We start from the raw sequence: 57,671 nt of genomic DNA, 5'->3' as shown, positions 1-57,671 counted from the left end.
AGGGCAATGTTCACATTCAGCAGAGGGAACAGTCCGGTTACCAAATCTGTAGTCACAGGAGAAGTTCTCCGGATCACAAATGCCGGGTTGATCCCCGCCCCTAACGCAACCGAAATGGCTGCAGTGGTAGAGTAGTTAATGGTAGCTTCAAAAGAGTACCGGCCCGTAACCGGGACCGTGTAGTTCCCCGTTGTTTCGTTAAACGAGGCGCTGTCGTAATACGGTGACGTCACCGTCCAGCCGGCAAGCTGAGTACTTGCACTGGTTGAAAATGTTGGCAGAAGCCCAGAGAACCCTTCCGCTGCAACATTTGGCCCAGTGGCTCCAGTGGCTCCCGTTACTCCGGTCGCTCCTGTCACACCCGTAGCTCCAGTGGCTCCCGTTACCCCGGTCGCTCCTGTCACGCCTGCAACCCCAGTTGCTCCGGTTTCACCAGTCGCTCCTGTCACACCCGTAGCTCCAGTGGCTCCCGTTACCCCGGTCGCTCCTGTCACGCCTGCAACCCCAGTTGCTCCGGTTTCTCCGGTCGCTCCTGTCACACCCGTAGCTCCAGTGGCTCCAGTTTCACCTGTCGCTCCTGTCACACCCGCAACCCCAGTGGCTCCGGTTTCACCGGTCGCTCCTGTCACGCCCGTAGCTCCAGTGGCTCCGGTTTCACCTGTCGCACCTGTCACACCCGTAGCTCCAGTGGCTCCCGTTACCCCGGTCGCTCCTGTCACACCCGCAACCCCAGTTGCTCCGGTTTCACCAGTCGCTCCCGTCACGCCTGTAGCTCCAGTGGCTCCCGTTACCCCGGTCGCTCCTGTCACGCCTGTAGCTCCAGCTGCTCCGGTTTCACCAGTCGCTCCTGTCACACCTGTAGCTCCAGTGGCTCCGGTTTCACCAGTCGCTCCTGTCACACCCGTAGCTCCAGTGGCTCCGGTTACCCCAGTCGCCCCTGTCACACCCGTAGCTCCAGTGGCTCCCGTTACCCCGGTCGCTCCTGTCACGCCTGTAGCTCCAGTGGCTCCGGTTACCCCGGTCGCTCCTGTCACACCTGTAGCTCCAGTGGCTCCCGTTTCACCTGTCGCTCCTGTCAAACCCGTAGCTCCAGTGGCTCCCGTTACCCCGGTCGCACCTGTCACACCCGTAGCTCCAGTGGCTCCCGTTACCCCGGTCGCTCCTGTCACGCCTGCAACCCCAGTGGCTCCGGTTTCACCAGTCGCTCCTGTCACGCCTGCAACCCCAGTTGCTCCGGTTTCACCAGTCGCTCCTGTCACGCCTGTAGCTCCAGTGGCTCCGGTTTCACCAGTCGCTCCTGTCACACCCGTAGCTCCAGTGGCTCCCGTTACCCCGGTCACTCCTGTCACGCCTGTAGCTCCAGTGGCTCCGGTTTCTCCTGTCGCTCCTGTCACGCCTGTAGCTCCAGTGGCTCCCGTTACCCCGGTCGCTCCCGTCACACCTGCAACCCCAGTTGCTCCGGTTTCTCCGGTCGCTCCTGTCACACCTGCAACCCCAGTTGCTCCGGTTTCACCAGTCGCTCCTGTCACGCCTGTAGCTCCCGTTACCCCGGTCGCTCCTGTCACACCTGCAACCCCAGTTGCTCCGGTTTCACCAGTCGCTCCTGTCACGCCCGCAGCTCCAGTGGCTCCCGTTACCCCGGTCGCTCCTGTCACGCCTGCAACCCCAGTGGCTCCGGTTTCACCAGTCGCTCCTGTCACACCCGTAGCTCCAGTGGCTCCGGATTCACCTGTCGCACCTGTCACACCCGTAGCTCCAGTGGCTCCCGTTACCCCGGTCGCTCCTGTCACGCCTGCAACCCCAGTGGCTCCGGTTTCTCCGGTCGCTCCTGTCACGCCCGTAGCTCCAGTGGCTCCCGTTTCACCTGTCGCTCCTGTCACACCTGTAGCTCCAGTGGCTCCGGTTTCACCTGTCGCACCTGTCACACCCGTAGCTCCAGTGGCTCCCGTTACACCAGTCGCTCCCGTCACACCTGCAACCCCAGTGGCTCCAGTTTCACCTGTCGCTCCTGTCACACCTGTAGCTCCAATTGCTCCCGTTACCCCGGTCGCTCCTGTCTCGCCTGTTGCTCCAGCGGCTCCGGTTTCACCAGTCGCTCCTGTAGCTCCGGTAGCTCCAGCGGCTCCCGTTTCACCTGTCGCTCCTGTCACACCTGCAACCCCAGTGGCTCCGGTTTCACCAGTCGCTCCTGTCACACCTGTTGCTCCAGAGGCTCCGGTTTCTCCTGTCGCTCCTGTCACACCTGTAGCTCCAGTGGCTCCAGTGGCTCCGGTTACCCCGGTCGCTCCTGTTACTCCTGCAACCCCAGTGGCTCCCGTTTCACCGGTTGCTCCAGTCGCACCGGTAGCACCGGTGATCCCCGTGACTTCTCCCAGCAATTCAGAGGATACCAGACGATGCGCAGCCACTAATTGCCCCGTGCTGCTCTTCCCCCAGAATGAGATCTGTACAGGATCATCTGCCGGGCTTGGACTTGATGTTGTGAAGAGAAACTCAAATGCATCCAAATCAGCAAAATAGCTGTTTGTTACTACTTGATTAGCAGCCAGATTCAAGGATTGGCTGACATACAAATTCCGTACACCACCACTCATATAGTAGCCTTGAATCGAGACTATAGAGGCTTCTGAATCACTCCGGTTGTCAATCCGGACTGTCACTGACTGCGTGGGTCTTGCACCACTGACCGCATTGTTTTCAATGGGGCCCGTTGATAAAAAGGTCATTTCTTCATTCTCCTTTTTCTTTTCCTTGGATTTCACATCTCTGCTGGCACTGCTTAATGGCTTCCAATAATTCTCCCAGGAACTCTAGCAGCACAAAAAGTGATTTATATAGTAATATTCGAACGGCTTACATGCGGTGTGGACGTAAGAACTGTAAGCTTATGCACAACCTGTCTATCCCACTAGGCGACCAGAGACAGCAGCACGGGCTCCAAGTGGACAAGTATCAATAATCGGGCGGTGCGGATTTTCTTAGGGACGAAGCAAAGAGGACTGTCTCCGGGCCATATTAATACGGCCTCTAGAAGCAGTCCTTTCCTGTATCAGAAATAATAGTTGTTCCCCTCCTACTCCTTCCCGCGCTCAACTGGCTCTCCCCCTGCAAAGGAGTGCGGGGATTGAAATTCGGATACATGTACTCCTCACGTTTAAAAGAATAACCGGTAGCCGCAATATCCAGCATCTGATTCAGCCGGTCACTTTCCGCGCGCAGGCCTTCGCCCACGCTAATGCCGCCGGAAAGGATCTGTAGATAGAGCTGCATACGGGGCCGGTCGCCCGAGTCCCGGGGTTCCACCGAGACGGTATTCGGATCGTACTGGTCCATAATCTGCGGAGCCAGCGGATAAATGGACTCCTCAGCCGTCGGGTAAAACTCCTTGAAATGGCCCAGCCCCGGAACCAGGCCCGGAAGATCTGCGATCCCGTCTACCACCGGCAGGGCCAAGGCCTGCTGGAACAGAATGGTCAGAAAAGCTTCAGACTGGAGAAACTTCCATACCTTCACCGCCGCTTCCAAGTCAGGTGCGCTGCTGTTTACCGCCAGCGGCGAATGCGGAATCATCATAAGCGCGCCGCTGCCCTTCTTCGCCGAAGTCATTACAGGCGGCAGAGCCACCCCCCAATCATCCTTAGGCATATATTCCTGCAATTTCACATAATCTTTGCTGGTTGCATACATCATGCCGATGTTGCCGTCGGCGAACTGCCTGAGCGCACCGTTCCGCTTCAGCAGAGTCTCTCCGGGATACAGGCTGCCCTCTGCTTTCATATCCAGCAGCATTTGCAGCCAGGTAGCATATACACTCAGATCATAACGTCCGGTCTGGTAATTATAGAGATACACCCCGCTGTAGGTATTGGACATTTCCAGCCCCGTCTGCAGACTGTCCTGGCTGTCTCCGGCGGCCAGCGCGAAGCCGTATTTGTTCACGCCGACCCCGGCGCGGCTAATCCTGGCCGCAGCCTGCTTCACTTCAGCGAAGGTGACAGGCGGATGCTCCGCATCCAGTCCGGCGCTCTGGAATAGCTGCTTATTATAGATCAGGCGCACGGTCTCAATACTGGAGGGCAGGAAATAGATCCCTCCCTTAAACAGAGAGCTGCGTGCGTAATCTCTAGCCCACTTTGGAAATCTGTTCAGATCCGCAGGGTCCAGATAAGAGTTCAGATTGGCCAGATACCCCTTGTTCACATAGGTAGCCAGCCAACTGTTATCCACGCTGAACACATCCGGCCCCTGACCCGAAGTCATCAGCATGTTGAGCGTGTCATCGTAGGCATCCGTGGACAGATTCATCATTACAATTTCAATATGGTCCGGATTGCTCTGATTAAATTTCCGGATCGCGTTCTTCACCTCCAGATTCTCTGTCCAGTCGTACAGCGCAATCCGTACTTGAACCGGGGGAGCCGCCTCAGGTACCAGCTCTGAATTAAACTCCACCAGCAGCGGACGGTCATAGGCGATGGCATATACGATAAGCCCGCATAGCAACAGGCCGAAGATATAGAATAACAGCCGTTTCATCCCTCACCTCCTGCGTTGACAGCGTAACGCGCCCGTTTTACAATGTATACCATCTATTGAATGGTATTTTCCATTAATACCCGTTAAATGGCAAGCGAAGATTATCCGCAGTGTGAAGGGGGCTCAGATGAAGAAATTATTCGATACTCTGTCCAAAACCCTCTTCTTATACAACTTCAGCATCCGCAGCAGACTTATCCTCTACTTCCTCTTTCTCGTCCTTCTACCGACCACCATTATCTCCGTTACGGTATATAACAAATCAGCGGATATTATCACCCGCAATGTCAATACATCAATCGAAAACAACCTGAATCTGGTTCAGGATAATCTTGCTCAGCGTTTCGCCGCTGCGGATCAATCCATGATTTCTCTATACCTCAATACGGAGTTCGCCGACCTGATCTCCGCCAACCGACCGACAGACAGCACAGGAATTATTAATGAGCTGGCTGCGCTGAGCAGAATCCTGGAGAGCTTTCCCGGCAGCGGAACCTCCGGAAGCAGCTTCGTCCCTATGCTATATATGCTGAACCGTCCGGAATATACGCAGTATAATTTCTCAAGACGGGTGTTTAATATCGACCAGATTTCACTGAAGCCGTGGTATTTGGGCATTCCGGCCAAATCCGACTTCACGGTGGTTGGGCTCAGCTCCCTGGATTCCAAGTTCACCCTTAAATTTGCAAAGCGCCTGTTTGGCATCCGGCATGCCCAACTGCCCTATGTAGGCCTCCTTACCATTGATATTCCCGTGACAGAATTCGATAATCTGCTGGAACACTACAAACCTACGGCAGGCAGCCGGATTTACATCGCCGACCAGACCGGAACAATTGCAGTCAGCCCGGACACGTCACTCCTTGGACAGAACATCAGTACCCAAGATTATTACCGCTACATGAAGTTCCCTGAAGGCAGCAGCGGCACCCTCCATTCCTTCCGTCAGGTGATCGGGGGAGAGAAGATGCTGGTCTCCTATACCCAAATACCGGAAACCGGCTGGACGATTCTTTCCTTCTCACCCGTGAGCGAGCTTAATGGAGAGCTAGCCTCCTTTCAGCGTGTCATGTACATCGTCATCGGTATCTGTATGCTGATCTCACTCATGATGGCTCTGCTGTTGTCGGAGAATATCTCCGCTCCCATCCGCAAATTCATTCAGTCCATGTCCCATGCCGAGAGCGGCAACTTCAATATCATTATCCGCTACCGGCGCAAAGACGAATTTTCCTATTTGTTCAACCGCTACAATAAGCTGCTGCAGCAGATCAAAGCGCTGATCGATAAGCTCTATGTGACCGAATTACGCAAAAAAGAAGCCGAGCTTAAAACCCTTCAGGCTCAGATCAATCCGCATTTCCTATATAACACGCTGGATTCAATCAACTGGATTGCCATCAATCATGGCATTCCCGAGATCAGCAATATGGTAACCTCGCTGTCCGACTTCTTCCGCTACAGCCTGAGCAAAGGCCGGAATATTATCCCGCTGCGCGATGAGCTGCGGCAGGTGGACAGCTACCTGCAGATTCAGCAGTTCCGCTTCCAGGATAAGCTGGAGTATGAGCTGGAGGAGACCGACCCCCGGGTGCTGGAGGAATGTCTGGTAGTCAAGCTCAGTCTTCAGCCGCTCGTAGAGAACTCCATTATCCATGGAATCCAGAAGCGGCGGGGAAAAGGCAAAATCCGCATCCGGGTGGAGCGGTCTGGAGACCTTCTCTGTGTGTCCGTCTTTGACGATGGGGCAGGTGCAGATCCAGAGCGGCTGAATCAGTTGCTGACGGATCAGCATCCGGGGAATCAATCCTACGGCATCCGTAATGTGCATACCCGAATCCAGCAGTTTTTCGGCGAATCTTACGGCATCCGGTATTATGCCAATACCGAAGACCAGAGCGGCCTCCTGGCCCTAGTCCGGTTTCCGGTTGTGACTACATGGAACGAGGTGATGGAAGATGTTGACGATGATCGTAGCGGATGATGAGCCGTTTATCCGCAGAAGTCTGATCCATGTATTCAACTGGCAGGAGGAGTTCGGCATCGAGATCATCGGTGAGGCCTCAGACGGGCAGGAGGCTTATGAGTTATGTATGGAGCTTCAGCCTGATATTTTATTCACGGATATTATGATGCCCATGCTGGGGGGCCTGGAGGTGGCAGAGAAGCTGAAGGCCGGGAATTGCCGGACCCGAATCATTATTATCAGCGGCGCCCAGGATTTCTCCTATGCCCAAACTGCCCTGAAGGTCAATGCCGAGGGGTATATTCTGAAGCCAGTCAAATTGCCCGAGCTGCGGGAGGTCTTTCATGAAGTCGTCAACCGGCTGCGTCAGGAGAAAGACCACCAGATGAATGTCGAGCAGTTGAAGAAGCAAGTAGAGAACCACATGCCGCTGATCCGCGAGAAATTCCTCCGGAACTGGGTGGGGGGACTATACCGGGATGAACGGGAGCTCTGGGAGAAGATCAGTGATTTCCGGCTTCCCTTTGAACAGGGGGATGTCCTGACGGCAGGCGTGCTCCAGCTGGATGATTATGAGACCGCGGTCGGCAAATTCTCGGAGGAAAATAAGCAGCTGCTGTATTTTGCGATCCAGAACATCATCACCGAATGTCTGGAGAGTCCGCCCGGCGGAATCTCTTTTGTCGCCAGCGAAAATGAATTCATCATCATCTTCTGCCCGGATACGTCTGCTTCTTCCCACACTGGCGGCATCGCAAGCCTCTGTGAAAAAATCATGGGCAGCATTCAGCAATATCTGCGGCTGGACGCGTCCGTAGGCATAGGCCGGGCTTGCCCCACCGCAAGTGAGCTTGAGGACTCCTATAAGGATGCGCTGGCCGCGCTGGTGCATACCTTTTATACTGGCCATGGTTCCATTCTGGATATCAAGGATATTCAGTCCGCTACGGAGACATTGCAGAGCACCTTTTTTTATAAATTCCATGCGAGGCTGATGAATGAGCTGAAGGCGGGCCATACCGAAGAAGTCATGGAACTGCTGGAGAAGCTCTTCGACCGGGTGGCCGCCCCCAAGCTGCAAATCGATTATGTGCAGAGCATCTGCGCCGAGATGATTTTTACGTCTGCAAGCGCCCTTTATGAGCTGGATGAGGACATCGAGCAGGTGCTGCAGGACCGGCTGACCATCATGGACACACTCTACAAGCAGAAGAATATATCCGCGCTAAAAGCCTATATGCTCTCGCTATTTTATGATCTCAGCACTTATGTGGCAGGGAAAAACACCTCCAGAAACAGCAAAACCATCAACCGGATCAGAGCCATTGTTCAGGAGGGGTACGCTCATGAGCTGTCCATTGCACGAATTGCCGAGGAGGTCTACCTGACCCCCAACTACATCAGCCTGATCTTCAAAAAAGAAACCGGCGAGACCCTTACGGACTACATTACCAGAATCCGAATCGATAAGGCCAAGGAGCTGCTGCATTCCACAGATCTCAAGGTCATGGAAATTGCTGAACGGGTCGGCTACGAGAATCCCCATTATTTTAGTACAGTATTCAAAAAGATTGTCGGAAAACATCCGCTTAAATACCGCTCCGACAAGTAGCCAGAATGAACAGTTGTCCTTCCGGGCAAATTAAGGGCAAAGACATCAGGGGAGTGAGTCAGGATGGCAAGAAGGAACCGAAGATATGCGGTGCCCGGAGTGGAACAGGGAATGCAGACTTTAAAAGCCAATGTGATGAAGCAGGAAGGCTATACCGTGAATCCGGACCGACCGGATGACGTGAAGTACGAAGTGGCTAAAGAGCTGGGCGTCCCTCTGCAGCACGGTAACAACGGAGCACTGACTACAGAATCGGCCGGTCAGATCGGCGGCAAAATTGGCGGGTCCATGGTTCGGGAAATGATTCGTCTGGCCCAGGAACAGCTGGCGAATACGGAGCAGCAGAACAAGTAATCCTTCATGGGACTAAGCTGGTTATGTTCATTGCATAGCCACCGGTGCTGCTGCCCGCCTGCCTGTTGCAAATACCTTTGAGGCGGGGCAGATGCCCCGTCCTTTTCTATTTAGTGATGTACGATTTGACCCCAATTCTGGAGAAAATCCTCTGATGCGCATCGCCGCTGCCCTTCGAACCCCGCACCGACCGGCTGGACAAGGTCTGCAGATAAGCAAAATCCGGGTGAAGTCCTTCATCCGTGAGATAAGCCGAGGTCCGGCTGCCCGGGACTCTTTCGCGGTTCAGGGACCTAATGATGCCTTCCGCACTTTTAATCCCCAGCCCGTGTCCATAGTAGCTGTCATTACCGAGCAGCACTGTATTTTCCCCCTGCCATTCCGGCTTATCCGGGTCATGGTCCGGGTTCTTGAAATACACGACATCCCCCGGCTGCATTTCTGACGGATCAAAGGTAGTGATCATCCGCAGATTGCTGTCATAGTTCCAATCCCACAGGAACAGGTCCGTAAAATGCTGATTAAACGCATTTTCCCCGATCATATCAATGGTCGCCTTGTAGAGAATCATAACCATCGCCATGGCACATTCGAAAGCGTACAACTGTCCGTTACTAAAAATATCCTGGATTGCCGCCGACGGGGTGACATCGCTGCGAAGCTGGAATCCTCCATTCTCCGTACGTATCCAATATTTTGGGTTGCAGCGGGAATTCTTAAATGTGGAAAAGTCTGTACCGCCAGTATTCATCTCTATGGCTGTTTCAATAATGCGTTCCCTCATCTTCTGTTCGAATCCCGAACCTGGATTATCATATCCAAAGGCCACTATCCATTTCCCCTTTCCTGTCACAATAGATAGGTTATTGTACGTGTCGGGCCTTTGGTTGGTGCACGGCAGTTTAACTCTCCTGAAACCAGGCGTTAACCTGAGCGGTCTCCTCCGTCAGAAGATCCAGATAGATTGAAGTGCGGTAATCCGTTTCCTTGAGGCTTCGGCCTGTAATTTCAGCAATCCGGTTCAGCCGGTACATCAGGGTGTTGGTGTGGATATGCAGAAAGGATGCAGATTCCTTAAGATTCCCGTTCAGCGTCAAATAGACGGCAATGGTTTTGACCAAATCACTTTTGTGTTCACGGTCATGCGCCTTCAGTGGAGAGAGCAGCGAGCTCTTGCGCGTCCGGCTGCGCTTCTGCTCCAGAATGGCCGGAATATACGCCCAGAAGCCGAGATCTTCATACAGCAGCAGGTGATGGGCATGATAAGGCAGCAGTTTTTTGATCTCCAGGATGGTGAGTGCTTCCCGGTATGCAGCCGCAGCCGAAGTATATTCCCGGTAGCCCGGACTGCAGCCTGCTGTCAGAACGCAGCTTTCGCTGCGGCTCAGCTCCTGCAGCAGGTGCTGCACGAACGAAGATAACAGTTCTGTTCCTTCTACCGGAAACAGAAAGGAAAACAGAATAATTAGCCGGTTATGCTCGGCAGTCAGAAACAGCAGGCGCTGATTGGCACCCGCCTCCATCCGTTGGCGGAAACGCTGAACAAAGCGGTCGTCGATCGTCTTGTCACTCTCCAGCACCCCGATATAATAGCTCTCCGGCAACAGGATTGAAGAACCTTCAGCCTCCTGGCGGATACGCGATTCCGTTTCGTAATGCGAGGTCAGCAGCTTCCAGAAGAAATCCTCATGCGCCTTCTCCTGCCTGGTCTTCCAGCCGCGCTGCTTCAGCAGATAACGCCCGGCAATCCCGGCAGCCTTCTCCACAATGCGTTCCGCATGCCCCTCGGCCAGATTGCCTCTGTCCACCACCCAGATATAGCCGAGAATCTCCTGTTGATGCCGGATGCACATCGCCAGCCTTGGCCCAAGCCCTACCTCCATGACTGCCGGAATGCGGATCGGATGCGCGGTGTGCTCAAGCTGATGCATCACGCCTTTTTTGCGCAAGCCGATGATGACCGTATTCGGCACACGCTTACCGATAATAGTGGAGATGCGCGCGGGATCGCTCTCGAACTGGTGGGAGCTGTATCCGATCACGTGATGATTGCTGTCCTCAATCGTCACCTGCGACTGAAGCGATTCGCTGAGGGTATCCGCCAGGGATTCCATACTGTCAAAAAAACGATCAAATGATGGCTCTGAATCTGTCAATGTCCCCACCCCAACCTGAAGAATAGCCGAAATCTTGTACGATAAGTGATTTCATTATATCCCGCAGCTTTGCGGCTGACTATAGGGGATGGTTGCCTGGTGGTCAAGTAGAAACGGGTACCGTTTTTAAAGGACGGCACCCGTTTCTGGCATAAATCGTATTTCCAACTTTGTATTACTCGTCTATTTCAAACTGCTATATTCAGGGGTATCTTACTCACTTACCAGAGCATACGCGGATATTTTACGAATGCGGTAAGTAATCAGCATCGAAGTACAGTAAGAGACAATGACAAGTGCCACTCCAAACAAACTAATCCACGACGTCGCGATAATAAATTGTGCCTTCATAATCCCCATAGCACGCATCGCCACTGACATGAGTGGGTTGGTTAGGGTAAGTCCAGCTGCGCTTCCGAACAATACGCCTATAATGATAGGCGGCAAAAACCCAAGCGAGAGCTGATTCATTAGCTGGAAGGTTGTAAAACCAATCGCTTTTTGTATACCCAGTTCACGTTTCTTACGAATAACCGATGAAATAATAACAAAATACAGAACAAGAATCACAACAACTATGGTTATAACCATCATACCCATACCAAGCTTCGAGACAATCGATATGTACATGCCCATGCCATCGTCCATAATTTTATCCATATCTACTGATGTTACGATTGAATCTCCATAGTCGCTTTCAAGCTTGTTTACAAATTCATCAGCTTTACTATTTTTGTTCAAATAGATTTGCAGGCTCTGCTGTTTAAAGTCCGGGTTCACCTTAAGGATGCCGTCCCATCTTATAGACGCATTCATTCCGCCCATATTCGCACCTTGAGATAGGCCTGTGATCATATATTCGGCCTGCTTAGCGCCGACTTTTATCATTACACGGTCACCGATCTTTTTGTCCATCTTATCCGCTAAGATACCGGCAAGTACAACTTCATTGCTGTGGAGCGGATATCTGCCCTTAAAGACGGTATTCGTTTCTTTTGTAGAAAAATCCTCCATCACATAAGCAGTTACATCATAGTTCTCTATTTTAACTTTGGACTCATCTATATACTGGACTTTTCTTACATTCTTCATGTTTTTAATGTTATCCACAAGCTTTGGTTGTTCCGCATCCGAATTCAAAATAGCCACCGCATTTAAAAGTTCGATTCCGGGAGTCTTTGCAAATGCCTGTGTATCAATGACGGTGTTATAAAACATCACAGCACCAAATGTACTGGCAAAAGATACAGCAGCAAGGATAACTCCAATCATGAAGCTGTGCTTCCTGCTTTGCAGCATGGATTTAAACCCGAGAACAACCGGCAGACTGCCTATTGACTTATGAAGCGGCAAATAATTTTTCCTGAAGTTATGGGTTGTGATTCCGCCTCTTAAGGCTACAATCGGATTAAGCTTACGAATTCGTCCCGAAGAAATGAAAGAGACAATGATAACAACGAATAAAATTGCACTTAGAATAATACTGCTGATTGCTCCATCGAAGCCTTGCACCCACATGAGCCCGGATTGATGTGCAAAAATATCAGAAAGTACTGGCGTTGTTAAATAGGATAACGATATGCCTGCTATACTGCCAACCAAGGCAATAAGCATGTACTGCATTACAATTGACAATATAATTTGTCTGCTGGTATACCCGATCGCCCTTAGAGACCCGATTTTGCTCATATCTTCCTCTATGCTGTTCCCAATTCTGAACCGGACCACAATAAGGCATACGATTGCGATAATAAAAGCGAAAGCCATCGCCATTACCGACACCATACTTGACATAAAAGTACGGGACGTTCTCAACAGTTCTATATCCGAGCTGGACAATGTGCTGGTATCTTCTACCATAGCAAGAGTCGCCTTTTGATCCGTTTGTACTAATTCTCTTATCCCTGTTTCAACTTCATTATTTACTTTATCAAGATCAGCAAAAATAAGAGTTGCACTATATTTGTCACCCAGCTTTTGTACAACTTTTTCATAGGTTTCATGGGGCAAATAAGTTCCTAAATTTATAGTATCAAGAGAACTGAAGAAGGCATCTTCTGTAAATCCTTTTATTGTAAATGTAAGGGCTGCATCATCAAATTTCATTTCAACTTTGTCATTCAGCTTGTATCCACCATCAATATTCAATAGATACGGCACATAAATCGACATTGAATCAGGTGGTAAATGCTCGCCAACAAATTTCCATTTAGAGAAATCACGTTCTTTATCTGCATCATTTAGAATAAAACTAATCTCGCGTGTATCATCATTATAAGGAATGGATGCCTGAGCCCATATTACTTCCTCTTTTTGCATGTTTGATACATTTTTATTATTTCTGATGTACTTATCTACCTCTCCGTTATATAAATGACTTGGCATGATATAATACACATCAGTGGTCTTAAGCTCTTTGGTGACTTTTTCAAAAAAACTGCCAAAATTCACAAACACGAGCGAGCCCGCATTTAACAGCAATCCGGCAATGAGGAACATTAGCAATAGTGAAACCGTGTGTCCTTTGGTTTTTCGTATATTCGCAAAGCTGAGCATAGCTAATTTCCGCAACGTTACCACCCCATTTCAGTGAGGAAGGCCTGGAGCTTGCCGTGCCGCTCCCTGTCGCCGCTTACGTATTTGCCTAAGTTGCAAATGCCATGAATAACACCGTCACGCATATATAAAATCCGGTTTCCTCTTCTTGCGGATTTCAAATCATGGGTAACCATGATAATGCTTTGCCCCCTGCTGTTAAGATCGGTCAGCACATCAAGTACTGCCTTACCAGACGCGGAGTTAAGGGCGCCTGTGGGTTCATCGGCAAAAACAACCTTTGGCTGGTTGATTAATGCACGCACAATCGCAGCACGCTGCGCTTCTCCGCCGGACAATTGGGTAGGAAATTTACTCCAAATCGTTTCTGTTAATCCCACCTGTGCAAGCAGTTCTTTTGCCCTTGCTGTAATGGCCTTTCTGTCATTACTGACAAGCAGTCCTGCGGCAAGAATATTGTCGAGTATACTCATATTATCGAGCAGGAACATTTGCTGAAACACAAATCCGCAATTTAATCTGCGGAACACCGCCAGCTTATCATTGGACAGCTTTGCGATTTCCTGATCAAAGTATGTGATGGAGCCGAGCGTCGGCTTATCCATACCTGATAAGGCATACATGAGCGTGGATTTCCCCGCACCGGATGAACCCATGATGACAGTGAAATCCCCGGATAGTATCTCCAAATCAAGATTTTTAAGAACATGCTGCTGCACGCCTCCGCTGGAGAACGATTTGCTAAGCTTGTCGGTCGCGATCATTACTTGACTCATTATTTGGCCCCCTAATAAAAATAAGACTGTTAAAACTTACTGCATGTGGAGCAGTTAAAGTTTTATTTACAGTCTTATCTTAGCGTATAAATTCTTAACGGGTCTTTAGACAGTTCTTAACCAATTCTAAAATCTTTTTACGCGATATGTAATCTTAAGATCACCACAAAACCGCCATCCGTATTCCTGCAATTGATATCTCCGGACATTTTGTTCATCAGGTATTTTGCAATGTACAAGCCAAGCCCTGTTCCGCTTTTGCCCACCGCATTTTTGGCGCGATAGAATTTATTTAATAAAAGTGGGATTTCCTCCGGGGAGACCCCATGGCCATAGTCTTTGAACTCGATCTCCAGATATTGTCCTTTGATGCTTGCCGATACACTTATGGATGTACCCGCGTATTTATAGGAGTTGCTTATCACATTGTCAACGACCTGCAGAAGACGAAGCAGATCTACAAGCACAATGCATTCAGGGATAGACGATACAACAGCTCTGTTATAATAGTCAACATTTTGGATCAAATCCCCCAGTACTGTACTCGACTCCTCCGTTACTGTAACATTCAGCTCCTGTAACTCTTCTAATGTAGCATTGAACAAATTCGTGATCAGTGTATTGATCTGGTCAGCTTTTGAATTAATCACTTCCAGCTGATTGATGTCATCCTCAATAACCGAATTCAGAATCATAACCTCGGAGACAGCCTTAATCGAGGCGACTGGTGTTTTTATATCATGGCTAAGTGACGCTACCAGCTCCTTTTTGCTCTGATTCGCCATTCTTTCATTCTCACGCGCTTTCGCAAGTTCCTCTCTCATCAGGTCAAAGCTTTCTGCGAATGCACCGAACCCATTGCCCTTTTCCATTTCGAGCGGCATGTCCAGCTTGCCCTCTGCCACATGACGCGCAAAGGCCTGCAGTTTACGAAACGGACGGAAAATTGATCTGTCGATATATACTGCATAGATCAAACAAAATAAAGTGATAAACATGATAATCACTCCAAAAAAAACAAGCAGGTTGTTCCTGTATTTCTCCCATAGCTCGCTTGTATTATTAAAAATAATTACTTTCCCCAAAACCGTGCCATTTCGCGTAATATCCACAATCGTATCCCGGTTATGAATTGCAGAGTCAATATCCTCACTTAATCCACGCCTTGTGGCCCCAACCAGATCGCCGCGGCTATCCAGTACAGTATATTCCAGTCCGTATTGCCGGCTTGGTAATTCTGACTGCTCCTGACTACCCCAATGTTCAGCAAGCGATTGTGTAATATCATTCACAGCAACAACATCGATTCCTGCTTCATTTAAGCTGCGAAAAATAAAAAGAATGACACCAATGCCCATGAATAGAATGGCTACAGCCAAAAACGTTACCTTTTTGATGCTCATCTTCCACCCCTAGTCGGCTTCAAATGCATAGCCGGTCCCCCATATCGTCTTGATGTAATGTGGCTCATTAGGGTTTTTTTCAATTTTTTCACGCAGTTTGCGAATGTGGACATTTAAAGTTCCGTCACTCGTAATCGCATCGTTCCAAACGTTTGAGAACAATTCTTCTTTAGCAAGCGGGCGATTTTTGTTTTGGATTAAATAGGCTAGCAGCTTATATTCCATGGCCTTTAATTTAATTTCGCAACCATCATTCATAAGCTTTTCCGTGATTAGATCCATTGTAAAACTCCCAAAGCTTAAAACATCAACATCGCCCCTGTACCTTTTTAATACCGTTTTTACCTTGGCCAAAATAATACTGAGTGCATACGGTTTTTGGATATAGTCGTCACCACCGATATTCAGTGCAAGCAGCACATCGTCATCACTTGTTCGTGCACTTATAAACAATATCGGGATATTGGTAGTACTTCTCAGTTTTTTACATATTTCAAATCCGGATGATTGTTGCCCTAAATTAATATCCAGCAGGATCAAATCAGCTTTATTTTGCGTAAAAAATTCAAAGCATGCCTGTTCATCAGCTACCCAGAAGGTTTTCACGCCAAGCATATTAAAGTATTTGCAGGTGCTTTTTGATAGCGCTTCTTCATCATCAACGATTAAACAGTCATACTTTAACATCCTTTTTCCTCCCACAAATAAACTCGAATAACAGAAGCTATTATAGCATATTGAAAATAGGGTCAAAATTAAAAACGCTTTGGGGAGGTGGTCCCCAAGCGTCTTCTGGCCCGTGAATAAAAGAACAAAAAAAAGCCCGGCGATTGCTCACCGGACTGCTGAATGGTTGTTACCCCTCGATTTCTGTCTATAGCTACTTCTCTTGCTTTAGATCAGAGTGAACTCTTGCTCTACTGCTTTCTCTACCGTGTAGTACTCTTCCCCAAGAGCCTCTGCGACGGCCTGGCAGGTGATTTTGCCATTGGCTACATTGACGCCGCTCTTCAAGCCTGCATTGTCTTCAATCGCCTTGAACACACCTTTATTAGCAATTTGCAGCGCATAAGGAACCGTAACATTGGTTAAAGCCATGGTCGAAGTTTTGGCTACAGCGCCCGGCATATTGGCTACCGAGTAGTGTAGTACACCGTATTTTTCAAATACCGGGTTATCATGAGTAGTTACCCTGTCAATCGTTTCTACGATTCCGCCCTGGTCAATCGCTACGTCTACAATGACAGAGCCGGGCTTCATCGCCTTGACCATTTCTTCAGTAACCAGCTTCGGCGCTTTCGCACCGGGGATCAGTACCGCACCTACCAGCAGGTCCGCTTCGGCTACAGCCTTGGCAATGTTGTAAGGATTAGAGATCAGCGTAGTAATCTGTGCGCCAAAAATGTCATCCAGCTGGCGCAGCCTGTCTGCGCTGAGGTCAACTATCGTCACTTCGGCGCCGAGGCCGATGGCCATCTTGGCTGCGTTGGTACCCACTACACCCCCGCCGATAATACTGACCTTGCCTCTGTTGACACCGGGAACCCCAGAGAGCAGAATGCCTTGTCCGCCGTAGTTCTTCTGCAGGAACTGTGCGCCGAGCTGCACGGACATCCGCCCGGCTACCTCACTCATCGGTGTCAGCAGCGGCAGTGTGCGACCGTCGACAACCGTTTCGTATCCGATAGCGAACACGCCTTTGTCCTTCAGGGCGGTAGCCAGAGCCGGCTCTGGAGCCAGGTGCAAGTAGGTGAAGAGGATGAGTCCAGGACGGAAGTAGCCATATTCGCTTTCCAGCGGCTCTTTAACCTTCATGACCATTTCCGCAGCCGCCCATACCGCAGCAGCTTCAGCGATCAGTTCAGCGCCAGCTGCGGCATACTCTTCATTCGGGAATCCGCTGCCTAATCCGGCTCCGGCCTCCACCAGCACTTGATGCCCGTCACCTACCAGACTTACGACTCCTGCAGGGGTAATAGCGACACGATTTTCGTTATTTTTAATTTCCTTAGGCACTCCAATAATCATTGTTCATCGCTCCCGTCTGTTGTGATTCCTCTTATGTAAAGAATGATAACATAGTAATTCTTTTTGTAATTTAGGTAAAAAGAAAAACATTATCTGCCATGATTGTGTTTTAACACAATGCAGGGGGTAAAAACCCTATACCTGAACACCGTAACCATTGGTATAACTGACAAAACCATAATCAAACAGACAACAAAAGACACCGTCGCCGGTGTCTTTTGGAACTGAACTAAATATAGCAGGTAAGAAACCAAGTGCCGCTATTCACATAAGGTTTCCATTACGTCTTCATATCTGCGTCATGTTTCATCACATTCATTGCTTAGCCAATACAGAAAGCACCGTTTCCAGTACGACATTTACACCTTGCTCGCACTCCTCATAGGAGGTGAGTTCTTCCTCACAGTGACTTTTTCCGTTTACGCTCGGCACAAAGATCATGGCTGACGGAAGGAAACCGGCCACGAATTGGGCATCATGCCCTGCACCACTGGCCATTTTTTTGCTGGAGTAGCCTAGGGTCGATGCCGCCTGCTCCACCAAAGCGCAGATTTCAGGGTCGAACCACACGGTATCACGGCCCCACAGCTTGGTCTTCGAGACCGTACAACCCAGCAGCACTTCAGGCAGGCCGTCAATGATATCCTCTACCGTGCGGACAATGTCCATGTCCTTGTGTCTGGCTTCAACGGTGAAGATCACCTGGTTCGGGATCACCGTATGGATATTAGGCAGCACATTCATCCGGCCCATGGTGAAGACCAACCCGGAATCGAGCACCCCCAGCTTGCTGCGCAGCTCGGTAATCAAGTCGGTGGCAGCGAACAGCGCATCCTTGCGCATATCCATCGGCGTGGTCCCGGCATGGTCGGATTCGCCCGTCACTTCAATCTCATAGCAGGCCATACCGACGACGCAGTCGACCAGGCCGATGGTGAGGTTTTCTTTTTCCAGCACGGGGCCTTGTTCGATATGCAGCTCCAGATAAGCAGTTGCTTCCTTGATCCGGTTCACGGCATCCCCCGCATATCCGCTCGCCAGCAGCGCTTCCTCGAAGGTCGTCCCTTCCGGGTCCTTTTTCTTCAGCATCTCTGCCTTATCGAACTTGCCGGAGAGCACGCCGGAAGCCATCATGGAAGGCTCGAAGCGCGCACCCTCCTCATTGGTGAAATTCATGACCGTCACTGGAAGGCGTGGCGTAATGCCATGATCAACCAGGGTTCTTACCGCCTCAAGTCCGGCGATAACACCGAGCACCCCGTCGAATCTGCCGCCTTTCTTTACAGTATCCAGATGGGAGCCGATCACTACAGGCGGACCTGCTTCCGTCCCTTCAAGCGTCGCGTACATCGTTCCCATATCATCTACTTTGACCGTCATCCCCAGTTCTTCACAACACGCAGCGAAGTAATTCCGCACCTTCACATCCTGCTCCGACAGCGACAGCCGGGTCACTCCATTATTCTCCGTACGCCCATAATCGGCAAAGGCCTCAATCGTATTCTTCAATCTCTCACCGTTCACGAATATTTGCTTCAGCTGCATGGCCCTATCCCTCCGCTTCGAACGCTTAGTTATATAAAACGAGCTTAAGATGTTCGATCGGTGTTATTCGTCACTACGGTGAATGTTTGGACTTCCGGCCGCTGTTGTCTACAGATTTCTTGATTTATACCGCTATTAGCGGTGGAAATCCGTAGACAAAGGCGGACGCTACCGCTCCTCCAGTTCCAAACTTCCCCTCCGTAACTTTCACCTTGTCGTTTTTAAGGCCGTTTTATACAGAATCTTTGCTTTCTATATATGTTATACCATTCCGCCTGATTGTCATTTTACACACTGTAATAATTATTTTTTGGAATTGTTCACGATGTGTTACATCGGTTCGGCAGAAGTTTGATAGAATATGAACAGCAGTCAGCAGCAGACAGGGCTGGCCAACCATTGTGAAAGGGGCGTAATCATTTGAACACCATTTTGCGCAGCAGCTCAGCACAGGCTGAGATCAGTACCCTGGGGGCGGAGCTTGTCAGCTTCACCCGAAAGGACACAGGCACCGAATATATCTGGAGCGGGGATGCCGCCTATTGGACAGGCCGTTCTCCGGTCCTGTTCCCCATCATCGGCGCCGTCCGCAGCGGAGAGATCAAGGTACAAGGACAGGCGTACAAGCTTGCCAATCACGGCTTCGCCAGACGCAGCGAGTTCACAGTTGTTGAAGCAAGTGAGTCCCGCGCGGTATTCCGGCTCACCAGCAGCGAGCATACCCTCGCCAGCTATCCGTTCCAATTCAACCTGTATATTACATACACGCTGAATGAAAACACGCTTAAGCTGGACTACCGGGTAGAGAACATTGATCAGCAGGATATCTTCTTCCAGCTTGGCACCCACCCTGCTTTCAATTGCCCGCTGGATGAGAATGGAAGCTTCAGCGACTATGTACTTGAGTTCTCCGAGACCGAGACGCTGGAGCGGGAATTTCTGAATAGTGCGGGCCTGCGGATCAGCGGCCAATCGGAGCCAGTGCTGAAGGGCGGGCGCATCCTTCCATTAACCCATGAGATGTTCAAGGACGACGCGCTGGTCTTCCAGAATGTAGCCTCCCGGCAGATCACGCTGAAGAGCAAGCTTACCGCAAAAAGCGTGGCCGTCTCCTTTGAAGGCTTCCCGGATCTCGGCATCTGGCAGAAGCTGAATGCACCTTTTCTCTGCATCGAACCTTGGCAGGGATTTGCGGACCGCGATACGTTCGACGGCGAACTGCAGGACAAAGAAGGCGTAATCGCCCTGGAACCAGGAGCAACTTTCGCCAGCTCATTAACGATCGAAATCAATTAAAAAAGCCAAAAAAAGGCCGTAGGTCACCTTTCAGGTGCTACGGCCTTTTTCTGTTGATATGATTTTATTGACTAAGCGTTTCTCCGCCTTCAGTATGCATCGCGTCTGGTCCATTTTTGCTAATTACTCTGACAAAAATATTCAGCACCACCACATGAAATCAGGGCATTTTTTTGCCCTTCATTCCCTGCTCCGTGATATTCAATAAGTAAACTAAAGTAGTATATACAACCTTTCTCTGCCAATAGTAAGCTTAAGTTAGCTTATAATCCCAAGTTATATTATCAAACATAGAATGGGAGAATTGGATAAGGGAGTGGAGTATATGCAAGGATTGTCAGTGGTTATCTGCACGAGGAATCGGGTACAGGACCTGACACGGTGCATTCATTCTATAACTAATCAGGACATAGGCCGGACCTGCCCCATAGAGGTTATCGTTATAGATGACGGTGCCATACCTGAAAAAGTCCTGGGCGAGTTCGAAACATTACTTACCGCGTGCGGTTATCCCTTTATCTATCACAGCAAGACGGACCGGGGGCTATGGCTGTCCCGGATCAAGGCAGTGGAGCTGTCCACTATGGATAAAATCCTGTTCCTTGATGATGACGTCGAAATCCCCGCTCATTACTTGTCCACGCTGAACCAAACCTACCTCGACTATCCCAACTGCTCAGGGGTTGGCGGCATTGCCATCGGGATGCACAACAGCTTCCTTGGCACGATCCGTTGCCTGCTGTCTTTTCAGCAATCTTTATCCAGCGGCAAGCTCTCCCTAAGCGGCCAGGCAGGCTCCATGTACAATTGGCATAAGGCGAGGAAGATCTTCAAGACCGAATTCCAGCATGGCTGCAACATGTCGTTCAAGAAGGAGGCCATCAAGGATCTGGGACCTGTGCCCTGGCTCAAAAGCTACAGCGTCGGCGAGGACATTCTCATGTCACGCATCGCCCGCAAATCCGGCCCCCTATATATCAATCCCGAACTGAAGCTCCTGCATCATGAGTCACCAGCCTCCAGAGATAACCTCGAAGATGTGGCCTATACCCGGGTACTGAACCATGTGTATCTGCTGAAGGATAAGAAATCAGGTCCTGTCGGATATCTCGCTCTCGTCTGGACCACGCTCTACCTCATTCTCCGGGAGCAACCTAAGAAGAATGTCGCCGCCATTAACGGCTACAAAAAAGGGCTGAAGGAAATCTTCTCCAGGCAGACCGCGAGGTAAAATCACTGCTTCAGGAAGGGAGTGGCCGCATGAGCCTAAGCATTGTAGTTCCCATGTACAATTTAGAACATTATGTTGAGCCCCTGCTGAACTCACTCCTGGATCAGAGCGAGAAGCGGTTCGAACTGATTTTGGTGGATGACGGCTCCAGGGACCGTACGGCTCAGGTTGCCCAGGAGATGCTCGCAAGCCATCCCATTCTGCAGGCTAAGCTGATCCGCACGCCTAATGGCGGGGTCAGTGCCGCCAGAAATACAGGGCTGGCCGCAGCAAGCGGAGACTATGTGCTGTTCCTGGACGGCGATGATTATGCGGACAGCAGTCTGGTACAGCGTGTAGAGTCCTGCACGGCGGACGGGAAGACGGATATTCTCTGCTGGGGCTATAACCTGGTCCGCGAGGACAGGTCAACGATCGTGAGCTTCACTTCAGACGCTGGGGACACTACGGGAAGCGAAGCGCTGAAGAATATTTTTGTGCATAAATCCTTGAGAATCTGGACCGGCAGCATCGCCTTCAAACGCAGCTTTCTGCTGGAGAACGGCATCTCGTATACCGAGCGCTGTGTGAACGGAGAGGATCAGGAGTTCATCTATAAAGCGTTGTCCAGGGCCTCACGGGTCATCTCGATCCCCGACGTGCTGTCCTATTATCTGCAGCGGACATCTTCGATCACGGGGACGTATAATGTGAACAAATTCGATGTGGTCGCCGCCTTCAAACGGGTGGATGAATATTTCAGCGATCATCCTTTTAGTGAGGTCCACACGATATCCGGCCTCTTGCTGAACCGCGAGATGACCGAGAATTACTTCTACAATCTCAAGACCTGCCTGAACGGCACAAGCGGCATCAGCACCCGCAAGCTGCTTCATGATATTGACCTCGCCTACCCCGGTGTGAATCAGGAGATGCTTGCGATCATGCGCAAATATCAGGGGGATGACCGTAAGCTAGCTTTTCAAATCAAGGTCTTCTTAATTTCCCCGTCCCTGTACGGGCGGTTGGTTCATCTGGACCGCAGCTGGCTGCAGTTCAAACAGAAGCTCAAAGCCGTGATTAGCAGAAAGGACATTAAGATATGAAGAAGAAAATGATGATCTACGCATACACGGAATTCAATCTCGGCGATGATCTGTTTATCAAGGTGCTGTGCGAACGCTATCCCGACACCCAGTTCATGCTTATTGCCCCGCGGCTGTACAAAGTGGTGTTCAAGGATCTGAACAATCTCAAGGTCTATGCATCGGACTCTGTCCTGTTTCGGGGAATCAACTACTTCTTCCGCAAGCTGAAGCTGCATCCCAACTTCATGCAGAAGATGCTGGTGGATCAGGGGGACGGCACAGTCCATATCGGCGGGTCTATTTTCATGCAGGGCGAACACTGGACCGAATACGTGGCGAATAACGAGAGCCTCCGCAATAAAAACAAACCGTATTATCTGATGGGCGCCAACTTTGGTCCTTTTACCGATAACGCCTATTATGCGGAGCACCGGCGGATCTTCCAGGAATATGCCGACGTCTCATTCAGAGAACAGTACTCCTATGATTTGTTCAAGGATTTGGGCAATGTCAGAATGGCACCGGATATTATTTTTCAGCTCCAGTATGATCAGGCTGCAGGAAAAGCCCCGGAAGGGCGGTATATCGCCATTTCGGTGATTAAGCCTTCCTCCAAAGCCCTGAGCGGTTTTGACAACCTCTATTATGAAAAAATGAAAGATGTTGCAATCCATTTCATTCAGCAGGGCTATGCCGTGCATTTTCTGTCGTTCTGCCAGCATGAAGGCGACCAGGAAGCGATCGGACAGATTTTGGGCCTCATTCCCGCAGAACTGCAGCGTGAGACACAGGTTCACTTTTACAAAACAGATATGGATGAGATTCTCGCGGCGCTGGCGGGTGCCCGCTTCATCGTTGCTTCCCGCTTCCACGCGATGATTCTCGGCTGGGTATTCGGCAAACCGGTGTATCCAATAGCGTACAGCGGCAAAATGATCAATGTCATGAATGACGCTCATTTCGGCGGGCTGTACACGGATTTCGCGCATCTGGCCGAGGTGACTCCGCAGCAGGTATTCGAGAGCATGGCTGTGAACAGTCTGAATGTGACGCTCCAGGCGAACCAGGCAGAGAAGCATTTCGAGCAGCTCGACGCTTACCTCTCACCGGCACCGCTTGTGGAAGGGAGAAGAAGTTATGAAAGCTAAACGCAGCATGCTGAACCTCGGCTTCGGGCTCACGAGCCAGGTCATCACCATTATTCTCGGCTTCTTCATCCCCCGGCTGATCATGGTCAATTACGGCTCCGAAGCCAACGGTCTGATCGCGTCCATCGTGCAGATCATCAGCTATTTCGCCCTGCTCGAAGCTGGTGTCGGCGCAGCTTCGCTGCAGGCGCTATATAAGCCCGTTGCCAAAAATGACTACAACCATATTAATTCCATTCTCGCCGCAACCTCCAGCTACTACAAAAAAACCGGGATTTATTATTTCATCTCGGTCGTGCTGCTGGCGGTCATCTACCCGCTGGTGATCCATTCGGAGATCAGCAAGCTGAGCATTATGGCGATTATCCTGTTCTCGGGACTGGGCGGAGCAATCAATTATTACTACCAGGGGAAATTCAGAGTTCTGCTGATCGCCGAGGGCAAAAGCTATATTGAAACCTCCATCGTCACGATTGCGAACATTCTGAACAACGTGGTGCGGATCATCCTGCTGCTACAGGGCGTGGACATTATCGCCGTACAGGCGTCCTTCTTTGCGCTGACCGTTCTGCAGATGATTGCCTTCTATATCTATTCCAAGCGTTATTACAAGTGGATTGATCTTGGACAGAAGCCGGACTTTGAAGCCATCGGGCAGAAAAATTCAGTGATGGTGCATGAGATTTCCTATATGATCTTCCGCAACACCGATGTGCTGATCCTGACGATTTTCACTAACCTGAAGGTGGTCAGCATCTACGTCATGTACAATATGATCTTCACGATTGTCGACAACATCGTCCAGACCGTCAACGGAAGTGTGAAGTCGGCGCTGGGACAGAGCTATCATGAGGGCAAAGAGGCTTTTGTCAAATTCTATGATGCGTATGAGGTCTACTTCATGGGCCTGATCTTCTCGATCCTGACCGTCGTATATATTCTCATTCTGCCGTTCATGCGGCTCTATACGGCTGGTGTCAACGATGTGAACTATATCAACTTCTGGCTGCCGGTCCTGTTCGTGGTGATCAAGCTGTTGACCAATGCCCGCACCTCATCCAACAATCTGATCACAATCGCCGGACATTTCCGCAACACCCAGTTCCGTTCGATTATGGAGTCGGCCATCAACCTGGGCGCTTCGATCATCTGCGTCCTATTCTTCGGGATCTACGGTGTGCTGATGGGAACCATCGCCGCACTGCTGTACCGTTCTATCGATATCGTAGTGTACGCCAACCGGGTACTGCTGGAGCGCAGCCCTTGGGTCACCTTCCGCAGATGGCTGATCAATGTCGGCGTGTTCGTGGCTATTGTCTTCATCACCACCAAGATCGACCTCAGCATGACCTCCTATACCAGCTTAATCCTATGGGGTGTAGTACTCGGTCTGGTCATCCTGCCCATCTACTACATCGCCGGTTCCCTGATGGAACGCGAGGTGTTCCTCTACGCCTGGGGCTACGCCAGACGCTTCAGAACCAAGATCAAGCTGAAGCGCAGCAAGGTCACGGCCAGCCAGACGTAAGGCGGCAGCTCTTCAGCTGTGTTGGCGGAAATACTGCACGGGCTGCATTGCGTGGCATTCAGGCGGCGTAAGAGCGGCACCGGGGCTGCATTTCGTGACATTCAGGCGGCGTAAGAGTGGCACCGGGGCTGCATTGCGTGGATTCAGGCGGCGTAAGAGCGGCACCGGGGCTGCATTCCCCTACAGAGCTCACTCGCTATCCCGGCATTGAACCGGCATCGTCCCGATCCTGCGCTAAGTGGAAAAAAGTAACCTAATTCGTTCGATTTGGCTTGTTTTGAGCATTTAGGTGGAAAAAGTAAACCTAATCCTCCTCATTCAGCCGAATTTCGCTTATTTACGCTGATTTAAGTCTACTTTTCCCCACTACCGCTACCGGAAACTTTCGCCCGATGGAAATAAGTGAATAAATTCCCACTAAATATATACATGGCTGCGGGTGGCTCACCTGAAGGCGTTTGTCCACGGCATAGCCGCCTGACGCAGCCATTTTGGGGAGCCTAGCTCCACAAAACGAAGCAGAGGCTAACAAACTTTTGAAGATAGGCTTCCGAGGCCGTTTTTTTCGCAGCTGAATCGGGGGATATTATTCAAAAACTTTTGAGGAGGTCCAACTATGGCTCACAGCGAGGAATTGCACCAGGCCGGATACCGCCTGCTAAACCAGCTCAACGAAGCTAGACAGCATCTGCCTGCCGGGGCGCTGTCCAGCGAAGAGCTTATACGAAGATGCAGAGACAGCATTGGCAGCGAAGCCGACGCGGGCATACGGGGGAATCTTGAGAATCTGGCCGGGGTGATCGAGGCCTATCTGTCGCAGCGCGCCTCAGCGGATGCGCTTGATTTCTACTTGTCCCAGCAATTCAACATTCAAGCCGTGAATATCCTGGAATGGATGAAAGGTCTCGCCGGGTTAAGAGCAGACGGCGGAGAGCAGGAGAACCTTTTTCCTTCACCTTCTGATCCCTACACCCTTCCCAAAGTCAGTGTAATTATTACTACTTATAATAGAAAAGACTTCCTGGACCAGGCTATTCAGAGCATCCTGCGTCAGGATTACCCCCATAAGGAGATTACGGTGATTGACGACTGCTCCAGCGACGGTACGGCAGAACTCATGGGCCGGAATTATCGCGATGATCCGCGTGTAATCTTCATGCAGAATGAGACCAATCAAGGCCCGGGGAATAACCGGCGCAAAGCGCTTGCCGCTCATGGTGACGGTGAGTATATTCTGTTCCTGGATGACGACGACTATCTGATTGACCGGAGCTATTTCAGCCGCGCTGTCCATTTTCATCAGGAGCAACCGGAGATTGCTTTTGTGGCTGCAAATGTGTTCCTGGAGTATTCCAAGACCGAACAGCTGAAGCCTTCCAGCTTGCAGCTAAACCGGATTACCCCGAAGGAAGCCTACTTCAAGAATTTCGAACAAAAGGGGTACCCCAAACCAGCCTCAACCCTGACAGCGGTCTTCAAGCGGGAAACGCTGATGAAAATGGATATTCTGAACATGAACATGGTCAACGACGCTTCGATTTACCTGCGTGCCCTGCTGATCGGGGATGCCGGGTTTATCGACACCCTTGCCGGAGTGTACCGGATTCATGGCAACAATATTACTTTTAACCTCAGCCAGTCCTTTCTGATCGAGAATTTGGAGGAAAAACGGCTGATCCGCAATATGGCCATCGAACGCTACGGCTACAGCAAGACGGAAATGAACGAATGGTTCAACCATAATGTGTATGACACCATCTCGTATTACCTGATGAATTCCGCCAAAAGCCACACCGATTTCAAGTCAATGTACAGCTGGGCCAGCGAACATTGTCCCAAGGCCTACAGCCAATTAAAGCGCCAGTTCCGCACCAAGCTGATGAAAAAGCAGCTACTGCGCGTGTCGTTTGTCCGGGCTTTGCTGAACCGGTAGACTTTCCTGCGATGATGATAAAAAAGGATGATAGTGTGCATGGGCACAGACTACCATCCTTTTGGGGTTGGGCAGCCCTGATCAGTGTGATCCTTAAGCCTCCGCCAGCAGCCGATCCAGCAGCCCGAATGCCGCTTCCAGGTTCACCTTGGGAATGCCGCTGTACAAATCTCCAATGCTCAATTCATAAAAACACGACGACTCGCCGCTCTCCCTCAAACGCGGAGTAAACCCCACACCGGTTGCTTCGCTGACCCGGGTCAGAATCCGCTCTACCTTCACCTTGGACAGGGCAAAATGCACATGGAACATGTTCGACACCGGCACTGCCGGCAGAGTACATATGTTATGACAGCCGTTGAACAGAGCCGCAAGCTCCTTGGCCTCCGCATAATATTGAGCCATCTTGTCCACTCTCTGCCGGTAATAATGCCGGGAGGAGATAATGTATGGATACAGGCTGATCAGGTCGCCGCCATGCCGCCGTTTCCAAATTTTCGATTCTTCGGTAAAGTCCGCACTTCCCGCAAGAATGGCCCCGGCAATCCCGCCAATGCCTTTATAAAAGGAGATATATACGCTGTCGAACAGGCTGCAGACTTCAGCGGCGGTTTTGCCGTAATACGGCAGCACCTCAAACAATCGCGCCCCGTCCAGATGCAGCATAATCCCCTGCTCACGGCAATAGGCGGATATTGCTTCAAGCTCTGCATACTCCGGAAGCTGTCCGCCAATCTCGCGCTGCGGCAGTTCCAGCAGGAGACAGGCTACTCCCTGACCCCTGTTCTTCACATCTTCAAGTGTAATCAGGCGATCCTTGTCAGCGAGCAGCAGCGGCTCCAGATGATGCAGCTCTTTTAGCCCATCCTGCTCATGTATCTCCAAGTGGCAGAGCGGGTGGTACGCTACAGACTTGCTGCCCTTACGGTCGCTCCAGATCCGAAGTGCAATCTGCTGTGCCATCGTACCGCTCGGGAAAAATACAGCCGCTTCCTTACCCAGCACCTCTGCCATTTCCGCCTGAAACCCCTCGATCAGCTCACCTGTACCGTACATGTCACTGACCACACTATCCTCTACCCCGGCAAAAGCCTCCTTCAGCACCCGGACCTCCCGTTTGCCGTGGCCTGCCAGCTGTAATGGAGCCGCATTAAAAGCTTCCAATAAGGTTTGGCTGTTATCGCTCATGGTTTTGCTAATATCCATACTCCTAACTCCCCTCTCCGCCTGCTTGGGTCTAGCCCATCCGACAAAATTATACCATCTCCCGCCGGAAACCCCCTTTTTTTTCAAAAGTTCACGGTTTGTTCCCCGCTGTTCAGGTGAAATTACTGCATCGCTGTGCTACAATATTGGAATTGCAAAGGCAATCGCTTAGGGAGGTTTATTACAACACCATGCTCATTATTGGTATCGCCGGCGGGACCGGCTCCGGCAAAACGACGGTAGCACGCTCCGTCATTGACCGTTTGGGAACAGACAAAGTGACGTTCATATCTCAGGATAACTACTATAAAGACCATTCTTACCTCAGCTTCGAGGAACGCGGTGCGATCAATTATGATCACCCGCTTGCTTTTGATACCGAGCTGCTGATTGAGCATTTGGAATGCCTCCAATCCGGACAGGCTGCTTATGCCCCGGTGTATGATTTTACGATTCACGCCCGCTCTACCGACAAGACCGTTGAACTGCTGCCGAACAACATCGTTATCGTAGAGGGTCTGCATGTGCTCTCCGATGAGAAGCTCCGCGGGCAGCTGAATATTAAGGTTTTTGTCGATACCGACCCGGATGTGCGCATCCTCCGCCGTGTGCTGCGGGATATCGAAGAACGCGGACGGACAATCCGTTCCATTCATTCCCAGTATCTGACCACGGTCAAACCGATGCACGAAGCCTTTATCGAGCCGTCCAAGAAATACGCCGACCTGATCATCCCCGAAGGCGGGCAGAATGAAGTAGGCATCCAGCTGCTGTCCGTACTTACAGAGAAGTATCTGTCAGGCGACCATCAGTGGACCATGAAGTAAAAGTTGAAGACTGTACAGGCCGCCGGGAGCTCCCGGCGGCCTTTTTGTGTAGAACGAGATTTCACCTTACATAGGTCACGGACAGACCTGCTTTTTCCACATTGAACCGGATGCAGAATTTCTTATTGATTATTCAGCTTGCTGATTGTTATTTTTTACAGATTGATCATGAGGTACTCTGACGGTTACGGAAGAAGTCTCTTTATTCCCTGCCTTGTCGGTTATTGTATACGTAATTGTGTAGATACGGCCCACTGCCTTATCCTTCCCTTTTTCAGCGCGTAAACTAAAGGATGTAGCTGCTGTTCCTACACTGGCTTGAATATCACCTTGACCACTGTCCGGTTCATTGATCGTAATAGAGGTTAATATTACCGATTCAACCCCAGATGTAGCATCACCCGGATTCAATGCAGCGTGAATCGTCACCATTTTATGATTGGCCGGCCATAGGGTTGTTGTATCCAATTGGACGGTTAGCGCTGGTGCCGTCTTGTCTATCTTCAATTCAAGAGTTTTGATGGGTTCAACATTGCCTGCCTGATCCGTGCTGCGATAGCCTATGGTATAAATTCCTTCATCAAAGGCGGGAATAGATCCGGTATACGGGGTCCAATCTCCGTTATTGATTTGGTACTCCGTTTTCGCCACACTGGATACATTGTCGCTTGCAGTTAAACTTACATTAACCTCCGATGTATACCATCCGGATTCTGCAGGGCTCGCGGAGCCCAAGCTAGCCGTCGTGACCGGCGCGGCATGGTCCAGCTTAAACGTCCGGGTCTTTGGATATTCGGCTCCTCCGGCCGCATCCGTTGAATAATAGGCTACGGAATATTGCCCATCCTCATGAAATGTAACCGGACCGGTGTAGTTGCTCCACGACGTTCCGTTATCAACGCTGTACACTGCGCCGGTTACAGTTCCTCCTGCTTCAGCGGCAGTAAGAGTCAACGATACCGGGCTAATATACCAGCCCTGCTCCCCATCCGGTAATGCCGGTGAGAATGAAGCCGTCGTGACCGGTGTTTTCTTTTCCACAGCCAGCCACGCCAGTACAGGATCACTGCCGCTGACCTTGCTTACGCTGATTTGTATATTCTGGGCTTTATCCAGCGTAAATTCTATCTTCTCCTGATCGGCCAGGGTTGCTTTGTTGATGGTAAAGCTCTTAGAAGAAAGTACGCTGCCGTTGGCATCCTTGGCTGAGAAGGTCATGCCGCGGGTGGCTCCCCACCATTCCTTATAGCCGGAAATCAATGTGTAGGTTCCAGGGTCCAAATGAATGGTGTAATTGATGCTCTTATTGGCGTAGGCCCACCAGCCGCTCTCATAAATGCTGCTGGTACTGGTGTGATATCCAATGTCAGTACCGATTTTACCAGTGTAGCCCCATTGTCCGTTGTATGCCTGATCAGACACTGCGTTTACCAGCTGTCCACCCAGTTTAGCCTTAGCCGCGTTATAAAAAGCGGAATTGCCCTGGGAACCCCCGCTGATGAAGTAGGTTAGTCCCGCATTTACCACATCGACCGTGGCACTCACTTGATATCCGGGCAATGTGCCCGTAATCTTCACAGATGTATAAGGACTAAAGGTCACACCGGCCGTATTCCAGATGACCGGCACCGTAACCGTATTCCCTGCAGCATTCACCGCCTGAAGTGTTGCCGGAAGGCCAGAGGCCCCTTCCCCCGTGGTCACCGCATATTCCGTAGGACTACTCACGGAGACAATGATGTTCGGGTCGATGATATTGAAGTCTTGGGTCATCACACCGCTTGATTCCATGCCCTCTGCGTAGGCGACCGCCTTGAGAATCGTGTGGCCCAGCGTCAAAGTGACCGGAGTGGTATAGAGCGTACTGTGATTTGTAGGTTCTGTACCATCAGTCGTGTAATAGATCTTGGCTCCGTCGGCCTTACTAGAAAGTGTTAGGGTCTGATCTGAAGTGTACCTGCCGCCCTCTTCACTTGCTGCCGGCAGCGGGGCAATCGGCCTCGTGAGGTTGCTCGCATACACCTGGACCTCAAGCATGCCGTTCTCCCAACTGGCTGTGGAATTGCCATTGTGTGCATTAATGACGGAGGTGACATAGAGCCGCACATACCGGTATTTCCCCCCCAGTGTATTGCTTTTGAAGCCCGTCATTTTATTTTGGGTCTCATCCGCCAGGACTGTCCAGTTCTTGTTGTCATTGCTGCCTTGTACCGTATAGTCGTAATAGGCTTCGGAACCATTGAATTGCTTGAAGCTGATATCCACGCGGGAAAGATCGAATATCTCCTGCAAATCAATCGTTACTGCGTACGGGACCTTATTTTGCTGATAGTATAGTGTACCTGCCGACCATGTATCTGCCTCATCGTAGGAACCATCGTTAATGTACTTCAGTAATTTGCCGGAAACGACATTGTCTTCACCTTCTACCGGTTTGCCTTGCGAAACATTGGATACATCCGGGAAGTGAAATGCTCCGGTCACAGGGTCGAGGGACCACCCCGGTGTATAGCTCATGGTCATGGTGTGTGTGGTACTGTCGATGTTCAAGGGCAGCCACACATAAGCGGAAGTGCCTAGAGCTTCGGGATTCCAGCGGTCGCCCATGTATACATATTGCCTGCTGCCATCTGCCGCAGCAATCTCCATAATATTGGTGGGCTGGCTGTAGAAGGTGGTGTTGTTGCCCACGGGCTGGAGAGCCGACCATCCGCTTGGATTACTGATATCGGTGGTGAAGGAATACATGGCCTGATTCGGATACCAGCCTGACTGACTGGAGGTAATGATATAGTAGACGCCATTAGCCTTGATCATGGCAGGCGCTTCCCTTCTGCCGCCGCTAAACAGCAGATAGGAGTTTTGCCAGCCAACATTCGTGCTGTTCTCCGTAAGCTTGTACACGCGCATGTTCTGCCAATCCTGAGTGCTGATCAGGTAAGCTTCGCCGGTGCCGGGATCCTGGTAGACGGTGAAGTCGCGGGAGCCATAACCCCATTTGCCGTCCGTTCCCGTATAGGACTCGTCTTTTTCATTAGGGTCCCCTACATAGCCCACACCCGGACGGAAATTATGAAGTACGGTGTAATGTCCGTCCACTGAACCTGCGGAAGCAATCAGAATATGGGAATTCCCATAGCTGGTCCCGTTTTCCCAGTGGGCGAACAGAACGAACTTCCCGCTGGCCTGATCATAAATCAGCTTCGGACGCTCCATATTGAACTGCTGGGTCTGGGAGCTGATGAGCCCGGGTGTTGTAGCTGTGGTATATCCAGGGTTTGTCGTATTGGACAGGATCGTAGACACAAATTCCCAGTTAAGAAGATCCTTCGATCTGTACAAATTAATGCCTGTAGTATTGTGGGAATTGCTGGATTTATTCTCTCCGACCCAATAATACCAGCCGCCCTGCTGCACGAAACCTCCGCCGTGGGCCTGGATAGAATTTCCGGCAGTGTCATTCCACGCCGCACCAACCGGAACACTTGTATAGGGACCCGCAGGTGGTGTACCGTTGACGGTCAGTTCACTTGCCGTTCCGGAAGTGGTAGCGCTTACAGTAGCGGACATTGCAGGAATCATTCCAATAATAAGGACTAGGCCAAAGAAACCTGCCAGAATACGCTTCATTCCAATGTGTTTCTTGTTCATTTCTACAGCTCATCTCCTTTTTTCTACTGCTGTTAAAATAACAAGGCACTTCAAATACCTCCTGCGGCTACATCCTCCTCCTCCCCGGAATTAGGTGATGACACGTGTTCTCCGTGAATTGTAAGCCCTCTCTCAGGCGTGCGTATAGTGAATTATTTAAACTTTTAGGGACATTCCATAGCTTTTGGTGAATGGCAAATACTTTTGAACAAGATTTCCAGAATTGATTCAGCGTTCAAACCAGATGCTGGAATCTGAGGGCTCAAGCTAATTGTGTAAATTGCGGAGGGATAAAAACTTGACGAAAAATTTGTTAACCGGTAAACTATTATTATTAACCGGTTAACAAAAACAGGGAGGTGCTCCTATCATATCTAAAAAATATCAAGAAACTTTTAACGCAATCCAAGGTTTTATTCTGAAGAAGGAAAGAAATATTACACGAAGAACTACTGAAAACGATAAGACGAAAGAAGCACAACCCTCAACCCGGAAATGGACAATTACTCAACTCCATATTCTTTCTCTAGTAAATGAGAACCCAAATGGATGGAATAATACACTACTGTCCACCGAGCTAAACGTGTCTAAGCCTGCCGTGACAAAAGCTGTGAATGCGCTCATTGAAAATGATCTACTTCTATCCACTAAAAAGGCTGAAAATAACAAAGAAGTTTATTATGACATCACACACCCAGGAAGAGAACTAGCAGTCGAGCATGATAAGCTTCATAAAATCATTGAGGGGAAATATTATGACTTATTTCGCACCTTCTCTGAGGAAGAACTCGATGTTGTCATTCGGTTTCTTGATGGTTGGTCAAAACTCATATAACCTAGGAGTGATTTGAAATGAATAAAACAGAAGCGCTTCAATTTTTAACAGATATGTACAACGATATTGTGGTTGGTTTGAATTTAGAAAAGATCCCTGTCTATTTTAGCGAAGAATATTATCAGGTGACGGATGGGGTAAAAACGAACAAAGAGGAGTTCACGAAACATATCGCTACACTAAAAGAAATGGTAGAAAAAATTAGAGTTTCGCCTTTCTATGATACATTGTTTGATGAGGAGCTACAAACAATGACATTACGCTATACGGTAGATGTTACAAAGAAAAATGGAAATAGCGGACAAGTTGAATTAATTGCTATCTTTGAATTGGAAGGCCACAAGATTCTTCGCTGCAACGAAATATCATGTCCGCTTAACAGTGCTGACGAATTCAAAGAAATTGCTAGTGTTAGTAACTAACCGGGGTCATAACCAATAATACGATGATAAAGTGAAAAGATATTCTCGAGCCCAGCCCCTTTCCGCCAATCGGCGGAGGGGCTTTTGTTTTCCGCAAGCCAAATCTCCCCCTCTAGATACCGCATCGCCTTTTCCAAAATGTCATATTACTTCACACAAATACTCATAACCCCAGCAGATCAAACCGAAAACCCAACCGAAAATTCTATTTAGCGTTATATTTCTTCACTGGTAGCGCTTTATCTGATGAATTGGGGGTTGATTATTTCCAGCCCATCCTCTATGATAATCTCATCAGGTTATTTATAAAGTTTAAGCGATTAAACTTTATAAATTATATTCCCTTTATTAACTCCATATTACAACGTTTATTTATTATAAAAGTTAAAGCGCTTAAACTTTTAAACAAGAAAGGCTGGTGTGTTAGTGATTAAGAGTGAAAGCCGGCGGCAGACCTTCTACATGTATATGTTCATTTCCCCGTGGTTAATCGGTTTTCTGGTGTTTGCTTTGTACCCTATTCTTTCGTCGCTGTATTACAGCTTCACGGATTATGACATCATCCACCCGCCGAGATTCATCGGACTTGCCAACTACACAGAGATGTTTCACAACGAGCTGTTCTGGAAATCGGTCACGGTCACCCTGAGGTACACCTTCATCAGTGTGCCAATACAGCTGCTGCTCGGTCTTGGCTTCGCTCTCCTGCTGCACCAGACGATCCCGCTGCGCGGATTCTTCCGCACCGCGATGTATTTTCCCAGCATGGTGTCTGGGGTGGCGATGTCACTCCTGTGGTACTGGATCTTTAACCCGCAGATCGGCCTCTTCAACTACATGCTCTCCTGGTTCGGCATCCATGGTCCGGCGTGGCTGATGAATCCCGACACGGCGCTGTATGCGCTAATTATCATGTCCTTGTGGACCGCCGGTTCAGGCATGATCCTCTTCCTCGCCGGGCTGCAGGGCGTCCCTGCCAGCCTGATCGAAGCCGCCAACCTGGATGGGGCCGGGCGTTTCAGGATTTTCCTGAATATCACCCTGCCCATGATCTCGCCAGTACTGCTGTTCCAGCTCATCATGGGTCTGATTGATTCATTCCAGGTGTTCACCCAGGCCTTCGTCATGACACAGGGCGGTCCTAACTACTCTACCTGGTTCTATGTCTACAATCTGTACACCAGCGCCTTCAAGGAATACCGTGCCGGCTACTCCTCCGCGCTGGCGTGGGTGCTGCTGATCGTGGTTATGGTGTTCACCGCTATCATTATGAAGCTGTCGAACCGTTATGTGCACTATGAAGGAGGCGGACGCCGATGAGCATCGTCAAAACAGCCAACCACCGTGTACCCGCTTCTGCGCACCGCCGGAGGGTCGATCCCGTGAAGGCAGCCAGCTTCATCACTTTGCTGATTACCACCTTTCTTATGCTGCTGCCGCTGTTCTTCATGGTCTCCACCTCACTGAAATCGAAGCGGGAGATGCTGAAGTTCCCGCCGACCTTTCTGCCGGAGAGCTGGGCGTGGAGCAACTACCGTGAGATTTTCGACACGCTGCATTTCGGTACCCTGTACAAGAACAGTCTGACCATCGCTGTGCTGACTGTCATCGGCACCCTGATCTCTTCGGCGCTGGTCGCCTACGGGTTCGCCCGGTTCAGGGGCAGAGGCAACCAATTCCTGTTCATCCTGCTGCTCAGCACCATGATGCTGCCCTATCCGGCGATTATGATCCCGCAGTTCGTGCTGTTCTCCCATATGAACTGGATTGATACCTTCCTGCCGCTGATCGTACCCGCATTCTTCGGTTCGGCCTACAACATCTTCCTGCTGCGGCAATTCTTCTCCACGCTGCCCGAGGAATTGTTCGATGCCGGCCGGATCGACGGCTGCGGTGAGCTGCGGATGTGGTGGACGATCGCCCTGCCGCTGTCCGCTCCGGCACTGGCAACCGTTGCAATCTTTGCTTTTATCTACAGCTGGAATGACCTGCTTACACCTGTGCTCTACTTAAGCTCATCGGAGAAATTCACCCTGCCGGTCGGCATGGCCTCACTCACCTCGTCGCGCTTCCGCATCCCGCCGTGGCACCTCCTGATGGTCGCTTCCGTACTGGCGATGCTTCCCATTGTGACCTTGTTCGCGGTCGCCCAGAAGCAGTTCGTGGAAGGCATTGTTCTGACCGGCATCAAGTAATCCCCGCCCTATCCGGCGGTCCAATACGACTTGAAATGATGGAGGGATTAACGGATGAACACACGTAACCGAAAAACATCCTCGCTGCTGCTTGCAGCAGGACTAACTGTAATGGCGGCCTTATCCGGCTGCAGCGGAGGCAAATCGGCGGGTGATGTGGCTGCAGGAAATAATGGCGCGGCAAGTGGCGGCACCACAGAAGAACAAGTAACCATCACCCACTACACCATTGATTCCGAGGACCGCACGTTTATCGAGAAGCTGATTCCCGATTTTGAGAAGGAGCATCCGAATATCCGGGTCAAGGTGGAAAAAGCGCCTTACGAGCAGTTCGACAGCAAGCTGCAGACCCTGATCGCCGGGGGCAAATCGCCTGATGTCACAAGCCATTACGGTTATGGCGGTTTTGCGGAATATTACAACAAGGGCATGCTGCTCGATCTGACCGATCTGATTAAGGAAGTGGGATTCAAGCCGGAGGATTATCACATTCCTGACAATCTCATGAAAATCTACACCGTCAAGGACCGCACCTACGGCATCCCGGTCAACATGTATGTCACCCTGATGCTGTACAACAAAGATATGTTCGATGCCGCGAAGCTCTCCTACCCTCCAAGTGACTATGAGGACAAAAGCTGGACCTTTGACAAAATGGTTGAAAAGGCCAAGCAAATGACCGTCGTCTCTGACGACATTGCCAAAACGCAGTACGGCGTGGACTTCACCTGGTCCGAGCGCGATATGCGGCCGCTGTATTTCGGAGCTGAACCCTATTCTGAAGATACCTGGACGAACGGCGGCGTGCCATCCGAGACCCATTTTGACTCCCCCAAGGTGATTGCCGCTTACCAAAAGCTGTTCGATCTGATATTCAAGGACAAGGTCTCTCCCACCTCCGAGTGGAGCAAAAGCGTGGCCGGACAGAACGGTGACCCCTTCGTTGCAGGTAAAATCGGCATGTCCATCGGCGGTTCCTGGAACCTGGCGGGAGCGAATGATTTTCCATTCAAAATCGGCGTAGCCGCCGTCCCTTGGGGAGGTAACGAGAAGGTGCGCAGTACGCTGTTCGTTGATCCGCTGCTGATTCTGAAGGGCTCCAAGCATCCGAAGGAAGCTTTTGAATGGATCAAGTATCTGATGACCACCGAAGTTCAGGAGAAATCCATCGAGCTGAGCGGCGGCAATCCTCCGGTCAATACGGAAGCTGCGGAAGAATATTATAAGCATTTTGACGGCATTGATCCGGCGGATGTGAAGAAGGTCTACGAGGGTGCAGTCAAATACGGCTTCGAATCCTACAACCATCTGATCACCAACTACTCGCAGATCAACGACATGTTCATCAATGAGATGCAGCCGGTCGAGACCGGACATCAGACACTCGAGGAGGTTATGCCGGTGATTCAGAAGAAAGTGACTGAGATTATTAAGAGATAAATTCCTGCCTTTAGCGGATATGCGGCAAGCCCTGTATACTGTAGGCAGGGAATAGATTCGGAAAATCCGCCGCAAGGAGCGTTTGAGATGAAAGTGAGTATTTTTGATGTAGCCAAAAAATCCGGGTTATCCGTGGTAACGGTCTCCCGGGTCATTAACGGGGCAGGCTCGGTGCGCGAGAAGAACCGCCAAAAAGTGCTGGACGCGATCAAAGAGCTGGATTATCGCCCCAATGCGGCGGCCCGCAGCCTGGCCAGCGGCAAGACCGGCATCATCGGTCTGATTGTAACGACCCTGCAGGATTCCTTCTTCGATGCGGTGGTCAAAGAGCTGAATGAGGTGCTGGCGCTGCACGGCTATTTTCTGGCCATCTCCATCTCTACGGGTATCGCCTCAGACGAGAACCACTATCTGATCCAGGAGGACCGGGTGGACGGCCTGATTCTGCTCTCGCCGATGGAAGAGGACAACTATATTGTGGAGCTGAAGCGGCGCGGCATCCCCTATGTGCTGATTGATAATCAGCAGCCGGAGAATGACAGCTATTCGATTACTATTGATAACGTAAAAGGCGGCTATGCCGCCGCCCGCCACCTGCTGGAGCTGGGACATACCTCTATCGCCCATCTCTGCGGGCATGAGATGTTCCGTAGTACCAAGGAACGGCGCGCCGGCTTCCTGAAGGCACTGAAGGAACAAGGGCTGGAACCCTTTGAGATTGTTCACGGCGATTTTGAAATTACCAAAGGCTACGATACTGCAAAACGCTGGCTGTCCGAGGGCAAGCTGCCCACCGCCGTATTTACGGGAGATGATAATATCGCCCTTGGCGTGATCAATGCCCTGATGGAAGCCGGGGTGCGCGTGCCGCAAGAGGTAGCTGTTGTCGGCTATGACGACCACTACATTGCTTCCCAGCTTCGCCCGCATCTGACAACCCTGCGCCAGCCGGCAGACAAGATCGGTATAGCCGCAGCCGACATGCTGCTGAAACGCATGAATGGAACGATGAAACGCGGGGCCAACGTAAGGATTGATCCGGAATTAATTGTACGTGAATCTACTTTATCCAAGTAGAGCCGTACTGTCCGGCAGTTAAGTACAGGATGACGAAGTAACTCAGGATGTGAAAGCTCACAAAACTTAGACTATGCTTTCGAGGCGAGTTTTGCGGAGTATATATCAAGGATGCGTGGCTACAAAACTTTAGGAGTGACGACCATTGGCTTACTATTTGGGCATCGATGGCGGAGGAAGCAAAACCTACGCTCTGCTCTGCGATGAGCATGGCAATGTGCTTGGCAAGGGCAGGAGCGGCAATGGGAACCATCAGATGGGGGCCCGTCAGGCCGCGGCCAGTATCCATGAGGCAGCCTTCGCGGCGCTTGCGGAAGCAGGACTCCGGCTTGGCGAGGTTAAGCATGCTTATCTGGGTCTGGCCGGTGCTGACCGCAAGACGGATTACGACATCCTCCATCCGATGATCCGCAGCATCGGATTTACGAATTATACGATCAGCGGCGACCCGATGATCGGCCTGCGTGCAGGTACGAAACGCCCTTATGGTGTTGCTCTCATCTGCGGCACCGGCACGAATGCCGCCGGGCGCAGCCGTGAGGGCCGGCACTATCAATGCGGCGGCTTTGATTATATGTACGGCGACTTCGGCGGCGGCGGAGCGCTGAATATCGAAGTATTCCGCACCGTACTCCGGGCCTGGGACGGGCGGGAAGCGCCTACACTTCTCACAGAGCCGCTGCTTCAGCTGCTCGGCTATACGCATGTCGGAGGGATGTTCGATGACTTCCTCGATCATGGAAAGTCTGTGCCCCTGGACGCCGCCCGCCTGCTGTTCCCGGCAGCGGCCGAAGGTGATGCCGCAGCGCTTGCGATCCTGCACCGTCAGGGCGTGGAGCTGGGCAAGGCGGCTGCGGCCGTGATTCACAGGCTGGGCATGGAGAACGAGGCCTTTGACGTAGTGCTCGCCGGAAGCCTCCTTACCCGGGGTGACCGGGGCTGGATCACTGGCCCGATTGAGCATGCGGTGCACAGCGCAGCTCCGAACGCTTCCGTGGTCACCTTAACCACAGAACCTGTCGTCGGTGCTGTATGGTCAGCACTCGAAGAAGACGGTATTCCTGTAAACAACGATATTTATGAGAAAATGCGTGTATTTCAAGAGTTCGAAGCAATCCCCATCACAACCAGACAGGAGTGATTAATCTTGGCAACTAACCAAGGCCTTAAGATCGCCGTCATCGGCGGAGGGTCTTCCTATACCCCGGAACTCGTCGAAGGCTTCATTCTTCATTACAAGGAACTTCCGGTCCGCGAGCTATGGCTTGTGGACATTGACCCCGGCCTGCACAAGCTGAATATCGTCGGCAGTCTGGCCAAACGGATGGTAGAGAAATCCGGGCTTCCCATCGAGGTCCACCTCACCACCGACCGTCGCAAAGCGATTGAAGGCGCCGATTTCGTCAGTACACAGATTCGTGTCGGCATGCTGGATGCCCGCGCCCGTGACGAGTCCATCCCGCTGAAGTATGGAGTAATCGGCCAAGAAACGACGGGCCCGGGCGGAATGCTGAAGGCACTGCGTACCATCCCGGTCATCCTGGACATCTGCCGGGATATCGAGGAGCTGGCGCCGAACGCCTGGCTGCTGAATTTCACCAATCCGGCCGGAATGGTTACCGAAGCAGTGCTGCGGTATTCGAACGTCAAGAGTGTGGGGCTGTGTAATGCACCCATCGGCTTGATCAAGCAGGTATCGGCCAAATACAATGCCGCCCCTGACCGGATCTATGCCGAGTTCGTCGGCCTGAATCATCTGCACTGGATTACCCGCATTGATGTTGAAGGAGAAGACAAGCTGGATGACATGCTGGCCGACACCGCTGGCTACAGTGCGAAGAATGTTCCAGCGCGGGAGTGGAATCCCGAGTTCCTGCAATCTTTGCATGCACTGCCCTCTTACTATTTGAAATATTTCTATATGACCGATGCCATGCTCGCAGAGCAGCAGGAATCCTTCAAGCAAGGCGGCAACCGGGCCGAGGTGGTCAAACATGTAGAGGAGGAACTGTTCGCCATCTACGCCAATCCGGAGCTGAGCGAGAAGCCGAAGCAGCTGGAGCAGCGCGGCGGAGCCTTTTATTCCGAGGCTGCGGTCAATCTGATGCGTTCCCTGCACAATGGCACGAACGACATCCAGACACTGAATGTGGCGAACCGCGGCGTCCTGGACTTCCTACCGGAGGATGCGAGCATTGAGGTCAACTGCGTGGTGACCAAGACCGGCCCCCTGCCGCTGCCGCTGACCAAGATCCCTCCGATGGCCAAGGGACTGATCCATGCCGTCAAAACCTACGAGCAGCTGGCCATTGATGCTGCTGTCACCGGGGACCGCAGCCTGGCGATTCAGGCGCTCGCACATCATCCGCTTGTGCCTTCCGTAGAGGTGGCCATTGCCATGCTGGACGAAATGCTGGAAGCGAACAAAGCATACTTGCCGAACTTTTTTGCCAAAGAGACTGCCGGGACACCGGTACAATAAACGGGATATCAAAAAGAGACTGCCTTTCAAGAAGGGGCAGTCTCTTTTTTTGTTGTAAATACAACAATAATAATGTATTATTTTTTACATCGTTTGAAAAATACATGAGTAGCGGAGTGGCAATTATGAAAGAAATTTTACGTGAGGTTGGAATGATTGCCAGAGCATTGGATTCTGTAAGTAATATAGAATTTAAAAAATATGATCTTACAAAAGGGCAGTACTTGTATCTCGTGCGAATATGTGAAAATCCGGGAATGATTCAAGAGAAGCTAGCGGAAATGATAAAGGTAGACCGGACAACAGCGGCTCGTGCCATAAAGAAACTGGAGATTAACGGATTTATTAAGAAGAATGATGATCCCGTTAATCGTAAAATTAATAAACTATTTCCTACAGAGAAAGGGATGACTGTGTACCCTTTTATTAAAAGGGAAAACGATTATTCCAATAAGGTCGCACTATCCGGATTCTCTGAAAGTGAAGTGGAAACGGTTTTCGACCTGCTGCAAAGAGTCAGAAAAAATGTAGAAAAAGACTGGGAGTTTGTAAAAAAGGGGAACCAGAGAACTTATTGATTGCTTAAAAGGAGGCACCTAAAATGACTATAACTATAAAAAAGTGCACATTAGAAGATCTGGGATTGCTTCAAGATCTTAGTGTTGAAACATTTAAGGAGACATTTGAGGATCAAAATTCACCTGAGCATATGAAGGCCTACTTGGAAAAAGCGTTTAACGCAGTGCAATTAGAGAAGGAGTTATTAACTATCTCTTCGGAATTCTATTTTATTCATTCTAACGGGGAACTTGCCGGGTATTTAAAGGTCAACACTAATGAGGCTCAATCTGAAATCATGGATAATCTTTCGCTTGAGATTGAGAGGATTTATATCCGCAAAAAATTCCATAAGCAGGGACTTGGCAGCTATCTGATGAATACAGCTATAGCCATAGCAAAAGAACAGAATAAAGAGAAGATCTGGCTCGGGGTTTGGGAAAAAAATGAGCGCGCCATTACCTTTTATCAAAAAATAGGGTTTGTTCAAACCGGAGCCCACTCTTTCTATATGGGTGATGAAGAACAAATCGATCTGATAATGACCAAGACACTCCAATAGGATCCTTCTGTAAAGATATTCAGGCTAGAGGATATCCCTTATCCGTTGCAGGAGTCAGGGATATCTTTTGTTGGGGTGTAGGTTATTGCTTAATCAGTACGGTTAAATCACCTTCAAAAACCTTCTCATCGTTGTGGTTGAACGTGGACAGCAATACAGTAACGCTCCCCGTGTCATTCTTCTTCTCTTTCACTTCGGTCACTTCAACAAGGGTATACAACTCATCCTCCGGATACACCGGCTTAGTAAATTTAAGATTGTTCATAGCGGTTCCAGCAATAACATCATCACCATAACTCCCCGTTTCCACCCAAAGTTTGAATGAGACCGCCATGGTTTGTATACCTGAAGCAATAATTCCATTAAATCTTCCTTGCTTCGCCTTCTCTTCATCCAAATGCATATATTGAGGGTCAAACTCCGCTGCAAATCTCGTAATACTCTCTTTAGTCATTCTGATGGACTTGGTTCTGAAGACTTGCCCGACAAAAAATTCATTAAATCTCATTCATCGCACCTCTTATATCCGTTATATTTGCTGTTTTATTGGACGATCTTGTCCTGGGAGCTTAAGTAACCGTGACATTTAAAGTCATAGTTGGGATTGTTCATAACCTCTTCTTTCTGAAGTTCATACATGGCAATTTTATAATTTATTTCCTCCAAGTGTTTAAAACTTTCGTCAATTTTCTTCTGCACTTCCAATTTATGCTGCATTAACATTTCTTCTCTTTGCAAAAAGGTGTTATTCCCCAGTTCATAAAGCTCCTTGTAATCCTTTATTTTTGAAAGAGGCATTCCTGTCTCTTTGAGACAACGAATAAAAGAAATCCAGTCTATTTGTTGTTGGGTATACACTCTGCGGCCTTTTTCGTCACGAGATATGTTTGGTAATATCCCTTGCTCTTCATAAAATCTAAGTGTCTTTGCAGATACATCTACATTCTCCACTACATATGTCATTGAATACAGCATCTACTCGTCTCACCTCCAGTTACAGTTACTGTAACTAAATATAGATCACAAAGATAACGATAACATAAAAACCCTTTATGTAACCATATAAAAATAAACCCTTTACTTACCGTAACAGCAACCAATTACACTGAAATAGAAAATATAACAGGATAGCGAGGTTAATAAAATGAATCAGAAATACAGCAGGTTATTTGAATCCTTCACATTCAGAAATGGAGTAACCATTAAGAATAGTATCGTTATGGCCCCAATGACAACCTGGTCAAGTAATGACGATCTTACCCTTTCGGATGACGAAGTAAAATATTACAAACAAAGGGTGAATGGAGTAGGACTCGTGATTACAGGATGTACTCATGTTACGCCTAATGGGCAGGGTTTTACGAATGAATTCGCTGGGTACAATGATGAATTCACTCCAAGTTTACGAAAATTAGCTGAGGCAGCCAAAAGTGGAGGCGCTCCGGCGGTCCTGCAAATTTTTCATGCTGGTAATAAAGCCGTGCCTGGGCTGGATGCCGTCAGTGCGAGTGCATTGCAGCCCGAAGTTACTAATTTAGGTTCAACTTCGGAAACAAGAGAACTATCCCATGAGGAGATCTTGTCGATTGTACGTGCTTTTGGAGACACAACAAGACGAGCAATTGAAGCCGGATTTGATGGCGTCGAAATTCACGGGGCTCACGGATTTTTAATTCAAAACTTCTGGTCGCCAGCAACAAATCAACGGACGGACCCATGGGGAGGATCCCTTGAAAATCGCTTGCGTTTTCCATTGGAAATTATTGAAGAGGTCAAAAATGTCATTGAAAAACATGCTACAAAACCATTCCTTATTGGATTCCGGCTTTCCCCTGAAGAATCCCACAAAGTGGACGGATTACGTATGAAAGACACGTATGAATTAATTGATTTCCTTGTTGAACAGGATTTGGATTACATTCATGCTTCATTAGATAATGTGTCTTCAAAGCCAGTAGATAGTCAAGATGAAAAAACACGGCTTGAACTCATTCTTGAAAGAGCAAACGGGAAGATACCTGTGATGGCTGCCGGTTCCATAATAACACCAGATGATGCCCTTAATGCTATGGAATTAGGCTTGCCGCTAGTCGCCATTGGACATGCGTTAATTATGGATCCTAATTGGGTTGAGAAGGTCGCAAATGGACGTGAAGCCGAGGTGGATTCTGAATTGAACGTTTCGAAACTCGACCAGCTTAATATTCCGGAAAAACTTTGGAATGTATTTCAAGCCATGCCAGGTTGGTTTAATATCGCTAAATAAACATTTTCAAATACCGTTGAATCGTTTATTGGTACTTTCAACGGACTTAAAGAACCCATCTCCACTTATCGTGGACAATGGGTTCTTTTTTTATCGTATATACCTTAGGGGTTAAATCACCTTATGCTGAACCCACTTATCCCCGAGAAAACGCCGGAGGAAAATGAAGCCGCGTATGCCCCACTCGCAGTTCATGGCCAGCCAAACCCCGATAATCCCCATATGCAGCACGATGCCGAGGATATAGCCCAGCACTACGCGGAACAGCCACATGGACAGCATGGACACGATGGATGTGAACTTGGAATCGCCAGCCGCCCGGAGCGCGGAAGGGGTAATGAAGCTGATCGACCACAGCGGGATCTGGGCAATCGAATTCATCAGAAAAACAATGAAGATATCCCGGACAATCTCCTGCGGCGGATGGAACAGCGACACCAGCGGGTGGAATAACGGGAAGATCAGCAGCGCCATCAAGGCAAAAGAGGCTGAGGACAGCCACAGAAACGACTTGACGAATTTACGCGCATCCCGGGTATTCCGGCTTCCCATGCATTGGCCAACGACAGTGATCAGCGTCAGCGACAATGCATTGGCGGGAATCTGCATGACCCCGGCGATCGAGGAAGTGATTGCATTGGTCGCAATGGCATAGGTGCCAAGACTGACAATAAAAATCTGCGTCAGAATCTTGCCGCCATTGAAGAACATCTGCTCCGCCGCAAACGGCAGGCCGATGAACATAATTCTCCGGAGCATGGTCCAGTTGAGAACCAATAAGTCCCGGATCTTCACCCGCAGGCTGCTGTCGAGCCGGAACAAATAGATCAGCGAGCAGACCGCAGCCAGATACCGGGAGGTATTAATCGCGATGGTCATGCCGAACACACCCATATGCAGCCCGTTAATGAACACGAAGTTCAACAGCACATAAGAAAAGTTCATAATCAGCGAGAGTACGAGGGACACACGGGTCCTCCCGATGCCGCGCAGTGCGCCGCACACCGCTTCCATCACAGCAATCCCCAGATAGGACAGGCTGCTGCCAATCAGATACGTACGGGCGTTCGACATGACCTCCGGCGAAGCCGCACCGAACAGCAGATGCAGCAGAGGTCCATGGAACGCAATGCCAAATAAGCCGATGGCAAATGCCATCAGCGAAACAGAGGAGACCGCTCCGGCGGCAGCTTTGGAGACCATTAGGTCGTTCCCGCTGCCTTTATATTGCGCAACAACAACGGTTCCGCCAGTGGATACCGCGATGAATACACTGATTAGAAAAATATTCAGCGAATCTATCATATTCACCGCACTGATCGCCGCCACACCGGAAGAGCTGATCATCGCTGTATTCACGACGTTCAGCCCTACCACAAAGGCCTGGTCTACCAATATAGGAAGAAATAACGATATGATTTGACGATAGTCAATGGATTCTCCAGAAAAATACTTGTCGAGAAACAGGCGGCCCTGCTTCACATTCACCTTGGGCTCTAGCATAAGTTCACTTCTTTATATTAGAATTAGGGCCTCGCTATTCTAACATATGAGCTGCATAAGTCAAGGCGGTCTGCCTATGTGACCGGCATTACTCCCCGTGCATCGAAGGAGATAATGAAATTGAGAATGTCTTATCGAACGGGGTCACTGCGTTAACCAGCACCGCCTTGCAGTTATTCTGCAGCTTGGCCTCCCGTACCCCGGTCGCCAGATGTTCTCTCCCGCCCCCCGTCAATTCAATCCAGTCCTCACCGCATGTATAGCGGAGGTCGCCGCCGCTCCAGAGATAGCAGTCCTCATCTGCAGCCTGCAGCTCTCCAGAGGTGAAGCTTCCTTCGCTCCCGAAAATGAAAGACACCTGTGTCATGACCTCCGCCGGCTCATCGCAGTGCAGCCGGATAGTCCAGCCCTCGTCAGTCCGCTGCACCTCGGCTTGTACCCGGAATGTCTGTTCATGCGTAAGCGGTCGGCTCTGATGCGGGAGCAAATACCAAGGACTGACCGGCGTTCGGGATGTTGGCGGAAGCAGTGCCTCCTCGACGGGGCCGTAATAGCCCTTCTTCTGTTCTCCCGCCAGGCGGTATCCTTCGGGCAGCTTGGTCATTTCCTGCATCGGCACATATCCCGGATAAAAGTACGATGCCACCTGAACGGCAAGCAGCCTTACGGCACCATGGCGCAGCGCAAAGAAAGACGGCGTCTCCGTAATCAGCGTTACACTGGTACTGCCATCCCTGTAGCGGGCAACGGGTGCACCGAAATCAGTATGCAGCCGGCTGTGGTAGATTCGTCCCCCATGGCCGGCATCATCCATCTGCTCCAAATAACTATGGCGAAGGAAATCGCCGTTTAGCATTTCCTCATATTTTACAGGAAGGGGCGCCGCTGCCTGAAGCGGCTGCTGTAGCTCAGGCTCCAGCAGCATCCGCACGAGCGCGTTAACCGAGCAGACACCCGGATCTGCAAGCGAACGTCCAGCCCATTCAGCCATACCCGCAAATAACTCATCCTTATCGGAGCGGGCCAGAATCGCATAAGGTAAATAATAGGGAGACAGATCGTGAACACTGCCCAGGTCCTGCCGGCCGGAATAATCGGTAACGACCTCGCCCGAAGGATGGACCAGATATACCATCATGCGCAGATTCTGACGAACCGGGTCCAGCAGCTGCGGGCGATTCAGCAGACGGGCGGCATGAATCAGCATAATGTCGCTGACTGCGCTGTAAATCCCATTACTTCTCTCCGTCCATTCCCCGTCCGGCGTAATGTCCATCCCTTCCGCCAGCCAATGATCCGCCCGCTGAACAGCCTCTTCCAGTCCAAACAGCTCATGCAGATATCCAAGTGCTGCGCACAGGACCCAGCGGTGATTCGGTGTATGGCATCCTCCCGTAATCATGACAGGCACGGTCCGTTCAAGAAACAGCCGCATATTGTCCAGCACCGGCTGCAGCGGCAGCCATTCGTTGCGGGCCAGCAATTGGTACAGCTGAGCGTAACCGACAATGACAAAAGCCGTATCCGGCGGAGAATGAAAGTTCGTCCAGCCCGGAGATATAGAGCCGTCCTCATGCTGAAAGCGCAGCACGAACTCCGTAGCCAGAAGCAGCCGCTTTAGCAGCGCTTCATCCAGGTAGTACGCAGAATCGGGATTGACCAGAGCCGCTCCCCAGTAACACATGTCCGTCGGCGTGCCAGTCGTGTGATTGACCCAGGCAATACCCGTGCCCGGATCTATCGTCCCGCCATAATAGCGGCTCTGCGGATCCAGCATCTGCCGGGATAACCCTTCCTTCACCGCTCTGTCATTACTCTCCACCAGTTGCTTATACATTGTAATTCCCTCCAATACACATTCTGCTTCATGCCTGGGTAATGCCAGGTTCCTATATCCGTTCCAGCTCTCTCCCAATACGCTCAGGAATCTCAGCAAATAACTGACTCCAGGAAACGAACAGGTCCTCCCGATCTGCATAGTCCCAGCTCTGGTAAGTCAGAGAGGGAGTGAACCGGAAGGTTTGCAGGTAACGGCGGACCCGGCTGTCAATGTCTTCGTCCGTCGTCAGAACTCCGCTATAGAAGTCGCCATAGATCAGACCGTCTGCGCCCGCCTCCTCCTGCGTGCAGGACACAAATCCCGGCAGCAGCTCAAATAACTCAGGAAGCGGAGAGAGCGCATGTTTGCCGGGCTGGACATACAGAGCAGCCCGCGTTCCGCTCAGATTAGTCCGTCCGTGCAGCAGCCCTTTCAGGTATTTACCATGAAAGCTGGCTTCAACATCCGCCACCTCTCCGTCCCTGCCGATGTATACCCACACATGCTCCAGATCATACAGATGCTGAATATCATAATCGTAATAAATGGCGTATTCCACAACAGCCTCCACATCGGGGTGATTAACAATCAGACGCCGCCGGAAGGAGGGAGAGTTCCCCTCCTGCCGCAGTACCGTTATACCGATGCGAACAGGAAAGAACGGCTCGCACGGATCGAACAATAAGCACGGGGCATATCTGGCAGCCAGTAACCGGTCGGCATCGCTCAGCATCAGGCCTGACCTCTGGCCGCAAGCTTGCCCGCAAGCAGCGAATGGCTTTCATCGATCTCTTCCGGCCGGCAGGCTGCCTTCAGCTCATACACCTTGACCTGTGCCCGCTCGATCATCGGCAAATAGGCATCATAGAACTCCATATCCTTGCTGTTCACATAGGGGCACCAATGATCGGAAAGACCAAGGGTTTCATGAATATGGACACCCACAATATCCCCCATCAGGCCTTCCATTTCCCGCACACTATCGTACAGTCCCAAGCGATCCATCATAATGGCATGACCGGTATCGTACCAGATGCCTACAGGCGCTCCCTTTAGCGCTTTTATGATCGTCTTGGCTTCCGCGAGCGTCGGAATCTGCTGCGGTCTGGAGCGGGTCTCGATGCCAAAGCGGACACTCAGTCCCTTCGACAACGCCCGGTTGCATACCTCATCCAGACTTTCGATAATCTTCTGCACATAGCCGGCGCTGTATGCCTCTCGCCGCTCCATCAGCTCCGCCCATTTGCTGCGGTAAGCCTCTGAATCTCTGCCCTGTCCGTTATAGATCTGCTCCAGCTCTTTGCTGATATCATTCGGAAAGGGCACTTCGCCGGGATGCACAACAACCGCTTCGCCCCCATAGCGCTGGGTGTATTCGGCTGAACGGACCAGCAGCTCGATCGCACGCAGCCGTTTATCCTCCTCCCCAAAGCCGAGCAGTACGGAATCCGTACCATAATCAGGGTCCGGAACGTGAGGGAAGGTGTTGTGGACACTGGAGATGCCGATCTCTCCCCGTTCGATCATTGGCTCGATGGTAGTGAGCATTTCCTGGGTCACATTATAATTCAGCTCTACGCGGCGAAAGCCAAGCTCACGGATTTCCCGGACCATTTCACTGCCTATGGTATGGCGTTTAATGTTCCAGCATGTTGAGAAGGAAAAGACTCCTTTATCCTCCATAACAGTGTTCTCCTTTCTTGACCGTTAACGGTTCAGCCTTTGACAGCACCCAGCATAACACCGCTAACAAAATATTTCTGCAGCCACGGGTAAACAACTAAGATAGGGACTGTGGCGAAAATGACGGTGGCCGCCTTGAGGCTCTCCGGTGTCAGTGCAGTCCTGTTCGAACCTTCCAGCTGTGTCAGCTCAGAGACCATATTGTTCTGTACCATCTGGAACAGCTTCAGCTGAAGCGGATACAGTTCCGGGCTGTTGATATACATCAGGGAATCCTGGAAGCCGTTCCACCGTCCCACTGCATAGAAGAGAGCGAGCGTAGCCATGACAGGCATGGATAGCGGCAGCACAATACGCATCAGTGTGTGAAAATGGGAGCTGCCATCAATTTCGGCCGACTCCTCCAGACTGGGAGGAATGTTATTGAAAAAGGAAATCAGAATAATAAGATTAAAAGGGCTGACCAGACCGGGAAGAATAAGCGCCCAGACCGAATCGATCATTTTTAAATCGCGAATCAGCAAATATTCGGGAATAATTCCGCCGCTGAAAAACATCGTAACGACGATAAGATACATGAAGACCTTACGGCCCTTCAGATTCTTTTTGGTCAACGGATAGGCTGCTGCGACGGTGAAGAGCATGCATAGCACAGTTGTGGCTACCGTCAGAATAATGGTGAAGATCAAAGAGTGGATCATGGAATCATTCGAAAACACCTGAATGTATGCATCCCAGTTCACTTCAATAGGGAAAAGGGTCACTTCGCCGGAGGTAATCGCCCGGTTGGAACTTAGGGATACCGCAATGATGTGTAAAAACGGAGCCAGACAGAACAAAACGAACAACGTAACCAATGTAATATTAACGATATCAAAAATACGGTTTGAGGTACGTTCACTCATAGCACTCCGCCTCCTTCCTTCCTTGTCATATAATGCCGTCACCGGTCGTTTTTTTCGAAATATAGTTAGAACCCAGAATGAACACTAGCCCCACCACGGCCTGGAACAGCCCAATGACGGTAGCCTGCGTATATTGCCCGGATTCCAGACCAATCCGGTATACAAAGGTGCTAAGCACATCGGAGTATTCACGGACCGTTGTATTACCGATTACGTAAGGACGGTCAAATCCGATGCTGACCATTTTTCCGAGGTTGAGAATCAGCAATGTGATGATGGTTGGTTTGATGCTTGGAAGCGTAATGTAACGGATTTTCTTGAGTCTTGTCGCCCCATCTACTTCAGCAGCTTCAAACAGCTCCCTGTTGACACCCGTTAACGCTGCCAGATACAGGATAGTTCCCCAACCGGCGCTTTGCCAGACACCTGTGAAGAGATAGGTGATCAGCCACGGATTTTTTTCCGTCAGAAACGGTACGGGGTCCAGTCCCAGACCTACCAGAACTTCGTTCACCATACCGGACTGGTTGCCGAACAATTGGTATACGATTCCCCCGATGATCACCCAGGAAATGAAGTGTGGGATGTACAAAAGGGTCTGCGATATTTTTTTGAACCATACCGACCGGATCTCATACAGCATAATCGCGAGTATGATCGGGGCCGGGAAAGAGACAATCAAATCAAGAAAATTCAGCATAAACGTATTGCGAAGGGTAGTATAGAACTCCCTCATGCCAAAAACCTCGCGGAAGGCGTCAAATCCTATCCATGCACTGCCCCCGATTCCCTGAAACAGGTTGAAATCTTTGAACGCAATCTGCACACCATACATCGGACCGTAGCGAAAGATCACAAAATAGGCAATCGGCAGTGCAAGCAGCGCGTACAGTTGCCAATACCGTCTTAAATATGACGCTTTGCTCAATGGGGTTTCCTCCTATGGAGAAAAACCGGGGTGAAGCGGCCTTCACTTCCCCCCAGCTTTCACTTTTTATATTTGTCTATTTAGCCGGAAGTTCCTTAACCGCCTGCTCTAGTTCTTCTTTCAGCTTGGTTCCGCCCAAAGACATGAAGTCTTTCATTTCCTGCTCGTACACCGCTTCAAATTGATCCGGTTTGGCCATCGTTGTTTTTACAATGATCACATCGAGCTTATCTGTAAGTGTGGTGCCATATTGCGCTTCCCCTTCAATCGGCTTGCCGAAGACAATTGGGCCTACGGTGTCCGTGTTGGCGATAGCGATCGACTGCTTCAGCATTTCCTGATTGTTTTTCGGGAAGCCCATCACCCATGCTTTTTCGTTGGTTGCCTGATCGCCGAGGTTCTTACCGTTAGAGATGATGGCCATGTCGCCGCCATTGAACAGGCGATCGGCAAATTCTTGAGAGACATTTTCCTTGACCACCGGAATTCCGTCCACCATATCATAGTTCTCACCTTCAACCCCATTGTAAATATCAATCAGGTTGTTGCCTGTGGACATCCAATCCAGGTATTTAATTGCTTCTACGGCGCGCTTGCTGCTCTTTGGAATCATGATGTACATACCGTTAGAGGCATAGCGGGATTTAATGTACTTGTTATCAACTTTGGCGTTGGTATACACGTCTACCGGAGTAACCTTGCTTCCCGGCACATTTTTGTAGAGATTATCCATGGTGCCGTCTTTGTAGAACTGGGCATCCACATCTTCTGACCAATAGCCGGTATTGCCATTCTGGATGTCCTTGGCCAATTGCGTTTTATCTTTATCCAGACCGAAGTCCTTGCTGATCAGTCCTTCGTTATAGAGCTTGTTCATAAACTGCATTGCATCCTTGAAGCCCTCATGGAGCGGCAGCTCGTACCGCTGGCTGTAAGTCAGATCGCCGCTGATCGGCTTAATGAAGGAGTAGATCAGTGTTTCGAACTGAGCCGGCGCAAGTGCCATACCCATCGGGATGTTTTTGCTGCCGAGCTTGCCCGGGTCCTTCTCTTTAAACGCTTTCAAAGTTGTATACAGCTCATCCGTCGTCTTTGGAACAGGCAAACTCAGTTTATCCAGCCAATCCTGACGGATGTAGGAGCTGTAACGGCCCGTGATAGCACGTTTACCCGGAATGGAGAACTGTTTGCCATCCAGCTGACCGAATGCCAGCGTTTCGTCACCGATAAACTTCTTCAGGTTTGGACCATATTCATCGAGAAGTTTGCCGACATCGGTCAGACCGCCCTGTCCCGCATAGCGGTAAAATACGCTTGAATCATACGTGAACACGATGTCAGGTACATCACTGTCACTCGCCATCAGCACGTTCAGCTTCGTTACTTCCTCAGAGCGCTGAATAGGTACATACTGAACATCAATGTTGTTCGGATCACCGAAATTTTTCTGCACCAGCTTGGATAAAAAGTTGTTGGTAATGGTTTGAGGCGCCGGGCTGTTGCCGCGGTCAAACACTTCCACCTTTAAGGTAACGCGCTTAGCGCTGCTTCCCTCCGTCGCCTTCCCTCCGTTTGCTGCATTCTCTTTGGAATCGGACGAACATCCCGCCAGCAGGGAAACCCCCATTACCGCAGTCAATGTGATCCCCGTTGCCTTCTTCCAAAATCCTTGGTTTGTGTTCACTGTCATCTTTCCATCTCCTTCGCCTGTACAGGCCGTAATGGTGACTTTATGTTCCCCCAAGCCTTAATCCTAAATATCCCCTGTAAGCGTATCCACATCGCATCATCCTGTGCTCTGCCCTGCCGCTTGTCGTTTGGGATGCCCACAGTATTTCATAGCATCCGATCATTTGACAATAAACCTGTTTCGGAAATGCACCTTGCCATAAATTCGGCCTTCCTGTTTATCCAAACCACTGTTTTCGTAAAATAAAGCGCTTTCAAGGTTTCTGAAATAAAGACCGGAACACTGCTTGCGTCCTCCCGGCGGAGGCTGGCGAGCAATATTCCGGTCCGGGCCGTTCACCTTTCATCCGGTGCAAAGATACGGTTTATATTTCATGTTGTGGAGGCTTTGTGCCCGCGCTTCAAAGAGCGGTAATCGCCCGGCGTAATTCCGGTCACCCGTTTGAATACCCTCCCGAAAGTGATGGCATTCGCATAGCCCACCTTAAGTGCTATATCCTGCAATGAACATTCCGTCTCCAGCAGCAGCTTTTCGGCTTCCTCCATCCGCAGCTGCGTAAGGAAATCAACAAACTTCATATTAAACTCCATCTTAAAAAGATAACTGCCATATTTGCCGGATATCTGAAACCGGTCGCTTAAATGCTTCAGGGAAAGATCCGGATTGGCAAAGTTCTCTTCAATATACTTCTTCATCTCATTTACCATTGCCTTGTAACTTTTGGTTTCGCTTACCGAAACATAGGTACGGAATACATCGGTCAGGTACTCGAACAGAATGTCCTTCACCTCATGAATGGATTCCGCCTTTTCCAGCAGCTTCAACTGCTCCGCCGCGTTCTCCGCCGACAGCTCATCCTGCAGCTGCTCTGACATTACGGCTACTTCCCGGTTCAGCATCTGCAGCATAGCCTGGATTAGAGAACGAATATCGGCATCCTGCAGAAAGTCCTGTTCAAACGCTTCAAAAATCCCCTCCAGCCGCTGCCGCCACTGGCCGCTCGACATCCGAAACTGCTTAACGAACTCCGCAATCATCTGTAGATACTTATACGTTTCAAGCAGCGGCTGGCGTGAGTCCCCGCCTTCCGCCAGAACGATATCTTCGTGCATCAGAAGCTTATGCTGCATAACATTCTCCGCTGCAACATAAGAGTCCCGAATTGAACCCGGACCGGATACCGCCGGACCAATGCCGAAGCTTAGAGAGATGCGCAAATTCTGCTCAACCCAGGAGCGGCATTGCCCGGCAAAAAGACGTATTTTCTCAGTCATCTCTTCATCATTGCCGGTGGCCAGGAAGAGAATCGCCGCCCGGTCGGTGCTGATCCACTCCGCCCAGCCCTGCAGATCCGCCCCCCGCGCCAATTCCTGAAAGACATTCATCAGGGCAAACTTAAGCGTATTCTGATCGCCCCTGGTGTATCGATCCTGAAATACCTTCTCGTAGCTGTTAATTTCACTGAGCACAACCGTGAAGCGGGACGAAGGATCGGCTCCGGAGAGCGGCGACAGCTCCTCCATCCGCTGGACGGCATTGTCCAGCCGTTCACTGTGCAGCAGATCGGTGAATAGCTTGCTGCGCTGCAGCAGCAGATTCTCCCTGCTCTTTTTATCATAATCCGTCATATGGTTGATCAGATCTTCCAGCACTCCATCAATGAGCATCATTTCATCCGGCCTGGAGGCGGATTGATCCATCGTCCGGATTTGATGGCCTTCAATCCGGTTCATAATCACCTGAATCGGCTTATAGTTGCGCCGGGTAACATAGATCAGGTATAGAACCGCACATACCACCGTTCCGAACGCAATCGCCACCCAGAGATAGGAGATCACAGAAACCCAGCTGAACAGGTTGCCGGCCTTGATCCCGCTGGCGAACTTCCAGCCAAGCTTCTCCAGATAAACTGTGTTCAGCAGCTTGCCCTTCTCGGCACCTTCGCTGTCCGAATGGGCCTGGTACAATGTCTGTCCATCGCTTCCATAGATCGTAAGGAAAGACAATTGCTCGTTAACCATACTGTCCACAATCTGTTCAATTCCGCTCATTTTGATATTGATTACAAGCACACCCTCTGAGCCGAAGGGCAGCGGCATTCCTTTATCTATGGTAAGCACACGTACAGGCGTGCGCTGAATGAACTCATCCTTGTATTCTCTGACGGGCTGCCACCCCTCCTTCACCGTGCCGGAGGTAATGTGGCGAATCCAATCTTCGTCTATGAATCCGTTCAGATTCTTTAATCCAGTTTCTGTAATAACGCTTTCATTTTTCTTGTCATATACATAAATGGACTGAATGTAGGACGAGTCGTCTGTCAGAATGCGCAGGTTCTGTGCCACCGCATAGATTGCCCCGGTATCCCTCTGGCCTTCACTGTTGAAATAACGCTTATAGGCATCGCTTCGTTCAGCGGATTCCAGCACCGCCAGCTCGACTTCCTTGATGGTCCGCTCTACATTATCCACTAGATATTTGGCGGCGATACGGTCCGCTTTCTGAGTCTCCGTCCGTGAAATATCGTTAATAAACACAAAAGAGGCGAAAATCAGGATCGTCACAGTAAGCAAAAAAATAGGAAAGTACGACAGCAGCAACCGGCGATACCAGGTACGGAACAATGGACAACCCCCTCTAACAAACGTATGAATATAGGCCGCGGTTCGGTCCCCAATATACGCACGGTAGTAAATATTGGAAGCGCATTCACGAACGGGACTTCGTATGAAGTTCTGCCATTATAGCACATGCCGGGTATACCCGGCCAACCAGAAACGTAATGGAAAATACAGGAATGGCCTATAGAAACCGCATTCCTGTGTCCAGAACCCGCCGCCGTATTCTTGGCTAAACAACAAATCAAAAAGGCGGGATGCACACACCCGTGCAACCCCGCATTCACATCCGCCCAGGCATTGTTAAGCACCTGCCAAGCGGCGAATCGTCACCATTAGTGATTTATAAACCGCTGATTTCTCTGATATACCGGCGTGCCTTCATCGCATATTCCAAAGGATCTGCAAGCGCCGGGTCCTGCTCCGCCTCCACCACGAACCATCCCGTATACTCATTACGGTCCAATTCAGTGAAAATCTCTGCAAACGCGATGCAGCCATCACCAGGCACGGTGAATGCTCCCGCTTTTACCGCCTGCAGAAAGCTGAGCTGCTCCCGCTTGACACGATCGACAACCTCCGGCCGGATATCCTTCAAGTGTACATGCTTGATCCGGGGTATATGAACACGCAGTACCTCTAGCGGATTCTCGCCGGCAAAGGCCAGATGTCCGGTATCGAACAGCAGAGACACCTCATTCGGCTCCGTGAGTTCCATCAGCTGCGTAATTTCGGCCGCGGTCTGGACTCCGGTCCCCATATGGTGGTGATACACAAGCGTCATATCCTTCTCTGCCGCCAGACGGCCCAGGCGGCCCAGCCCCTCCGCAAGTGCGGACCACTCCGTTTCCGTAAACACAGGCTTATCAGCGAACAATGGCGTATCCATTTGCCCCTGTATGCTCCGCCCTTGTTCTGAAACAACGATCACCTTGGCCCCCATCTCATGCAAAAAGTCACGGTGCGCACAAAAGGCCGCAGCAGTCTCCTCATATGGACGTACTGTCAGGTATGCGCTGAACCAGGCACTGGCAATCTGAAGTCCGCGGAGCGCAAGCGCCTGATGAAGCCGCTCCGGGTCGCGCGGATATTTATTGCCCACCTCGCTTCCCTGAAATCCCGCCAGTGCCATTTCACTGATGCACTGCTCAAAGGTATTGTCCCGCCCGAGCTCAGGCATATCGTCATTGGTCCAGGCAATGGGGGCAATCCCCAGCTTCACCGCATGTTCTTTGAACATCATCGCGTCTATCCCTTCCGTTATCCGTAGTAGGACGGGTTCTCAAGCCCGCCGCATGGTTCGTTCATTATTCAAGTGATATCAGGAATTCCGGGCTCAGACTCTATCAGTAGCTGCGTGCTTGATCCAATTGTCCGCGCTTCTGCTCGTAGGCCGCCTGCACCGCTTCGCTGCCGGACACTTCCGGTACTCCGACATGCCACCAGGCGCCGTAGCCATGTGTCATGGTCTTTGGCAGCACCTTGATGTCGATCAGCGTGGACCGATCCTGCTTCCCGGCTTCCTCCAAGGCGCTTCGCAGCTGCTCTGCCGTTGCCGCACGGAAGGTCTTGACCCCATAGCCTGCTGCACTGGCTGCATAGTCAATATGCATCAATTCGCCGCTTAAGCGGCCATCCGGGCCACGGTGGCGGAATTCAGTGCCCATACTGTCCAGGCCTTGTTCCATCTGCAGATTGTTAATGCAGCCGAAGCCAGCGTTGTCGAGCAGAATAATGTTGATCTTCTTATTTTCCTGAAGACTTGTCACCAGCTCCGAATGCAGCATTTGATAGCTGCCGTCACCTACCAGTGCGTATACCTCCCGGCCCGGTTCCGCCAGTTTCACACCGAGCGCACCGGAGATTTCA

The 57,671-nt window shown here is 50.4% G+C and carries 45 protein-coding genes (2 of these 45 cut by a window edge); 21 read left to right on the top strand and 24 right to left on the bottom strand.

The annotated features are described in order from the left end of the window. Nucleotides 1-2,726, bottom strand: partial view of a beta strand repeat-containing protein gene (locus A3848_RS30755; protein ID WP_178382120.1) — the 5' portion only. The gene continues 175 nt to the left of window position 1, outside the view; the window shows 2,726 of its 2,901 coding nt (coding positions 1-2,726); its start codon is at nt 2,724-2,726; its stop codon lies beyond the left edge, outside the window. A gap of 301 nt (nt 2,727-3,027) precedes the next feature. After that, nucleotides 3,028-4,536 carry an ABC transporter substrate-binding protein gene (locus A3848_RS30750; protein ID WP_074088824.1) on the bottom strand — a complete coding sequence of 503 codons (1,509 nt, stop codon included), beginning with the start codon at nt 4,534-4,536 and terminating at the stop codon, nt 3,028-3,030. 127 nt (nt 4,537-4,663) lie between these two features. Between A3848_RS30750 and A3848_RS30745 the strand changes: the two genes are divergently transcribed. From A3848_RS30745 to A3848_RS30735, 3 genes are all read left to right on the top strand, one after another. Continuing rightward, entirely contained in the window at nt 4,664-6,520 is a 1,857-nt protein-coding gene (locus tag A3848_RS30745; RefSeq protein WP_074088823.1) for a cache domain-containing sensor histidine kinase, read from the top strand. Further along, nucleotides 6,495-8,114 carry a response regulator gene (locus tag A3848_RS30740; RefSeq protein WP_083612467.1) on the top strand — a complete coding sequence of 540 codons (1,620 nt, stop codon included), beginning with the start codon at nt 6,495-6,497 and terminating at the stop codon, nt 8,112-8,114. Before A3848_RS30745 ends, A3848_RS30740 begins: the two co-directional genes overlap by 26 nt. 63 nt (nt 8,115-8,177) lie before the next feature. Beyond that, nucleotides 8,178-8,468: an alpha/beta-type small acid-soluble spore protein gene (locus A3848_RS30735; protein ID WP_074088821.1), complete on the top strand. Its 291-nt coding sequence runs from the start codon at nt 8,178-8,180 to the stop codon at nt 8,466-8,468. Nucleotides 8,469-8,574: 106 nt separating this feature from the next. Here A3848_RS30735 and A3848_RS30730 read toward each other — a convergent pair whose 3' ends face one another. From A3848_RS30730 to A3848_RS30695, 8 genes are all read right to left on the bottom strand, one after another. Beyond that, a complete protein-coding gene (locus A3848_RS30730) occupies nt 8,575-9,321 on the bottom strand; it encodes a protein-glutamine gamma-glutamyltransferase (RefSeq protein WP_256701660.1) in 747 nt (248 codons plus the stop codon). Between the two features lie 49 nt (nt 9,322-9,370). Beyond that, nucleotides 9,371-10,624: a PucR family transcriptional regulator gene (locus A3848_RS30725; RefSeq protein WP_083606971.1), complete on the bottom strand. Its 1,254-nt coding sequence runs from the start codon at nt 10,622-10,624 to the stop codon at nt 9,371-9,373. Nucleotides 10,625-10,837: 213 nt separating this feature from the next. Further along, a complete protein-coding gene (locus A3848_RS30720; RefSeq protein ID WP_074088819.1) occupies nt 10,838-13,195 on the bottom strand; it encodes an ABC transporter permease in 2,358 nt (785 codons plus the stop codon). A gap of 2 nt (nt 13,196-13,197) precedes the next feature. Then, nucleotides 13,198-13,956, bottom strand: a complete 759-nt coding sequence (locus tag A3848_RS30715) for an ABC transporter ATP-binding protein (RefSeq protein ID WP_074088818.1) — start codon at nt 13,954-13,956, stop codon at nt 13,198-13,200. A gap of 137 nt (nt 13,957-14,093) precedes the next feature. Beyond that, nucleotides 14,094-15,359 (bottom strand): HAMP domain-containing sensor histidine kinase, encoded by a 1,266-nt coding sequence (locus tag A3848_RS30710; RefSeq protein ID WP_083612465.1) that lies wholly within the window; start codon nt 15,357-15,359, stop codon nt 14,094-14,096. Between the two features lie 9 nt (nt 15,360-15,368). Continuing rightward, on the bottom strand, nt 15,369-16,046 hold the full coding sequence (locus A3848_RS30705; protein ID WP_074088817.1) for a response regulator transcription factor: 678 nt from the start codon (nt 16,044-16,046) through the stop codon (nt 15,369-15,371). A gap of 207 nt (nt 16,047-16,253) precedes the next feature. After that, the gene (gene ald, locus A3848_RS30700) at nt 16,254-17,387 is read right to left on the bottom strand and encodes an alanine dehydrogenase (RefSeq protein WP_074088816.1); all 1,134 of its coding nucleotides are present in this window, start codon (nt 17,385-17,387) and stop codon (nt 16,254-16,256) included. 315 nt (nt 17,388-17,702) lie between these two features. Further along, complete coding sequence (locus tag A3848_RS30695; RefSeq protein WP_074088815.1) at nt 17,703-18,932, bottom strand: Zn-dependent hydrolase; 1,230 nt, start codon at nt 18,930-18,932, stop codon at nt 17,703-17,705. Nucleotides 18,933-19,352: 420 nt separating this feature from the next. Between A3848_RS30695 and A3848_RS30690 the strand changes: the two genes are divergently transcribed. The 6 genes from A3848_RS30690 to A3848_RS30665 all read left to right on the top strand — a co-directional run bounded on the left by A3848_RS30690 (nt 19,353) and on the right by A3848_RS30665 (nt 27,135). Further along, entirely contained in the window at nt 19,353-20,228 is an 876-nt protein-coding gene (locus tag A3848_RS30690) for an aldose 1-epimerase family protein (protein ID WP_074088814.1), read from the top strand. Nucleotides 20,229-20,553: 325 nt separating this feature from the next. Continuing rightward, on the top strand, nt 20,554-21,459 hold the full coding sequence (locus A3848_RS30685) for a glycosyltransferase family A protein (RefSeq protein WP_074088813.1): 906 nt from the start codon (nt 20,554-20,556) through the stop codon (nt 21,457-21,459). 29 nt (nt 21,460-21,488) lie between these two features. Then, the gene (locus A3848_RS30680; protein WP_074088812.1) at nt 21,489-22,544 is read left to right on the top strand and encodes a glycosyltransferase family 2 protein; all 1,056 of its coding nucleotides are present in this window, start codon (nt 21,489-21,491) and stop codon (nt 22,542-22,544) included. After that, complete coding sequence (locus A3848_RS30675; RefSeq protein ID WP_074088811.1) at nt 22,541-23,674, top strand: polysaccharide pyruvyl transferase family protein; 1,134 nt, start codon at nt 22,541-22,543, stop codon at nt 23,672-23,674. The genes A3848_RS30680 and A3848_RS30675 overlap by 4 nt, the downstream gene beginning before the upstream one ends. Next, nucleotides 23,664-25,202, top strand: a complete 1,539-nt coding sequence (locus tag A3848_RS30670; protein ID WP_074088810.1) for a lipopolysaccharide biosynthesis protein — start codon at nt 23,664-23,666, stop codon at nt 25,200-25,202. The genes A3848_RS30675 and A3848_RS30670 overlap by 11 nt, the downstream gene beginning before the upstream one ends. 616 nt (nt 25,203-25,818) lie before the next feature. Continuing rightward, nucleotides 25,819-27,135 carry a glycosyltransferase family 2 protein gene (locus A3848_RS30665; protein ID WP_074088809.1) on the top strand — a complete coding sequence of 439 codons (1,317 nt, stop codon included), beginning with the start codon at nt 25,819-25,821 and terminating at the stop codon, nt 27,133-27,135. Between the two features lie 93 nt (nt 27,136-27,228). On the opposite strand, the gene A3848_RS30660 is transcribed toward A3848_RS30665, so the two are convergent. After that, on the bottom strand, nt 27,229-28,341 hold the full coding sequence (locus A3848_RS30660) for a threonine aldolase family protein (protein ID WP_256702601.1): 1,113 nt from the start codon (nt 28,339-28,341) through the stop codon (nt 27,229-27,231). A gap of 191 nt (nt 28,342-28,532) precedes the next feature. On the opposite strand from A3848_RS30660, the gene udk reads away from it, so the two are divergent. Further along, entirely contained in the window at nt 28,533-29,168 is a 636-nt protein-coding gene (udk, locus tag A3848_RS30655) for a uridine kinase (RefSeq protein ID WP_074088808.1), read from the top strand. A gap of 129 nt (nt 29,169-29,297) precedes the next feature. On the opposite strand, the gene A3848_RS30650 is transcribed toward udk, so the two are convergent. After that, nucleotides 29,298-32,819 (bottom strand): OmpL47-type beta-barrel domain-containing protein, encoded by a 3,522-nt coding sequence (locus A3848_RS30650; RefSeq protein ID WP_074088807.1) that lies wholly within the window; start codon nt 32,817-32,819, stop codon nt 29,298-29,300. Nucleotides 32,820-33,186: 367 nt separating this feature from the next. Between A3848_RS30650 and A3848_RS30645 the strand changes: the two genes are divergently transcribed. From A3848_RS30645 to paiA, 10 genes are all read left to right on the top strand, one after another. Then, nucleotides 33,187-33,654 carry a MarR family transcriptional regulator gene (locus tag A3848_RS30645; RefSeq protein WP_074088806.1) on the top strand — a complete coding sequence of 156 codons (468 nt, stop codon included), beginning with the start codon at nt 33,187-33,189 and terminating at the stop codon, nt 33,652-33,654. A gap of 17 nt (nt 33,655-33,671) precedes the next feature. Next, nucleotides 33,672-34,076 (top strand): nuclear transport factor 2 family protein, encoded by a 405-nt coding sequence (locus A3848_RS30640; protein WP_074088805.1) that lies wholly within the window; start codon nt 33,672-33,674, stop codon nt 34,074-34,076. Between the two features lie 462 nt (nt 34,077-34,538). After that, a complete protein-coding gene (locus A3848_RS30635; RefSeq protein ID WP_074088884.1) occupies nt 34,539-35,396 on the top strand; it encodes a carbohydrate ABC transporter permease in 858 nt (285 codons plus the stop codon). Next, nucleotides 35,393-36,271: a carbohydrate ABC transporter permease gene (locus tag A3848_RS30630; protein ID WP_074088804.1), complete on the top strand. Its 879-nt coding sequence runs from the start codon at nt 35,393-35,395 to the stop codon at nt 36,269-36,271. The genes A3848_RS30635 and A3848_RS30630 overlap by 4 nt, the downstream gene beginning before the upstream one ends. A gap of 54 nt (nt 36,272-36,325) precedes the next feature. Then, nucleotides 36,326-37,711: an ABC transporter substrate-binding protein gene (locus A3848_RS30625; RefSeq protein ID WP_074088803.1), complete on the top strand. Its 1,386-nt coding sequence runs from the start codon at nt 36,326-36,328 to the stop codon at nt 37,709-37,711. A gap of 87 nt (nt 37,712-37,798) precedes the next feature. Next, complete coding sequence (locus A3848_RS30620; protein ID WP_074088802.1) at nt 37,799-38,788, top strand: LacI family DNA-binding transcriptional regulator; 990 nt, start codon at nt 37,799-37,801, stop codon at nt 38,786-38,788. 145 nt (nt 38,789-38,933) lie between these two features. After that, entirely contained in the window at nt 38,934-39,929 is a 996-nt protein-coding gene (locus tag A3848_RS30615; RefSeq protein ID WP_074088801.1) for an N-acetylglucosamine kinase, read from the top strand. A gap of 6 nt (nt 39,930-39,935) precedes the next feature. Continuing rightward, entirely contained in the window at nt 39,936-41,270 is a 1,335-nt protein-coding gene (locus A3848_RS30610) for a 6-phospho-beta-glucosidase (protein WP_074088800.1), read from the top strand. 125 nt (nt 41,271-41,395) lie between these two features. After that, on the top strand, nt 41,396-41,848 hold the full coding sequence (locus A3848_RS30605) for a MarR family winged helix-turn-helix transcriptional regulator (RefSeq protein WP_074088799.1): 453 nt from the start codon (nt 41,396-41,398) through the stop codon (nt 41,846-41,848). A gap of 23 nt (nt 41,849-41,871) precedes the next feature. Beyond that, nucleotides 41,872-42,390 (top strand): spermidine/spermine N(1)-acetyltransferase, encoded by a 519-nt coding sequence (gene paiA, locus A3848_RS30600; protein ID WP_074088798.1) that lies wholly within the window; start codon nt 41,872-41,874, stop codon nt 42,388-42,390. Nucleotides 42,391-42,472: 82 nt separating this feature from the next. Here the strand turns inward: paiA and A3848_RS30595 are convergent, their stop codons facing one another. Further along, on the bottom strand, nt 42,473-42,898 hold the full coding sequence (locus tag A3848_RS30595) for a MaoC family dehydratase (RefSeq protein ID WP_074088797.1): 426 nt from the start codon (nt 42,896-42,898) through the stop codon (nt 42,473-42,475). Between the two features lie 35 nt (nt 42,899-42,933). Further along, nucleotides 42,934-43,365: a MerR family transcriptional regulator gene (locus A3848_RS30590; RefSeq protein WP_074088796.1), complete on the bottom strand. Its 432-nt coding sequence runs from the start codon at nt 43,363-43,365 to the stop codon at nt 42,934-42,936. Between the two features lie 169 nt (nt 43,366-43,534). Here A3848_RS30590 and A3848_RS30585 point away from each other — a divergent pair, with 169 nt between their 5' ends. Further along, nucleotides 43,535-44,656, top strand: a complete 1,122-nt coding sequence (locus tag A3848_RS30585) for an NADH-dependent flavin oxidoreductase (RefSeq protein WP_074088795.1) — start codon at nt 43,535-43,537, stop codon at nt 44,654-44,656. Nucleotides 44,657-44,767: 111 nt separating this feature from the next. Here the strand turns inward: A3848_RS30585 and A3848_RS30580 are convergent, their stop codons facing one another. The 10 genes from A3848_RS30580 to iolD form a co-directional block, all read right to left on the bottom strand. Further along, on the bottom strand, nt 44,768-46,159 hold the full coding sequence (locus A3848_RS30580; protein WP_074088794.1) for an MATE family efflux transporter: 1,392 nt from the start codon (nt 46,157-46,159) through the stop codon (nt 44,768-44,770). 88 nt (nt 46,160-46,247) lie between these two features. Next, a complete protein-coding gene (locus tag A3848_RS30575; protein WP_074088793.1) occupies nt 46,248-47,996 on the bottom strand; it encodes a hypothetical protein in 1,749 nt (582 codons plus the stop codon). 52 nt (nt 47,997-48,048) lie between these two features. Beyond that, nucleotides 48,049-48,711, bottom strand: coding sequence for a hypothetical protein (locus tag A3848_RS30570; protein WP_074088792.1), 663 nt, complete (start codon nt 48,709-48,711; stop codon nt 48,049-48,051). Beyond that, nucleotides 48,711-49,661 (bottom strand): sugar phosphate isomerase/epimerase family protein, encoded by a 951-nt coding sequence (locus A3848_RS30565; protein WP_074088791.1) that lies wholly within the window; start codon nt 49,659-49,661, stop codon nt 48,711-48,713. Before A3848_RS30565 ends, A3848_RS30570 begins: the two co-directional genes overlap by 1 nt. 32 nt (nt 49,662-49,693) lie before the next feature. Beyond that, nucleotides 49,694-50,566: a carbohydrate ABC transporter permease gene (locus A3848_RS30560; RefSeq protein WP_074088790.1), complete on the bottom strand. Its 873-nt coding sequence runs from the start codon at nt 50,564-50,566 to the stop codon at nt 49,694-49,696. Between the two features lie 25 nt (nt 50,567-50,591). Next, nucleotides 50,592-51,494 (bottom strand): ABC transporter permease, encoded by a 903-nt coding sequence (locus A3848_RS30555; RefSeq protein ID WP_074088789.1) that lies wholly within the window; start codon nt 51,492-51,494, stop codon nt 50,592-50,594. 76 nt (nt 51,495-51,570) lie between these two features. Beyond that, a complete protein-coding gene (locus A3848_RS30550; RefSeq protein WP_074088788.1) occupies nt 51,571-53,184 on the bottom strand; it encodes an extracellular solute-binding protein in 1,614 nt (537 codons plus the stop codon). A 371-nt stretch (nt 53,185-53,555) separates the two neighbouring features. After that, nucleotides 53,556-55,808, bottom strand: coding sequence for a helix-turn-helix domain-containing protein (locus A3848_RS30545; RefSeq protein WP_074088787.1), 2,253 nt, complete (start codon nt 55,806-55,808; stop codon nt 53,556-53,558). A 337-nt stretch (nt 55,809-56,145) separates the two neighbouring features. Next, nucleotides 56,146-57,042, bottom strand: coding sequence for a myo-inosose-2 dehydratase (gene iolE / locus A3848_RS30540; RefSeq protein WP_074088883.1), 897 nt, complete (start codon nt 57,040-57,042; stop codon nt 56,146-56,148). A gap of 106 nt (nt 57,043-57,148) precedes the next feature. Continuing rightward, nucleotides 57,149-57,671, bottom strand: the end of a protein-coding gene (gene iolD, locus A3848_RS30535) for a 3D-(3,5/4)-trihydroxycyclohexane-1,2-dione acylhydrolase (decyclizing) (protein WP_074088786.1). 1,433 nt of this gene lie beyond the right edge of the window; the window shows 523 of its 1,956 coding nt (coding positions 1,434-1,956); the start codon falls outside the window, past its right edge; its stop codon occupies nt 57,149-57,151.

The organism is Paenibacillus sp. P32E (assembly GCF_001909085.1).
In the GTDB taxonomy this organism is placed as follows: domain Bacteria; phylum Bacillota; class Bacilli; order Paenibacillales; family Paenibacillaceae; genus Paenibacillus_AQ; species Paenibacillus_AQ helianthi.
Note: the sequence above shows the minus strand (reverse complement) of the source record. Positions and strands in the feature narration are given on the sequence as shown.

Bases quoted from the DNA above. Each gene is read 5' to 3' on its own strand.
- A3848_RS30750 (WP_074088824.1), bottom strand. From the start codon at position 4,536: ATGAAACGGCTGTTATTCTATATCTTCGGCCTGTTGCTATGCGGGCTT.
- A3848_RS30745 (WP_074088823.1), top strand. From the start codon at position 4,664: ATGAAGAAATTATTCGATACTCTGTCCAAAACCCTCTTCTTATACAAC.
- A3848_RS30740 (WP_083612467.1), top strand. From the start codon at position 6,495: ATGTTGACGATGATCGTAGCGGATGATGAGCCGTTTATCCGCAGAAGT.
- A3848_RS30735 (WP_074088821.1), top strand. From the start codon at position 8,178: ATGGCAAGAAGGAACCGAAGATATGCGGTGCCCGGAGTGGAACAGGGA.
- A3848_RS30715 (WP_074088818.1), bottom strand. From the start codon at position 13,956: ATGAGTCAAGTAATGATCGCGACCGACAAGCTTAGCAAATCGTTCTCC.
- A3848_RS30710 (WP_083612465.1), bottom strand. From the start codon at position 15,359: ATGAGCATCAAAAAGGTAACGTTTTTGGCTGTAGCCATTCTATTCATG.
- A3848_RS30705 (WP_074088817.1), bottom strand. From the start codon at position 16,046: ATGTTAAAGTATGACTGTTTAATCGTTGATGATGAAGAAGCGCTATCA.
- ald (WP_074088816.1), bottom strand. From the start codon at position 17,387: ATGATTATTGGAGTGCCTAAGGAAATTAAAAATAACGAAAATCGTGTC.
- A3848_RS30695 (WP_074088815.1), bottom strand. From the start codon at position 18,932: ATGCAGCTGAAGCAAATATTCGTGAACGGTGAGAGATTGAAGAATACG.
- A3848_RS30685 (WP_074088813.1), top strand. From the start codon at position 20,554: ATGCAAGGATTGTCAGTGGTTATCTGCACGAGGAATCGGGTACAGGAC.
- A3848_RS30680 (WP_074088812.1), top strand. From the start codon at position 21,489: ATGAGCCTAAGCATTGTAGTTCCCATGTACAATTTAGAACATTATGTT.
- A3848_RS30675 (WP_074088811.1), top strand. From the start codon at position 22,541: ATGAAGAAGAAAATGATGATCTACGCATACACGGAATTCAATCTCGGC.
- A3848_RS30670 (WP_074088810.1), top strand. From the start codon at position 23,664: ATGAAAGCTAAACGCAGCATGCTGAACCTCGGCTTCGGGCTCACGAGC.
- A3848_RS30665 (WP_074088809.1), top strand. From the start codon at position 25,819: ATGGCTCACAGCGAGGAATTGCACCAGGCCGGATACCGCCTGCTAAAC.
- A3848_RS30660 (WP_256702601.1), bottom strand. From the start codon at position 28,341: ATGGATATTAGCAAAACCATGAGCGATAACAGCCAAACCTTATTGGAA.
- udk (WP_074088808.1), top strand. From the start codon at position 28,533: ATGCTCATTATTGGTATCGCCGGCGGGACCGGCTCCGGCAAAACGACG.
- A3848_RS30650 (WP_074088807.1), bottom strand. From the start codon at position 32,819: ATGAACAAGAAACACATTGGAATGAAGCGTATTCTGGCAGGTTTCTTT.
- A3848_RS30640 (WP_074088805.1), top strand. From the start codon at position 33,672: ATGAATAAAACAGAAGCGCTTCAATTTTTAACAGATATGTACAACGAT.
- A3848_RS30635 (WP_074088884.1), top strand. From the start codon at position 34,539: ATGTATATGTTCATTTCCCCGTGGTTAATCGGTTTTCTGGTGTTTGCT.
- A3848_RS30630 (WP_074088804.1), top strand. From the start codon at position 35,393: ATGAGCATCGTCAAAACAGCCAACCACCGTGTACCCGCTTCTGCGCAC.
- A3848_RS30625 (WP_074088803.1), top strand. From the start codon at position 36,326: ATGAACACACGTAACCGAAAAACATCCTCGCTGCTGCTTGCAGCAGGA.
- A3848_RS30620 (WP_074088802.1), top strand. From the start codon at position 37,799: ATGAAAGTGAGTATTTTTGATGTAGCCAAAAAATCCGGGTTATCCGTG.
- A3848_RS30605 (WP_074088799.1), top strand. From the start codon at position 41,396: ATGAAAGAAATTTTACGTGAGGTTGGAATGATTGCCAGAGCATTGGAT.
- paiA (WP_074088798.1), top strand. From the start codon at position 41,872: ATGACTATAACTATAAAAAAGTGCACATTAGAAGATCTGGGATTGCTT.
- A3848_RS30595 (WP_074088797.1), bottom strand. From the start codon at position 42,898: ATGAGATTTAATGAATTTTTTGTCGGGCAAGTCTTCAGAACCAAGTCC.
- A3848_RS30590 (WP_074088796.1), bottom strand. From the start codon at position 43,365: ATGCTGTATTCAATGACATATGTAGTGGAGAATGTAGATGTATCTGCA.
- A3848_RS30585 (WP_074088795.1), top strand. From the start codon at position 43,535: ATGAATCAGAAATACAGCAGGTTATTTGAATCCTTCACATTCAGAAAT.
- A3848_RS30580 (WP_074088794.1), bottom strand. From the start codon at position 46,159: ATGCTAGAGCCCAAGGTGAATGTGAAGCAGGGCCGCCTGTTTCTCGAC.
- A3848_RS30575 (WP_074088793.1), bottom strand. From the start codon at position 47,996: ATGTATAAGCAACTGGTGGAGAGTAATGACAGAGCGGTGAAGGAAGGG.
- A3848_RS30570 (WP_074088792.1), bottom strand. From the start codon at position 48,711: ATGCTGAGCGATGCCGACCGGTTACTGGCTGCCAGATATGCCCCGTGC.
- A3848_RS30565 (WP_074088791.1), bottom strand. From the start codon at position 49,661: ATGGAGGATAAAGGAGTCTTTTCCTTCTCAACATGCTGGAACATTAAA.
- A3848_RS30560 (WP_074088790.1), bottom strand. From the start codon at position 50,566: ATGAGTGAACGTACCTCAAACCGTATTTTTGATATCGTTAATATTACA.
- A3848_RS30550 (WP_074088788.1), bottom strand. From the start codon at position 53,184: ATGACAGTGAACACAAACCAAGGATTTTGGAAGAAGGCAACGGGGATC.
- iolE (WP_074088883.1), bottom strand. From the start codon at position 57,042: ATGTTCAAAGAACATGCGGTGAAGCTGGGGATTGCCCCCATTGCCTGG.